The organism is Hymenobacter sp. B81 (assembly GCF_044628455.1).
Lineage (GTDB): Bacteria > Bacteroidota > Bacteroidia > Cytophagales > Hymenobacteraceae > Solirubrum.
On record NZ_JBIYZW010000003.1, the window covers coordinates 304,542 to 362,212 of the forward strand.

The 57,671-nt window shown below is 66.3% G+C and carries 34 protein-coding genes and 1 tRNA gene (2 of these 35 cut by a window edge); 26 read left to right on the forward strand and 9 right to left on the reverse strand.

Features of this window, described 5'->3' with window-relative positions; genetic code table 11:
* The 9 genes from ACE191_RS18210 to ACE191_RS18250 all read left to right on the forward strand — a co-directional run.
* Positions 1-6,175, forward strand: partial view of an amino acid adenylation domain-containing protein gene (locus ACE191_RS18210; RefSeq protein ID WP_400193667.1) — the 3' portion only. The gene continues 1,646 nt to the left of window position 1, outside the view; 6,175 of the gene's 7,821 nt are visible here — the last part of the coding sequence; the start codon falls outside the window, past its left edge; the stop codon is at positions 6,173-6,175.
* A gap of 44 nt (positions 6,176-6,219) precedes the next feature.
* Positions 6,220-18,972: an amino acid adenylation domain-containing protein gene (locus ACE191_RS18215; protein ID WP_400193668.1), complete on the forward strand. Its 12,753-nt coding sequence runs from the start codon at positions 6,220-6,222 to the stop codon at positions 18,970-18,972.
* A gap of 83 nt (positions 18,973-19,055) precedes the next feature.
* Positions 19,056-20,717 carry an ATP-binding cassette domain-containing protein gene (locus ACE191_RS18220; RefSeq protein ID WP_400193669.1) on the forward strand — a complete coding sequence of 554 codons (1,662 nt, stop codon included), beginning with the start codon at positions 19,056-19,058 and terminating at the stop codon, positions 20,715-20,717.
* 272 nt (positions 20,718-20,989) lie between these two features.
* Positions 20,990-22,264: a methylaspartate mutase gene (locus tag ACE191_RS18225; protein ID WP_400193670.1), complete on the forward strand. Its 1,275-nt coding sequence runs from the start codon at positions 20,990-20,992 to the stop codon at positions 22,262-22,264.
* 43 nt (positions 22,265-22,307) lie between these two features.
* The gene (locus ACE191_RS18230) at positions 22,308-22,742 is read left to right on the forward strand and encodes a cobalamin B12-binding domain-containing protein (RefSeq protein WP_400193671.1); all 435 of its coding nucleotides are present in this window, start codon (positions 22,308-22,310) and stop codon (positions 22,740-22,742) included.
* Positions 22,743-22,955: 213 nt separating this feature from the next.
* Positions 22,956-23,663 (forward strand): thioesterase II family protein, encoded by a 708-nt coding sequence (locus tag ACE191_RS18235; RefSeq protein ID WP_400193672.1) that lies wholly within the window; start codon positions 22,956-22,958, stop codon positions 23,661-23,663.
* Position 23,664: 1 nt separating this feature from the next.
* The gene (locus ACE191_RS18240; RefSeq protein ID WP_400193673.1) at positions 23,665-24,315 is read left to right on the forward strand and encodes a 4'-phosphopantetheinyl transferase family protein; all 651 of its coding nucleotides are present in this window, start codon (positions 23,665-23,667) and stop codon (positions 24,313-24,315) included.
* Positions 24,316-24,407: 92 nt separating this feature from the next.
* A complete protein-coding gene (locus ACE191_RS18245; RefSeq protein WP_400193674.1) occupies positions 24,408-26,840 on the forward strand; it encodes a TonB-dependent receptor domain-containing protein in 2,433 nt (810 codons plus the stop codon).
* A gap of 42 nt (positions 26,841-26,882) precedes the next feature.
* Positions 26,883-28,259, forward strand: a complete 1,377-nt coding sequence (locus ACE191_RS18250) for an aspartate kinase (protein ID WP_400193675.1) — start codon at positions 26,883-26,885, stop codon at positions 28,257-28,259.
* Between the two features lie 194 nt (positions 28,260-28,453).
* On the opposite strand, the gene ACE191_RS18255 is transcribed toward ACE191_RS18250, so the two are convergent.
* Entirely contained in the window at positions 28,454-29,659 is a 1,206-nt protein-coding gene (locus ACE191_RS18255; protein ID WP_400193676.1) for a hypothetical protein, read from the reverse strand.
* Positions 29,660-29,782: 123 nt separating this feature from the next.
* Complete coding sequence (locus tag ACE191_RS18260; protein ID WP_400193677.1) at positions 29,783-29,929, reverse strand: hypothetical protein; 147 nt, start codon at positions 29,927-29,929, stop codon at positions 29,783-29,785.
* 485 nt (positions 29,930-30,414) lie between these two features.
* On the opposite strand from ACE191_RS18260, the gene ACE191_RS18265 reads away from it, so the two are divergent.
* Complete coding sequence (locus tag ACE191_RS18265) at positions 30,415-31,305, forward strand: sensor histidine kinase (RefSeq protein ID WP_400193678.1); 891 nt, start codon at positions 30,415-30,417, stop codon at positions 31,303-31,305.
* A gap of 4 nt (positions 31,306-31,309) precedes the next feature.
* Entirely contained in the window at positions 31,310-32,044 is a 735-nt protein-coding gene (locus ACE191_RS18270) for a LytR/AlgR family response regulator transcription factor (RefSeq protein ID WP_400193679.1), read from the forward strand.
* Here ACE191_RS18270 and ACE191_RS18275 read toward each other — a convergent pair.
* A complete protein-coding gene (locus tag ACE191_RS18275; RefSeq protein ID WP_400193680.1) occupies positions 32,022-35,159 on the reverse strand; it encodes a lantibiotic dehydratase in 3,138 nt (1,045 codons plus the stop codon). The genes ACE191_RS18270 and ACE191_RS18275 overlap by 23 nt on opposite strands.
* A gap of 346 nt (positions 35,160-35,505) precedes the next feature.
* Here ACE191_RS18275 and ACE191_RS18280 point away from each other — a divergent pair, with 346 nt between their 5' ends.
* On the forward strand, positions 35,506-36,372 hold the full coding sequence (locus ACE191_RS18280) for a follicular epithelium yolk protein subunit (protein ID WP_400193681.1): 867 nt from the start codon (positions 35,506-35,508) through the stop codon (positions 36,370-36,372).
* A 319-nt stretch (positions 36,373-36,691) separates the two neighbouring features.
* On the opposite strand, the gene ACE191_RS18285 is transcribed toward ACE191_RS18280, so the two are convergent.
* From ACE191_RS18285 to ACE191_RS18300, 4 genes are all read right to left on the reverse strand, one after another.
* Positions 36,692-38,176: a serine hydrolase gene (locus tag ACE191_RS18285; RefSeq protein WP_400193682.1), complete on the reverse strand. Its 1,485-nt coding sequence runs from the start codon at positions 38,174-38,176 to the stop codon at positions 36,692-36,694.
* A 324-nt stretch (positions 38,177-38,500) separates the two neighbouring features.
* Positions 38,501-38,574: transfer RNA gene (locus ACE191_RS18290), tRNA-Arg, on the reverse strand.
* Positions 38,575-38,682: 108 nt separating this feature from the next.
* A complete protein-coding gene (locus tag ACE191_RS18295; protein WP_400193683.1) occupies positions 38,683-39,396 on the reverse strand; it encodes a TVP38/TMEM64 family protein in 714 nt (237 codons plus the stop codon).
* Between the two features lie 80 nt (positions 39,397-39,476).
* Complete coding sequence (locus ACE191_RS18300; RefSeq protein WP_400193684.1) at positions 39,477-40,430, reverse strand: DUF2167 domain-containing protein; 954 nt, start codon at positions 40,428-40,430, stop codon at positions 39,477-39,479.
* A gap of 162 nt (positions 40,431-40,592) precedes the next feature.
* On the opposite strand from ACE191_RS18300, the gene ACE191_RS18305 reads away from it, so the two are divergent.
* Together ACE191_RS18305 and ACE191_RS18310 are read left to right on the forward strand one after the other, a co-directional pair.
* Positions 40,593-41,732 carry a cystathionine gamma-synthase gene (locus ACE191_RS18305; protein ID WP_400193685.1) on the forward strand — a complete coding sequence of 380 codons (1,140 nt, stop codon included), beginning with the start codon at positions 40,593-40,595 and terminating at the stop codon, positions 41,730-41,732.
* 155 nt (positions 41,733-41,887) lie between these two features.
* Positions 41,888-42,874 carry an MBL fold metallo-hydrolase gene (locus ACE191_RS18310; RefSeq protein WP_400193686.1) on the forward strand — a complete coding sequence of 329 codons (987 nt, stop codon included), beginning with the start codon at positions 41,888-41,890 and terminating at the stop codon, positions 42,872-42,874.
* A 98-nt stretch (positions 42,875-42,972) separates the two neighbouring features.
* Here ACE191_RS18310 and ACE191_RS18315 read toward each other — a convergent pair whose 3' ends face one another.
* Positions 42,973-43,983, reverse strand: coding sequence for an OmpA family protein (locus ACE191_RS18315; RefSeq protein WP_400193687.1), 1,011 nt, complete (start codon positions 43,981-43,983; stop codon positions 42,973-42,975).
* A gap of 162 nt (positions 43,984-44,145) precedes the next feature.
* Between ACE191_RS18315 and ACE191_RS18320 the strand changes: the two genes are divergently transcribed.
* From ACE191_RS18320 to ACE191_RS18365, 10 genes are all read left to right on the forward strand, one after another.
* Positions 44,146-45,195 (forward strand): class I fructose-bisphosphate aldolase, encoded by a 1,050-nt coding sequence (locus ACE191_RS18320; protein ID WP_400193688.1) that lies wholly within the window; start codon positions 44,146-44,148, stop codon positions 45,193-45,195.
* A 138-nt stretch (positions 45,196-45,333) separates the two neighbouring features.
* Positions 45,334-46,206 carry an acetyl-CoA carboxylase, carboxyltransferase subunit beta gene (gene accD / locus ACE191_RS18325; protein ID WP_400193689.1) on the forward strand — a complete coding sequence of 291 codons (873 nt, stop codon included), beginning with the start codon at positions 45,334-45,336 and terminating at the stop codon, positions 46,204-46,206.
* 233 nt (positions 46,207-46,439) lie between these two features.
* Entirely contained in the window at positions 46,440-47,180 is a 741-nt protein-coding gene (locus tag ACE191_RS18330) for an OmpA family protein (protein WP_400193690.1), read from the forward strand.
* A gap of 191 nt (positions 47,181-47,371) precedes the next feature.
* Positions 47,372-47,668 carry a YMGG-like glycine zipper-containing protein gene (locus tag ACE191_RS18335; protein ID WP_400193691.1) on the forward strand — a complete coding sequence of 99 codons (297 nt, stop codon included), beginning with the start codon at positions 47,372-47,374 and terminating at the stop codon, positions 47,666-47,668.
* 319 nt (positions 47,669-47,987) lie between these two features.
* Complete coding sequence (locus tag ACE191_RS18340) at positions 47,988-48,701, forward strand: OmpA family protein (RefSeq protein WP_400193692.1); 714 nt, start codon at positions 47,988-47,990, stop codon at positions 48,699-48,701.
* A 169-nt stretch (positions 48,702-48,870) separates the two neighbouring features.
* On the forward strand, positions 48,871-49,632 hold the full coding sequence (nth, locus tag ACE191_RS18345) for an endonuclease III domain-containing protein (protein WP_400193693.1): 762 nt from the start codon (positions 48,871-48,873) through the stop codon (positions 49,630-49,632).
* A 210-nt stretch (positions 49,633-49,842) separates the two neighbouring features.
* Positions 49,843-50,826, forward strand: coding sequence for a radical SAM protein (locus tag ACE191_RS18350; protein WP_400193694.1), 984 nt, complete (start codon positions 49,843-49,845; stop codon positions 50,824-50,826).
* Positions 50,827-51,410: 584 nt separating this feature from the next.
* Positions 51,411-52,085: a hypothetical protein gene (locus ACE191_RS18355; protein WP_400193695.1), complete on the forward strand. Its 675-nt coding sequence runs from the start codon at positions 51,411-51,413 to the stop codon at positions 52,083-52,085.
* Between the two features lie 11 nt (positions 52,086-52,096).
* The gene (locus tag ACE191_RS18360; protein ID WP_400193696.1) at positions 52,097-52,798 is read left to right on the forward strand and encodes a tetratricopeptide repeat protein; all 702 of its coding nucleotides are present in this window, start codon (positions 52,097-52,099) and stop codon (positions 52,796-52,798) included.
* 43 nt (positions 52,799-52,841) lie between these two features.
* Entirely contained in the window at positions 52,842-53,354 is a 513-nt protein-coding gene (locus tag ACE191_RS18365; protein WP_400193697.1) for a gamma carbonic anhydrase family protein, read from the forward strand.
* A gap of 95 nt (positions 53,355-53,449) precedes the next feature.
* Here the strand turns inward: ACE191_RS18365 and ACE191_RS18370 are convergent, their stop codons facing one another.
* Complete coding sequence (locus ACE191_RS18370) at positions 53,450-54,787, reverse strand: hemolysin family protein (RefSeq protein ID WP_400193698.1); 1,338 nt, start codon at positions 54,785-54,787, stop codon at positions 53,450-53,452.
* A gap of 148 nt (positions 54,788-54,935) precedes the next feature.
* Between ACE191_RS18370 and ACE191_RS18375 the strand changes: the two genes are divergently transcribed.
* Together ACE191_RS18375 and ACE191_RS18380 are read left to right on the forward strand one after the other, a co-directional pair.
* Positions 54,936-57,149 carry a cytochrome c biogenesis protein CcdA gene (locus ACE191_RS18375; protein ID WP_400193699.1) on the forward strand — a complete coding sequence of 738 codons (2,214 nt, stop codon included), beginning with the start codon at positions 54,936-54,938 and terminating at the stop codon, positions 57,147-57,149.
* Between the two features lie 29 nt (positions 57,150-57,178).
* Positions 57,179-57,671: the start of an isoaspartyl peptidase/L-asparaginase family protein gene (locus ACE191_RS18380; protein ID WP_400193700.1), read on the forward strand. It continues 626 nt past the right edge of the window; 493 of the gene's 1,119 nt are visible here — the first part of the coding sequence; its start codon is at positions 57,179-57,181; its stop codon lies off the right edge, out of view.

A 57,671-nucleotide genomic window follows, 5' to 3' on the forward strand; every position in this document is an offset into this window, starting at 1 on the left:
GAACCCGGTGAGCCGCACCCGCGAGCTGATGACCGGCAGCCAGATGCAGGGCGTGGTAACCGATGCCGCCGGCCTGCGGGCCCTGCTCGCCGCCGACCCCGCCGAAAACGAGGCCGCCTGGCCCCGGGTGCTGAGCGTGGACGCGCTGCCGGCCGCCGTGCGCGAGCAAGCCGCCGCAAGGGGCCTGCGCTGCGCCGATGCCACCGAGCTGTGCCAAGCCGCCACCCACAACCTGCCCAACCAGAACCAGCTCGACTCCTGGGCCTACATGCTCTACACCTCGGGCTCCACGGGCCAGCCCAAGGGCGCCATCACCCGCCACGACGGGGCCATGAACCACCTGCTGGCTGAAATCGACGAGCTGCAGCTGCCCGTGGGCTTCCGCTTCCTGCAGAGCGCCAGCATCTCGTCCGACGTATCCGTGTGGCAGATTCTGGGGCCCATCCTGCACGGCGGCGCCACCGTCATCATCGACAAGGACGATCTGCTCGACTACGCGGCGGTGCTGCGCATCATGGCCCGGCAGCAGGTAACCATTGCCGAGTTTGTGCCCTCGTACCTGCTGGGCCTGGCCGAGTACGTGGAAGGCCTGAGCGCGCCGGCCAACCCGCTGCCGGCTTTGCAGTGGATGATGATGGTGGGGGAGGAGGTGCCCGTGCCGCTGGTCAACCAGTGGCTGGCGCTGCTGCCCGGCTGCCGGGTGGTAAACGGCTACGGCCCCTGCGAAGCCTCCGACGACATTGCCCAGTTCCTGATCGACGCGCCGCTGCCGGCTGCGTTCCGCAAGGTGCCCATCGGCCGACCCCTGGCCAACATGAACATCTTCGTGGTCGACCGCCACGGCAAGCTGCTGCCCACGGGGCTGCCCGGCGAGCTGGTGGTGTCGGGCGTGGGCGTGGGGGCGGGCTACTGGCAGGAGCCGGAAAAAACCGCCGCCAGCTTCCTGCCCAACCCCTTCGAGGGCACCCTGGGCGACACGCTCTACCGCACCGGCGATTTGGCCCGCTGGCGCCCCGACGGCCTGCTGGAATTCCTGGGCCGCATCGACTCGCAGGTGAAAATCCGCGGCTACCGCGTGGAGCTGGGCGAAATCGAAAACCGCCTGCGCGCCTGCCCCGCGGTGCACGACGCGGCCGTGGTCATCCGGCCCTACCAGGGCGAGCGGCAGCCCATTGCCTACCTGGTGCCGCGCCAGCCCGAGGCGCTGCACGACGAGGCCACCCGGCAGGAGCTGCGCCGCACGGTGCAAAGCTTCGTGCAGCAGCACCTGGCCGCCTACATGCACCCGGCCGAGTACGTGCTGCTGGCCGCCTTTCCGCTCAACCTCAGCGACAAAGTCGACCGCAAGGCCCTGCCCGAGCCCGGTGCCGCCCCGCGCCGCGCCCGGCTGGCCCCAGCCAACGACACCGAAGCCCGCCTGCTGACCCTGTGGCAGAAAGTGCTGGAGCGCGAAAGCATCGGCACCGACGAAAACTTCTTTGAAATCGGCGGCCACTCGCTCAAGGCCACGCGCCTGGCGGCCCAAATCAACAAAGCCTTCGACGCGGGCATCTCGGTGCGCACCATTTTCGCCGCGCCCACCATTCAGCAGCTAAGCCGGCAGCTGGCCGCCGGCACCAGCCGCTACCAGCCCATTCCGCCGGCGCCCGCGCAGCCCAGCTACCCGCTCTCGCACGCCCAGCAGCGCCTGTGGCTGGTCAACCAGCTCGACCAGGACCAGTACAGCTACAACATGACGGCGGTGTACGCCATCGACGGGGTGCTGAATCCAGCCGCCCTCGACCACGCCCTGCGCCAGCTGGTGGGCCGCCACGAGATTCTGCGCACCGTGTTCCTGACCGAAGCCGGCGAGCCGCGCCAGCGCGTGCTGCCCGCCGACTCGGCCCGCGGCCTGCGCTACGACGACTGGCGCGGCCGCGGCCTCGACCAAGGTGCCGCGCTAGCCCAAGCCCAGCAGGACTTCAAAACCGTGTTCGACCTGGCCCGGGGCCCGCTGCTGCGCACCCGCCTGATTCAGCTCGCCGACCAACAGTTTGTGCTGGTGCTGGTACTGCACCATTTGGTGGCCGACGGCTGGTCGGCCGACATTCTCATCGGCGACCTGTTTGCCTATTACCGCGCCGCCCAGCACAGCGTGGCGGCCGAGCTGGCCCCGCTGGCTTTGCAGTACAAGGACTTTGCCGTGTGGCACAACCAGGAGCTGAGCGGTGCCCGCGCCGAGCAGCTGCGCGCCTACTGGACCAGCCAGTTTGCCGACGCGGTGCCGGTGCTGGAGCTGCCCACCGACTTTGCCCGCCCGGCGCGGCGCAGCCAGCGCGGCGCGGCCCTGGAAATCGAAATCGACGCGGCCACTACGGCGGGCCTCAAGCAGCTCAGCGCCCGACGCGGCGCCACGCTGTTCATGGGTTTGCTGGCCTCGGTGAAAGCCCTGCTTTACCGCTACACCGGCCAGCAGGATTTGGTGGTGGGTACCGTGGTGTCGGGCCGCGACCACAGCGACCTGGAAGAGCAGATCGGCTTCTACGTGAACACCCTGGCTTTGCGCACCCGCTTCGACGCGGCCGCTTCGTTTGAGCAGCTGCTCGACCAGGTGAAGGACAACACGCTGGCGGCCTTTGAGCACCAGGCCTACCCCTTCGATCAGCTGGTCGACGACCTGAGCATCGGCCGCGAGCTGAGCCGCTCGCCCTTGTTCGACGTGCTGGTGGTGCTGCAAAACAACGGCGGCGGGGACGACGCCTTCGCCGGCCTGCCCGAACTGCGCATTGCCGGCGCCGACGTGGCCCAGGAGTACAGCAAGTTCGACCTCACGGTGGAAGCCTGGGAAAACGCCGCCGGCACGCTCACCGTGGCCCTGGAGTACAGCACCGATTTATTCACGCCCGCCCGCATCGGGCGCATGGCCGGCCACTACACCCAGCTGCTGCGCGCCATCGTGGCCGACGCGCAAACCGCCGTGGCGGCCCTCGACTACCTGCCCGCCGCCGAGCAAACCGAGCTGCTGGCCCTGGCCGGCGAGGCCGGCGCGGTGCTGGCTGTTGACACCATTCCGGCCCTGTTTGAGCAGGTAGCCGCGCAGCACGCCGCCGCTACCGCCGCCGTCGACGAAAACCGCGCGCTCAGCTACCAGCAACTCAACGCCGAAGCCAACCAGCTGGCCGACTGCCTGCGCCGGCGCTACCGGGTGGGCGCCGAGGACATCGTGGTGGTGGCCATGACGCGCCGGGTGGAGTTTGTGACGGTGATTCTGGCCGCGCTCAAGGCCGGCGGGGCTTACCTGCCGCTGGAAGCCGCCACGCCCGCCGGCCGGGTAGCCGAGCTGCTGGCCGAAACCGGCGCCCGGGTGCTCATCACCGACCAGCCCGACCTGCTCGAAATCCTGGGCAACACCCAGCCCTGCCTGGGCATCGACGACCTGGACCTGAGCCAGTTCAGCGCCGAAAATCAGCCCAACCCGGGCCTCAACGCTAGCTCGCTGGCTTACCTGATGTACACTTCGGGCTCGACCGGCAAGCCCAAGGGCGTGATGATCGAGCACCAGGGCGTGGTGCGGCTGGTGCGCGACACCGACTACACCGGCTACGGCCCCGGTCAGCGCCTGCTGCAAACCGGTTCCCTGGCCTTCGACGCGGCCACCTTTGAAATCTGGGGCCCGCTGCTCAACGGCGGACAGGTGCACCTGCTTTCCCTCACCCACCTGCTCGACACCCAGCGCCTGCGGGCCATCATCCAGGAGCACGGCATCACCCAGGCGTTCTTCACCACTTCCTGGTTCAACCAGCTCGCCGATGAGGCCCCCGGCCTGTTTGCCGGCCTGCAGCGGGTGCTCACGGGCGGCGAGAAGATGTCGGTCGGCCACGTGCGCCGCGTGCAGCAGCACTGCCCCGGCCTGGAGGTGGTAAACCTCTACGGCCCCACCGAAAACACCGCGCTGTCGACTTACTGCCTGGTGCCGGCGCCCGCGCCCGAGCACATTCCGCTGGGCCGGCCCATCGCCCGCAGCACGGCCTACGTGGTGGACGGGCGCGGGCGGCTGGTGCCCCCGGGCGTGGCCGGGGAGCTGTGGCTGGGCGGCCCGGGCCTGGCCCGCGGCTACTGGCAGGACGAGGCGCGCACGGCCCGGCAGTTCGTGGCCAACCCTTTCGGCCAAGGCCGCCTGTACCGCTCGGGCGACGTGGCCCGCTGGCGCGAGGATGGCCAGCTGGAGTTCCTGGGCCGACTCGACGACCAAGTCAAAATCCGCGGCTTCCGCGTCGAGCCCGACGGCATTGCCGGCGTGCTGCGCAGCTTCGAGGGCGTAGCCGACGCGGCCGTGCTGGTGCACGCCGACGCGGCCGGCGACAAGCTGCTGGCGGGCTACTACGTGGCAACGCAAGCGGTAACGCCGGCGGCGCTGAAAGCCTACCTGCAGGAGCAGCTGCCCGCCTACATGGTGCCCGCGCTGCTGCTGCCGCTGCCCGCCCTGCCGCTCAACCGCAACGGCAAGCTCGACAAGCAGGCTTTGCCCGACATCCAGCCCCTGCTCAGCCAGGCCGCGGCGGGCCGCCAACAGCCCACTACTGCTACCGAGGCGCAGCTGCTGGCCATCTGGGAAAGCGTGCTGGGCCGCGGCGGCCTGGGCACCACCGACAACTTCTTCGAGGTGGGCGGCAACTCGCTCAAGGCCGTGCGCATCCTCGCGCGCATCCAGACCGAGCTGCACCGCAACCTGGGCCTGGCGGCCTTCTTCCAGGGCCCCACGGTGCAGCAGCTGGCCGCCGCCATCGACCAGCAGCCGGCCGCGCCGCTCGCCGGCATTGCGCCGGCGGCCCCGGCCGCGCGCTACGAGGTGTCGCGGGCCCAGAAGCGCCTCTGGATCATGGACCAGCTCGAAGCCGAGCGCGCGGCCTACAACATCTGCGGGGCCTACGTGCCGGCCGAGGAGCTGACCGCGCCCTTGCTCAGCGAGGCGCTGCGCCGCCTGCTGGCCCGCCACGAGATTCTGCGCACTTGCTTCGTGGAAGACGGCGGCCAGCCCTACCAGCACATCAGCCCCGCCGAAGGCCTGGCTTTGCCGCTGACGGTAACTGAGCTAAGCGCCGACGAGGACTTCGCCGAGGCCGTGCAGCTGGCCCTCGACCAGGAGCAGACCCACGAGTTTGCCCTCGACCAGCTGCCCCTGCTGCGTTTGTGCCTGATTGCGGCTCCGGGGCAGCAGGCCCTGGTGCTCAACCTGCACCACATCATCGGCGACGGGTGGTCGTTGCAGCTGCTGCTCGACGAGCTGGCCGCCCACTACCGCGCCGCCCAGGGCCGGGCCGACGCGCTGCCCGCGCTGCCCATTCAGTACAAGGACTACGCCGCCTGGCACAACGAGCAGCTCGCCAGCCCCGCGTTTGAAGCTCACCGCCAATACTGGGTGCAGAAGCTGGGTGCCCCCGACGCCCGCCCCGAGCTGCCGCTCGACCGGCCCCGGGCCGCGCTGCGCAGCTACGCCTGCGAGGTGCTGCTCTTCGAGCTCAGCGCCCCGCAGGCCGAGGCCCTGCGCCGCCTGTGCCGGGCGCACGACGCGAGCTTGTTTACCGGCCTGCAGGCGCTGGTGAAAGCCTGGCTCAACCAGTATCTGCGCAACGGCGACGTGACCGTGGGCACCACCACTGCGGGCCGCGACCAGCCCGAGCTGGCCGGGCAAATCGGCTGCTACGTGAACGTGCTGGCTCTGCGCACCCGCTTTGCGGCCGGCGCCTCGTTCCGCGAGCTGCTGACCACGGTGCGAGAGGACACGCTCGAAGCCTTCGAGCACCAGGCCTACCCCTTCGACTTGCTCATCGAGAAGCTCAACGTGCGCCGCGACCTGAGCCGCAACCTGCTCTTCGACGTGATGCTGACCTACCTCGACGGCTTCGAGGGCGACGACCCGGCCGACGGCCTGGGCTGGCGCGACTGGCGCCCCGACGGGCAGGAAAGCACCAACAAGTACGACCTGACGCTGGCCTTCCAGAGCCGGCCCGGGGGCGGCATAGCCGGCGAGCTGACCTACGCCACCGACCTGCTGCTGCCCGCCACCGCCGCCGCCCTGCAAACCGCCCTGCTCGATTTGCTCGACCAGGTGCTGGAGCAGCCTGACCAACCCCTCAACCAGCTGCCCACCGCCGCCCTGTCGGAGGCCGTGAGCCTGGAAGACGACTTCAACTAAGCCCCGCCGCCGCGCCCAACCTTTCCCACTTGCTATTGACCACCATGAACGACGCGCTCATTCAGCCCGATAAAAAAGTTTCCTACTGGCTCGACAAGCTCCAGGCCGCCGGCGGCAGCGCCTTCTACGAGCTGACCCTCGACGACCCCAGCCTGCGCCTGACCGAGCGGGCCCAGCTGCCGCTAGAGGTGCCGGCCGCGCTGGCCGCCCAGGTGCTGGGCGTGTGCAAGGGCAAGGACCTGAACGTGTACAAGCTGGTGCTGGCCGCCCTGGGCGTGCTGCTGCACAAGTACACCCTGCGCCAGGACGTGCTGCTGACCACCCCGGGCGTGCAGCTGCCCGGCCACACGGCCCCGCTGGCCCTGCTGGGGCTGCAGTTTTTCCAGGTGAGCGTGGCCGACGACGACACGGCCAAAACCTTGTTGGGACGCGTGCACCAGGAGCTGGAAATGAACCTGGCCCGGCAGGAGTTCGACTACGAGGAGCTGGCCGAAAACTGGCTCAGCCAGCCCGCCCTGGCCCAGCTGGCCTTCGCCACCGGCTTCTACTACGAACCGCTGAACGTGTACCACCCCGACCTGGAAAAGGTGGACTGGCTCTGCAAGCTCTACCGCGACGGGCAGCAGCTGCGCCTGGAAATCGACTACCAGGTGGACTGCTACTCGCGCCGGGCCGTGGAGCTGCTGGGCCAGCAGCTGCTGCGCGCCCTGGAGCTGATGAGCGCCGACCTGACCACCCGCCTCGACTCGCTGAACGTGCTGTCGGCCCTCGACCAGGAGCTGATTTTCGGTCCCTTCAACGCCACCGACCGCGACTTTTGCTGCGACTCCGTCATCGAGCAGTTTGAGCGCCAGGCCGCGGCCACGCCCGACGCGGTGGCCGTGAAAAGCAACGGCACGGTGCTGACCTACCGCGAGCTGAATGAGCGCGGCAACCAGCTGGCCCACTACCTGCTGCGGGAGTGCGGGCTGCAGCATCAGGAAAAGGTGGCCGTGATGGTGAACCGCTCCGAGCGCATCATCATCGGCATCATCGGCATCCTGAAGGCCGGCGGCTGGTACATTCCCGTCGACCTCAGCTCCCCGCCCGAGCGCATTCAGTTTTTCGTCGACGACAGCCAGTGCCGCCTGGTGCTGACGGAAACCGAGCTGCTCGACGCCGGCCTGGTGCGCACCGCCGGCCGCCTGTTCTCGCTCGACCACTGCCACGCGCAGCCCACCCACACGCCCGAGCGCCAGCTGGCCGACTTCGACCTGGCTTACATGATTTACACCTCGGGCACGACGGGCAAGCCCAAGGGCGCCATGGTGTACCACCTCTCGCTGGCCAACCACGTGAGCTGGTTCCGCCGCCAGTTTGCCCTCACCCCGCAGGACAGCACCATCCTGATCAACTCCTACAGCTTCGACGGCTGCTACAGCTACATCTGGGCCACGCTCACCGGCGGCGGCACCCTGCACGTGCCCACCGACAGCTTCTTCGACCCCGACAAAACGCTGGCCTACATCAAGCAGGAGGGCATCACCTTCCTGAAAGTGGTGCCCTCCACCTTCGGCGTGCTGGTCAACTCCCGCACCTTCGACGAAGACCCCGCGGCCTGCCGCTCGGTGCGCATCATCAAGCAGGGCGGCGAAACCATCAACGTCAAGAACCTGCGCAAGTACCTGAGCCACTACCCCAACGTGGTGCTGGGCAACCACTACGGCGCCACCGAGGCTACCATCGGCTCGGTAGCCCACTGGATAACCAAGGACAGCATCGACGCCTTTGCCGAGCGCCCGGTGGTGGGCTCGCCCTTCGACAACCAGCGCGTGTACGTGCTCGACCAGCACAATCAGCTCTTGCCGGTAGGCGTGTCGGGGCAGATCTGCATCGGCGGGGTGGGCGTGGGCGCGGGCTACTACCGCCGCGAGGAGCTCACGGCCCACAAGTTCATCGACAACCCCTTCGGCCCCGGCCGGCTCTACAAAACCGGCGACCAGGGCCGCTGGCTGCCCGACGGCACCCTGGCCTTCTCGGGCCGCATCGACAACCAGGTGAAAATCCGCGGCTACCGCGTGGAGCTGGACGAGGTGGCCGAAACCCTCAAGGAGTTTGGCCCGGTGCGCGACGCGGTAGCTTTGCTGCACGAGCCCGACGGCCAGCCCCAGCTTACGGTGTACTGCGTGCTCGACGGCGCCCCGGAGCTGACTCAGCTGCAGGAGCACATGAAAAGCCGCCTGCCCGAGTACATGCTGCCGGCGGCCTACGTGCCCGTGCACACCATTCCGCTCACGCCCAACGGCAAGCTCGACAAGCGCGGACTGCCCGACCCCGAAACCCACCGCCTGCGCCCCGAGCGAGTGCGCGTGGCGCCTGCTACGCCGGTAGAGGCGCGACTGGCCGAGCTGTGGCAGGAGCTGCTGGGCCTCGAGCAGGTGGGCTGCACCGACAACTTCTTTGAAATCGGCGGCCACTCGCTCAAGGCCACCCAGCTGGTGTCGCTGCTGCACCGCGAGTTCCACGTGCGCCTGCCGCTGCGCACCGTGTTTCTACAGCCCACCATCCGCGAGCTGGCCCAGGTGCTGGCTGAGGCAGGCACCGAGCAGTACGAGCAGATCCGGCCCGTGGCCGAGCAGCCGCACTACGAGTTGTCGCACGCCCAGAAGCGCCTCTGGGTTATTGCCAGCCTGCAGGACGAGCAGATTGCCTACAACATTCCCCACGCCGTGGAGCTGCGCGGCCGCCTCAACCCGGTGGCCTTTGCCGGCGCCCTCGAAGCCCTGGTGGCCCGCCACGACGTGCTGCGCACGGTGTTTCCAGTGATTGACGGCGAGCCGCGCCAGCGCGTGGTGCCGGTGGCCGACTTCGGCTTTGCCCTGCGCTACGACGATTTGCGCGGCCACGCCGACGCCGAAAGTGAAGCGGCCCGCCTGGCCCGCCAGGACGCCGAAACCGTGTTCGACCTGGCCCGCGGCCCGCTGGTGAAAGCCCGCCTGCTGCAGCTGGCCGACGAGCGCAGCGTGTTCCTGCTCACCCTGCACCACATCGTGTCCGACGGCTGGTCGACCCAGGTGCTGTTCCGCGACATCCTGACTTTGTACCGCGCCTTCAGCCGCGGCGAGGCCAGCCCGCTCGCGCCCCTGCCCATTCAGTACAAGGACGTGGCCGCCTGGCAAAACCAGCTGCTGCGCTCCGAGGCCATGCAAACCCACCGCGCCTACTGGGCCCAGCAGTTTGCCGGCGAGCTGCCCGTGCTGGAGCTGCCCCTGGACTTTGCCCGCCCCAAAACCGCCGACTACGCCGGCGACTACCGCACCCTGACCCTCGACCCGGCGCTGTCGGCCGAGCTGAGCCGGCTGGCCGCCGAGCGCGGCGTGAGCTTGTTCATGGTGCTGCTGGCGGCCGTCAAAACCCTGCTCTACCGCTACACCGGCCAGCAGGACCTCATCGTGGGCAGCCCCATTGCCGGCCGCGAGCACGCCGACCTCGAAAACCAGGTGGGCTTCTACGTCAATACCCTGGCCATTCGCTCGCAGCTCAGCGGCCCGCAGTCGTTTGATGACTACCTGCAGGTGGTGCGCGAGCGGCTGCTCGAAGGTTACCAGCACCAGGCCCTGCCCTTCGACGAGCTGATCGACCAGCTGAACCTGAGCCGCGACAATGGCCGCTCGCCTTTGTTCGACGTGCTGGTGGTGATGCAAAACAACGGCTCGGAGCGCAGCGACCTGTTCGAGCAAAGCGAGCTGGAAGCCCACCCCTACAGCAACGAAAACCCCGTCAGCAAATTCGACCTCACCGTGGACTGCTGCGAGGAGCGCGAGGGCCTGGTGCTGGGCATCGAGTACCGCACCAGCCTGTTCGCCGCCGCCCGCATCGAGCGCATGCTGGGCCACCTGGCCAACCTGCTGCGCCACGTAGCGGCTCACCCCGCAACCGCCCTCGACGACATTCCCTACCTGGCCGAAGCCGAGCAGCAGCAACTGCTGAGCTGGGCCGGCGAAGCCGGCGCGGTGCCGGCCACCGACACCATCCACGGCCTGTTTGAGCAGGTAGCCCGCCGCCACGCCGCCGACCTGGCCGTGGCCGACGAAACCCGGGAGCTGACCTACGCCCAGCTCAGCGCGCAAAGCAGCCGCCTGGCCGCCCGCCTGCGCCGGCAGCACCAGGTGCAGCCCGGGGAAGTGGTGGCCACCGTGATGCAGCGCGGCACCGGCTTCGTGCTGAGCATGCTGGCCACCCTGAAAGCCGACGCGGTCTACCTGCCGCTGGAGGCCCACACCCCGCTGGAGCGCATTCGCGAGCTGCTGGGCTACACCCAGGCCCGCGTGGTGGTGACGGATAGCGCCGAGCTGGCCGCCCACCTCACCGGCGAAGTAGCCACCGTGCTGCTGCCCGAGCTCGACCTGAGCGGCGCGGCCGGGGAAGAGCAGCTGCCGGCCAGCCAGGCCACGGCCGCTTCGCTGGCCTACGTGATGTTTACCTCGGGCTCGACCGGCAAGCCCAAGGGCGTGATGATCGAGCACCAGGGCGTGGTGCGGCTGGTGCGTGACACCGACTACACCTGCTTCGACGCCCGCCAGCGCACCCTGCAAACCGGCTCCCTGGCCTTCGACGCGGCTACCTACGAAATCTGGGGCCCGCTGCTCAACGGCGGACAGGTGCACCTGCTTTCCCTCACCCACCTGCTCGACACCCAGCACCTGAAAGCGGCCATCGAGCAGAAGGGCATCACGCAGATGTTCTTCACCACTTCCTGGTTCAACCAGCTGGCTGATCAGCACGTGGAGGTGTTTCAAGGCTTGGAACGCGTGCTCACGGGCGGCGAGAAAATCTCGCCCGGGCACGTGCGCCGCGTGCAGCAGCACTGCCCCGGCCTGGAGCTGGTGCACGTGTACGGCCCCACCGAAAACACCACCTTCTCGCTGGCCGGGCTGATTCCCGCGCCCGCTGGTGCGCAGATTCCCTTGGGCCGGCCCATTGCCCGCAGCACGGCCTACGTGGTGGACGGGCGCGGGCGGCTGGTGCCCCCGGGCGTGGCCGGCGAGCTGTGGCTGGGCGGCCCGGGCCTGGCCCGCGGCTACTGGCAGGACGAGGCGCGCACGGCCCGGCAGTTCGTGGCCAACCCCTTCGGCCACGGCCGCCTCTACCGCTCGGGCGACGTGGCCTGCTGGCGCGAAGACGGCCAGCTCGAGTTCCTGGGCCGACTCGACGACCAGGTCAAAATCCGCGGCTTCCGCGTCGAGCCGGCCGAAATCGGCAACGTCATCAAGCGCCACCCCCTGGTAACCGACGCGGTGGTGACGGTGCATGTGGCCGAAAGCGGCGACAAAGCCCTGGTGGCCTACTACACCGCCGACGCGCCGCTGGCCGCCGCTGCGCTGCGGGCCTACCTGCTCGAACTGCTGCCCGCCTACATGGTGCCCACGGTACTGATGGAGCTGCCCCTGATGCCGCTCAACGCCAACGGCAAGGTGGACCGCCGCGCCCTGCCCGCCCCCGACTTTACCGCCGATGCTGCCTACGTGGCTCCGGCCACCGAAGCCGAGCAGGCCATGGCCCGCCTCTGGGCCGAGGTGCTGAACCTCGACGCCGACGCGGTGTCGGCCGAGGCCAACTTCTTTGAGCTGGGCGGCCACTCGCTCAAGGCCATCAAGCTGGTGGGCCTGATTCACCGCCACTTCGGCGCCGAAGTGCCGCTGGCCCGCGTGTTTGCCGCGCCCACCCTGCGCGGGCTGCTGGCCGAGCTGCCCGCCGCCGGCCGCGCCTACCGGCCCCTAGCTCCGGCGCCCGCTCAGGAAACGTACCCGCTTTCCTCGGCCCAGAGCCGCATGTACTTCCTGCAGCAGTTCGAGCCCGCGGCCACGGCCTACAACGTGCCCGGCACGCTGGCCCTGCCCGCCGGCACCACCTACGCCCAGGCGCAGCGGGCCCTGCAAACCCTCACCGACCGCCACGACAGCCTGCGCACCTCGTTTGAAGACCAGGACGGCACGCCGGTGCAGCGCATTCACGCCAGCGTGCCGGTGCAGCTGCAAGAGCTGCCCGCCCCGGCCGACCCGCAGACTGCTCTCGACCTCTTCGTGCGGCCCTTCAACCTGAACCAGGCGCCGCTGTTCCGCGCCGGCTGGCTGCCGGCGGCAGCAGGGGAGGAGCCGGTGCTGCTGCTCGACTTCCACCACATCATCACCGACGGCCTCTCGCAGGCTTTGCTGCAGGCCGAGTTGCAGGCTTTGCTGCGCGGCGAAACCCTGCCGCCGGTGGCCCACCAGTACAAGGACTACGTGTGCTGGCAGCAGAGCCCCGCGCAGCGCGCCCGGCTGCAGGAGCAGCAGCAGTACTGGCTGGCACGCTTCGCCGATGAGCGACCCACCCTGCAACTGCCCACCGATTTTGCCCGCCCCGAAACCCACAGCTTCGAAGGCGCCGAAGTAAGCCTGACGCTGAGCGAAGCCGAAACCCAGAGCCTGCACGCGCTCTGCCGCCGCCACGACGTGACGCCCTACATGGCCTTGCTGGCGGTGTGGACGCTGCTGCTCTCCAAGTTCAGCGGGCAGCACGACATCACGGTGGGCACCCCGGTGGCCGGCCGCGCCCACCCCGGGCTGAAGTCCATCGTGGGCCTGTTCGTGAACACGCTGCCCATGCGCAGCCAGCCGGCGCCCGACAAAACCCTGGCCGACTACCTGCGGGAAGTGAAAGCCGCTACCCTGGCCGCCTTCGACCATCAGGACTTTCCCTTCGAGGAGTTGGTGGAGCTGGTGGGCGCGGGCCGCGACCTGAGCCGCAACCCCTTGTTCGATACCGTGTTCGGCCTGCTGAGCCGCGACGAGTTTGCCCAGGAAGTCGACGGCAGCAGCTCGGAGTCCTGCTTCGACGAGCAGGCCGTGGTGTCGAAGTTCGACCTGAACCTGCGCGCCCTGGAGCTGGAGCGCGGCCTCTACCTGAGCCTGACGTACTCCACCCGCCTGTTCGGCCGCGCCACCATCGGCCGCCTGCTGGCCGGTCTGCGCCAGCTGCTGACCGCCGCCGCTACCGCCGAGGCCAACCCGACCCTGGCCGAGCTGAGCGTGCTCAGCGCCGCCGAGCGCGAGCAGCTGCTGGTGGCCAACAACCAGACCGCCGTCGACTTCGCCACGGCTACGGCCACCGTCAACCAGCTCATCGAAGCCCAGGCGGAATTGCGCCCCGAAGCGGTGGCGCTGGTCGACGAGCAGGGCCGGCTGACGTACCGGGAGCTGAACCAGGCTGCCAACCGCCTCGCGGCGGGGCTGCGCCGCCGCGGCGTAGGGCCCGGCGCGCTGGTGGGCATTCTGCTGCCGCCCACGGTACAGATTATGGTCGCCGTGCTGGCCGTGTACAAGGCCGGCGGCGCCTACGTGCCCCTCGACACGGCCCTGCCCACCGGCCGCATCCGCCACATCCTCGACGACAGCGGGGTGAAGGTGCTTTTGTCCGACGCCGACGGCCGGGCCGAGCTGGGCGCGGCCGCCGAGGTGCTCGACGTGCACGACCCGGCGCTGCTGCTGGAACCGGCCGACAACCAGCCCGCCGTGAACTCGCCCGAAGACCTGGCCTACGTCATCTACACCTCGGGCTCGACCGGCAAGCCCAAGGGCGTAATGATTCAGCAGCGCAGCCTGGTAAACTACATCGGCTGGTACGTGGCCCGCACCGACTGCCGCCCCACCGACCGCACCATTCTCACCTCGTCGTACTCCTTCGACTTTGCCCACACGCTGATGTTCCCCATCCTCACGGTGGGCGGGCAGCTGCACGTGGTGGCCAAGGAAACCTACCTCTCGCCCGAGCACCTGGCGGCCTACCTGCAGCAGCACGCCATCAGCTACCTGAAAATTACGCCCACGCTGTTTTCGGTGCTGCTCAAGAGCGCGGCCTTCCGCCCCGAGTGGCTGGCCGGCCTGCGCCACCTGATGCTGGGCGGCGAAGTCATCAACGTGGCCGACCTGCGCACCTTCTTCGCACTCTACCCCGACAAGCCCGTCATCAACCACTACGGCCCCACCGAAACCACCGTGGGCTGCGTGTCGCGCACCTTCACGGCCGCCGACCTGGCCGCCCTCGACGGCGCGCCCATCATCGGCAAGCCCATCAGCAACCTGCGCGCCTACGTGCTCGATGCCAGCCGGCAGCCGGTGCCCGTGGGCGCGGTGGGGCAGCTGTACCTGGCCGGCGCGGGCGTCTCGCCCGGCTACCTGCACCAGCCCGCGCTGACGCGGGAGCGGTTTGTGCCCAGCCCCTTCGCGGCCGGCGACACGCTCTACGCCACCGGCGACCTGGCCCGCTGGCTGCCCGACGGCAACCTCGTGTGTTTGGGCCGCGCCGACCACCAGATCAAGATTCGCGGCTACCGCGTGGAGCTGGGCGAGATTGAGCGCGTGCTGGCGGCCTGCGAGTTGGTAAACGAAGCCTGCGTGTGCGTGCGCCGCGACGCCGACGGCGACCTGCTGCTGGCCGCCTTCGTGGCCGGAGCCGCGGCCCTCGATCTAAGTGAGCTGCGCCGCAGCCTGAAAGCCCAGCTGCCCGAGTACATGGTGCCCGCGGTGCTGCGCCAGCTGCCCGCGCTGCCGCTCACGCCCAACGGCAAGCTCGACCGCCAGCTGCTGACCACCATGCCCCTGGAAGCGGCGGCCAGCGCGCCTGCCGCCGACTACGAGCCCGCCGCCACGCCGCTGGAAGCCCAGCTGCAGCAGGTATGGGAAGCCGTGCTCGGCCAGGGCCCGGTGAGCGTAACGGCTAGCTTCTTTGAAATCGGCGGCCACTCGCTCAAGGCCCTCAAGGCCACCACGCTTCTGCAGCGCGAAACCGGGGTGAACATCCCGCTGAAAACCTTTTTCCGCCTGCCCACCATCCGGCAGCAGGCGGCCTGGGCCGCGGGCCAGACGCGCCAGACCTACGAGGCCATTGTCCCGGCGCCGGCTTTGCCCCACTACCCGCTGTCCCACGCCCAGATGCGCCTGTGGGTGCTGCAGCAGCTCGACGAGCAGCAGACCTCCTACAACGTTCCTTCGGCTTTCCGCCTGCGCGGCCCGCTCGACCTGGCCTTGCTTGAAGCCAGCTTCCGCGGCCTGCTGCAGCGCCACGAAATTCTGCGCACCGTGTTCCGCCTCATCGACGGCGAGCCGCGCCAGGTGGTGCTGGGGCTGGACGAGCTGCCGGCCTTCTTCGAGGTGCTCGACCTGCGCCCGGAGGCGGAGCCCTGGGAAGCGGCCCGCGAGCTGCTGGCCCGGCAGGCCAACCAGGTGTTCGACCTGGCCCAGGGCCCGCTGCTGCGCGTGCAGCTGCTGCAGCTGGGCGCCGACGAAGCCGTGCTGGCCCTCAACATTCACCACATCGTGTCCGACGGCTGGTCGGCCGGCCTGCTGCAGCGCGAGCTGCTGATGCGCTACAACGCCGGCCGTCGCGGGCCGGAAGCCGAGCTGGCCCCGCTGCCCATTCAGTACAAGGACTACGCCTACTGGCAGCACGAAACCCTGGCCGGCGGCCGCGGCGCCGCGCACGCGGCCTACTGGCAGGACAAGCTGGCCGGCGAGCTGCCCAGCCTGGCTTTGCCCGCGGACTTCCCGCGCCCGGCCGTGAAAACCTTCAACGGCGACTACTTCCAGTACGTGATCAGTCCCGCGCTGGCCGAACGGCTCGAAGCCCTGGCCGCCCGCCACCAGGCCAGCCCCTTCATGCTGCTGCTGGCTGCCCTCAAGACCCTGTTTTTCCGCTACACCGGGGCCACCGACCTCATCATCGGCACGCCGGTGGCCGGGCGCGAGAAGGCCGAGCTCAACGAGCAGCTGGGTTTCTACGTGAACACCCTGGCGCTGCGCACCCAGCTCACACCCGGGCAAACCTTCGCCGCCTTGCTCGACCAGGTGAAGGACGGCGTGCTGGAAGCCTTCGAGCACCAGCACTACCCCTTCGACCGGGTGGTGAGCGAGTTGGGCGTGCAGTTCGACCCCAGCCGCTCGGCTTTGTTCGACGTGATGCTGGTGTACCAGAACAACGACGAGGTGGACGGCCGCGAGCTGGCCCTGGAGGGCCTGCAGCTGGAAGAGCTGACCGAGGAGTTCAAGGGCAGCAAGTTCGACCTGACCTTCGTGGCGCGGCGCACCGCCGAGGGTTTGCAGTTCCACGTCGAGTACAACACCGACCTGTACCGCCCGGCCACCCTGGAGCGCATGCTCGACCACCTCAACGCCCTGCTAGCCAGCGTGGCCGCCCGCGCCGAGACGCCGCTCACCCAGCTCGGCTACCTGAGCCCGGTGGAAGAAGAGCTGCTGCTGAGCGGCTTCAACCAAACCGGCAACGCGGAGCCGCTGCCCGCCGGCTCGGTGCAGGCCTGCTTCGAGCGGCAGGTGGCCCTGAACCCCACGCGGCCGGCCCTGCTGTTTCCCCACGGCCAGCTCAGCTACCAGCAGCTCAACGAGCAGGCCAACCAGCTGGCTCACTGGATTCAGACCAACTACCAGGTCGGCCCCGATCAGCTGGTGGCCTTCGTGCTGGAGCGCAGCGAGTGGCAGGTGATTACGCTGCTGGCCATCCTGAAAACCGGCGCCGCCTTCCTGCCCATCGACCCCGCGTACCCGGCCGGGCGCATCCGCTTCATCCTCGAAGACGCCCGCCCCGTGCTCACGCTGGTAGAGCGCCCCGCCGACTTCGACGCGGCCCTGCCCGGCGCGGTGGAGTGCCTGCCTGAGCTGCTGCCCGCCCTGGCTGGGCAGTCCACGGCCAACCCGGCAGACCGCACCCAGGCCAGCGACCTGGCCTACGTCATCTACACCTCGGGCTCGACCGGGGCCCCCAAGGGCGTGATGGTGGAGCACGGCGGCAGCCTGAACATGGTGCGCGACCAGGTGCGCCGCTTCGCCGTGGGCCCCGCCGACCGCTGCCTGCAGTTCGCCTCCATCTCGTTCGACGCCTCGGTGTACGAAACCTTCATGGCCCTGTACGCCGGCAGCGCGCTGGTGCTGCTCACGCCCGGCCTCATTGCCAACCCCGAGCGGTTCCTCGACTACGTGCTGCGCCAGCGCGTGACGGTGGCCACGCTGCCGCCGGTATACCTGGCCAGTCTCGAGCGCGAAAAGCTGCACGCTCTGCGCGTGCTCATCACCGCCGGCGAGGCGCCCAACCTGCCCGACGCGCTGGCCCTGAGCCGCCACCTGGCTTACTACAACGCCTATGGCCCCACCGAGTACAGCGTGTGCGCCACCACCTACCGCGTGCGGGGCGACGAAACCAGCATCCCTATCGGGCAGCCCATCGACAACACCCAGGCGCTCATTTTGGACGCCAGCGGCCAACTGCTACCGGCGGGCTTCTGGGGCGAGCTGCACCTGGCCGGCGCCGGCCTGGCCCGCGGCTACGTGAACCGCCCCGAGCTGACGGCCCAGCGCTTCGTAGCGCACCCCTGGGCCCCGGGCCAGCGCCTGTACCGCACCGGCGACCAGGCCCGCTGGCGCCCCGACGGCCAGCTGGAGTTCCGCGGCCGCCTCGATAACATGGTCAAGATTCGCGGCTACCGGGTGGAGCTAGCCGAAATCGAGCAGGCGCTGCTGACTTACCCGGACGTGAGCCAGGCCATTGTGACCTACGAGCAGGCCGGCCCGGGCCTCGACCAGCTCAGCGCCTACGTGGTGGCCGCCGAGGCCGTGGCCCCGGCCGAGCTGAAAAACTACCTTGCCGCCCGCCTGCCCCAGTACATGGTGCCCGGCTACTACTGCCAGCTGGCCGAAGTGCCCGTGACGGTGAACGGCAAGGTGGATCTGCGCGCTCTGCCCCGGCCCGGCGCCGCCCTGGCCGCCGCGGCCGAAGTGGTGGCCCCGGCCAGCGAAACCGAGCAGGCCCTGGCCGCGCTCTGGCAGCAGGTGCTGCAGCTGCGTCAGGTGGGCGTCACCGACAACTTCTACGACCTGGGTGGGCAAAGCATCCTGGCCATGCGCCTGATTGCGGGCATCTGGAAAACCTTCGGCATCAACGTGAGCATCCGGGACCTGATGCGCTGCCCCACCATTCGCGAGCAGGCCGCCCTGCTGCTGGGCGGCGGCTCCGACCGCGGCCTGCTGCTGCCGCTCAACCGCCTGCAGGCCGGCCAGCCCACCCTGTTCATGGTGCCGCCGGTGGTGGGCTCGTCGTCGGTGTTCCGGCCGCTGGCGGCGGTGCTCGAGCCGGCCGGTATCAACTGCTACGGCCTGCAGCACCGGGGCTTCGACTACGACGAGCCCTTCGACCAGAGCCTGGCGCAGATGGCCCGCTCGTTTGCCCGCGAAATTACGGCCCAGGCGCCGGCCGGGCAGGTGATTTACCTGCTGGGCTACTCCATGGGCGCGCTGCTGGCCGCCGAAACCGCCCAGCTGCTCGAAGCCGCCCGCTACCAGGTAGAGCTGGTGCTGCTTGATAGCGACCCGCTGGCCGACCACGCCCGCTTCACCGCTGCCGAGGCCGACGCCGAGGCCCTGGGCGACGAGCTGCTCGACGAGCTGCTGCACGCCCACCTGCCCACCGCGGCCGGCGAGGTCGACGGCCTGGGCGAGCGGATGCGCCGGCTGCTGCGCCACAACCTCGGGCTGCTGCGCCACTACCGTCCGCAGGTGCAGCTCACGGCCCCCATTCTGGCCCTGGAGGCCGAGGAAGGGGCGCGGCCGGAGCGCATGCGCAGCTGGCAGGGCTTTACCCGCGGCCCCGTGACGCTGCAGCGCGTGCCCGGCCACCACTTCAGCCTGCTCGACGAGGAGCGCCTGCCGGGCCTGGCCCGCCACCTGCTGCAGGCCACCTCCATTCTGAACACCAGCAGCCTCAACCTTGCCTGATTCGGCCCCTGCGGCCCCTTGCTTACTACTCCTGCCCGTCGCGGCGCCCTTCTCTCTTCGTCACTCCCAAAGCACCTCCGCACATGGAACTGTTTGCCATTCTGCAAAAGAAATCGAAGTACTTCTACGCCCTGCTGCTGCTGCTGGGCCTGGTCAACAGCATCTGGGCCAGCGCCCTGCTGCTGCTCATCAACCACAAGATCAACGGCACGCCGCTGCCCTTCCTCAACGAGCACGACTGGCTGGTGTACGCGGTGCTCATCGTGGCCGCCTTCGGCATGGCGCGCTTTTTCCAGGGCTACATGATTCAGCTCACCTACGACATGGGCAACGAGCTGAATTTGTCCATCTTCAACAAGCTGCGCTTTACCAACTACGAGGACTACCTGCGCCTGGGCGAGGAGCGGGTGCGCACGGCCATGAGCGACGTGAACACCCTGCAGCGCTTTCCGCAGGCCTTCATCGAAACCTTCAACGCCGGCATCATGGTGGTGATTGGCGTCAGCTACCTGTTCTGGAGCAACCCGCTGGGGGCGCTGGCCATCATGGCCGTGCTGGCCGCGCTCATCCTGTTCTACAACCTGCGCAGCCGCGCCATTCAGCAGGATCTGAACACGGCCCGCAACCTGGCCAACGTGTACCAGCGCAACGTCAACGACTTTCTGCGCGGCTTCAAGGAAGTGAAGATGAGCATCGAGCGCAGCGACACGCTCTACCTCGACTACCTCACCGAAAACCGCAACAAGGTGAAGACCCTGACCGTGCGCACCCTGGTGCGCCACATGATGAACGAGCTGCTGGGCACCTACTCCTGGTACCTGGGCATCGGGCTGGTGCTGTTTCTGCTGCCCGCGCTGCTCAACACCAACGCGGCCCTGAGCGGCAGCTTCGTGGTGACGCTGCTCTACCTGATGGGGCCGGCCAACGTGGTCATCAGCGAGATGCACGAGTTCTTCCAGATGCGCATTGCCATCGAGCGGCTCAACGAGTTCAACGAGGTGGTGGACGGCTACGCGGCCGTGAGCACCGGCCACGGCGAGGTGAAGGGCCTGGGCCAGGAGTTCGAGAGCCTGCGCTTCGAGAACGTGACCTTCGAGTACTACGACGAGAAGCGGGCTGAGACCTTCCGCCTGCTGCCGCTGAACCTGGAAATCAAGCGCGGGGAAAGCATCTTCGTAACCGGCGGCAACGGCTCGGGCAAGAGCACCTTCATCAACCTGCTCACCGGCCTCTACCTGCCCCACTCGGGCAACATCTACCTCAACGGCCAGCGCATCGACGCGCGCAACTACCCGGCCTACCGCAACCAGATCTGCGCCATCTTCACCGACTGCCACCTGTTCGGCGAAAACTACGACAAGCTGGATTTGACCACCAACAACCACCGCCTGGTGGCCCTGCTCAAGAAAATGCAGCTCACCGACGTGATTCCGCTGGGTGACTCGGCCACCAAGCTCAAGGTCACGCTCTCCAAGGGCCAGCAGAAGCGCCTGGCCCTCATCAACGCCCTGCTCGAGGACAAGGACATCCTGGTGCTCGACGAGTGGGCCGCCGAGCAGGACCCGGTGTTCCGCGGCTACTTCTACAAGAAGATTATTCCCGAGCTGCGCGAGGCGGGCAAGACCGTCATTGCCGTGACCCACGACGACGCCTACTTCGACTGCGCCCGCCGCGTGCTCAAGTTCGACTACGGCCGGATTGCCACCGACCAGAAAGTGCTGGAGGCCGAGCTGGAAGTAGCCTGAGCCGGCGCCTCCCCGCGGCCAACTGGCCAGCCGGTAGTTTAGGATGATTCCGTAGCCCCGGCTGGCCCGCCGCCCCGCTTTAACCGCCCGCCCGCAAGCCGCGTTCTGCCCGGCTGCTGGCTACTGCCTTGCCCGGGTTCAAAGGGTGCTGAGACTGGATTTGCTCTGAATATCAGACCGGGGCGGGGGAAAGGGCGGCGCGAAAGGGTGGGGAAGGATTGGTTTGAATTGCAGCGTTTGCCCGCCGCCGCGGGCGCCAACGGAATTGTATTATGACTCAGACGCACGCGTTTTTTCATGACTTCGTAAAGGCACGCGCCCGGCAGGGCCAGCTGGTGGTGCAGCCGCGCATGGGCTTCAGCGACGCGGCCGCCATGCGCCGGGGCCTGGAGGCCGTGGCCGCCGCGCGGGTGCCCGCCATCGGCACCATCACCCTCGACAGCTTCACCCGCACCGGCGACTTCGCCAGCGCCCGCCGCGCGGTGCAGGAAGGCAAGGCCCTCAACGGCTACCCCATTGTGACCTACAGCGACGCGCAGAACCGCCAGCTGCTGGCCGGCCTGCGTGGCCCCGACTTCCCGGTGCAGGTGCGCCACGGCAGCTCTCTGCCCGAGGAAATCTTCCGCGCCATCGTGCGCGCCGGCCTCGACGCCACCGAGGGCGGCCCCATTTCCTACTGCCTGCCCTACGGCCGCGTGCCGCTGGCCCACAGCATCGAGGCCTGGCGCCGCTGCACCCAGCTGTTTGCCGCCGCCAGCCCCAGCCACCACATCGAAAGCTTCGGCGGCTGCATGATGGGCCAGCTCTGCCCGCCGTCCATGCTCATTGCCATTACCCTGATTGAGGCGCTGTTTTTTCAGGAAAACGGCCTGCGCTCCTTGTCGGTAAGCCTGGCCCAGGGCACCAACGCCCGGCAGGATGTGGCCGCCCTGCGCGCCCTGCGCCAGCTGGGCGAAGAGTACCTGGGGCCGGCCGAGCACTGGCACATCGTGTTTTACACCTTCATGGGCAAGTTTCCGCAGACCTACCCCGGCGCCCGGGCGCTGATGGAGGAAAGCGCCCGCATTGCCCGCGCCGGCGGGGCCGAGCGCCTCATCGTGAAAACGGTGAAGGAAGCCCACCAGATTCCCCAGATCCAGGACAACCTCGACGCCTTGTGCTGGTCGTACCAGGCTGCTTGTGAGCCAGCCGCCCTGCCGCTCGACGAGGCCGAGGTGCAGGCCGCCACCGAGGTCATCGTAGCCGAGGCGCGCTGCCTGCTGCACACCCTGCTCAACCTGGGCAGCAACATCGGCCGGGGCATCGAGCTGGCCTTTGCCCGGGGCTATTGGGACGTGCCCTTCTGCCTGCACCCCGACAACCGCCGCCGCTCCTTCGCCTGCATCGACGAGCGGGGCTACACCGGCTGGGCCGCCACCGGGCGCATTCCTTTCCCGCGCCAGCTGGTAGCCGCCGGCCGCCAGCGCCCGCTCACCTCCGGCGCCCTGTTCGACATGCTTTCCTACAACCAGCTGCGCTACGACGCGGTGCCCGCGCTGGCCGGCTGAGCCGCTTTCTGCTACTCCGAACTACTCTCAACCAACTCACCCCATGAAACCCGTCATCCTGCTGACTACCGTGCCCTCCGACGCGCACAACTGGAACCTGATTTTTATGCAGCTGCTGCTGGAGGAAAGCGGCTTCACCGTGGTCAACCTGGGCCCCTGCGTGCCGCCGGCGCTGCTGGCCGAGGCCGGCCGCGCCCACCAGCCCGACGCCGTGGTGGTGTCCACCATCAACGGCCACGGCTTCATCGAGGGCAAGGCGCTCATCGAGGAAGCCCGCCGCGAGCCGGCCCTGGCCGAGACGCCCTTCTTCATCGGCGGCAAGCTCAGCACCGACGCCACCCTCTCGCACCTCTACGCCCTGGAGCTGGAGCAGGCCGGCTACTTCAAAGCCTTCGGCAGCGACGCCGCCCTGCAGGAATTTGCCCACTACCTCGAGCAGATCAGGGCCCGCGCCCAGGAGCGCGTGAGCGTGGGCTAAGCCCTCCTAGCCGGACCGGAAAATCCGCCCCCGGCCCGCCCCGCGGGTTAATCCCGGCCAACGGGGCATTGGTGTAATAAAATTGGCCTTAGAGCCTTCCGCAAGCAGATTTATCAGGGGTGCAGTGGGCCGCGCCCGACCCGTTCCGGCTCCGCCTGTCGCCCCTGCGCCCTCTTCCACAACCTCAACCCGCCAGCCCGGCTGGCCCCGACCATGCAAAAGATTCAACTGTTCAGCATTCCCTACGCCGGTGGCGGCAAGTACTCGTTCTGCGGCCTCAAGCCCTTTCTCTCGCCCGAAATCGAGCACGTAGCCCTGGAGCTGCCCGGCCGCGGGCAGCGCGTAACCGAAACCCTGCTCACCGACCTGGGCGAGATGGTGGAAGACCTCTACCAGCAGCTGCTGGCCAAGGTGGCCGGGCCCTACCTACTCTACGGCCACTCCATGGGCGGCATCCTGGGCAACGAGCTGTTGCGCCGCATGCAGGTTTCGGGCATGGAGCTGCCGCTGCACTTCTTCGCCACCGGCTGCGCCGCCCCCGCGGCCGAGCGCTACCGCCGGGGCCGCCACCGCCTCAGCGACGGGCTGCTCACCCACGAGCTCACCAAACTGGGCGGGCTGCCGGCCGAGGTACTGGCCTCCGACGAGCTGATGAGCTTCTGTTTGCCCATCATCCGCGCCGACATCCGCGCCCTGGAAACCCACCGCTACCCCGGCCCCGCGGCCAGCCCCGTGCCGCTGACGGTGATTGTGGGCCGCGCCGAGGGTCTGAGCGAGGAAGACGTGGCCGACTGGGCCGCCGAAACCCGCGGCGGCTTCCGCGCCCTGCGCCTGCCCGGCAACCATTTCTTCATTCACCAGCAATACCCCGTCATCGCGGCTTTGATGAAGGAGGCTGTGGCGCTGGAAATAGCCTGCTGAGATGATCCGGTACTCCAGCTTCGATTTTCAGGATCGTCTGGCTGCCCGGTCGTTTATGGACCTGCTGCACTCGCTGCCGCCCGCCCTGCAGCAGGAAGTGCTGCGCTACCGGCGCTGGCAGGACCAGCACGCCTCGCTGCTGGGCAAGCTGCTGGTGCGCGGCCTGCTCGACTGCTTCGACCAGCCCCACGACGGCCTGCGCGGCTTTTACCGCGACGCGCTGGGCAAGCCCCGCCTGCCCGGCCCCCTGGACTTTACCATCTCGCACTCGGGCACCGTGGTGGCCTGCGCCATGTCGGACCAGTACCCGGTGGGCCTCGACGTGGAGCAGATCCGCGCCTACGACCTCGACGACTTCCGCTCGTTTTTGCGGCCCGACGAGGTGGAAGCCTTGGGTCGCGGCGGCATGGAACGCGTGTTCTGCGAGCTGTGGACCAAGAAGGAAAGCCTGGTGAAGGCCAAGGGCGTGGGCCTGATTTCCGACCTGCGCCTCCAGCACATCTACGTGGAAGCCGACCGCTGCCTCTACCACAACGGCCGCCGCCAGGAGCAGTGGTGGTACTACAGCCTGCCCATCGACGCGGCCTACGTGGCCACGCTCTGCACCCAGGGCGCGGGCCTCGACATCGAGTACGTGGCGGCCCGCATCTGAGGACCCCAACCCGCGGGCGCCGCACCCTTTTCATCCACCGATTTTCTGAATTCTCCGCCCCGCGGAAGCCGAAATTCTAACTCTTCAACTTCATGAGACGCTCCATTGCCGTCGTATTGCTGCTGCTGGCCGGCCTGTGGTCGTTGACCGCGGCGGCCCAGCAACTTACCGGAACCGTGCGCGGCCAGGTGCTCGACGCCAGCCGCCAGCCGGTGCCGTTTGCCACCGTGGTGCTGCGCCAGGCCGAGAACCTGAAAGTGGCCAAAATTGCCCTCACCGACGTGGAGGGCGCCTACGAGCTGCCCGAAGTAACCTACGGTCGCTACTCCCTGCTCATCACCAGCGTGGGCTTTCAGGACGCCACGCCCGAGCCCTTCGACCTCAACCAGCCCCAGCACCAGCAGCCCGCGCTAACCATGCTCACGGCCCAGACCTTGCTGGGCGAAGTGCAGGTGGTGGCCAAGAAACCCCTGGTGGAGCGCCAGCTCGACCGCACCGTGGTGAACGTGGACGCCTCCATCACCAGCGCCGGCAGCAGCGTGCTCGAAGTGCTGGAAAAGTCGCCCGGCGTGTCGGTCGACAAGGACGGCAACCTCGGGCTGCGCGGCAAGGAAGGCGTGAGCGTGTACCTCGACGGGCGACCCACCTACCTGACCGGGTCCGACCTGGCCGCGCTGCTGCGCAGCATGCAGGCCAGCCAGGTCAACCAGGTGGAAATCATGACCAACCCCTCGGCCAAGTACGACGCGGCCGGCAACGGCGTCATCAACATCACCACTGCCAAAAGCCAGCTCAAGGGCCTGAGCGGCAGCGCCACGAGCACCTACACCCAGGGCCGATACGCCGGCGCGGTGCAGAACCTGAACCTGAACTACCGCAGCGGCCCGCTGACGCTCTACAGCTCGCTGGGCGCCGGCCTGCGCAACGGCTACCAGGAGTTTCTGGGCCAGCGCCGCCTGCGCGGTGCCACCCCCGACACGGCGCTTTACCAGCAGAACACCTTTATGAAAACCCACAACCGCACCTTCAACGGGCGGGTAGGAGTGGACTACGCCCTGGGCGAAAAGACCGTCATTGGTGCCTCCGTCAACGGCTACCACAACCCCAACCACTCGACCACCCGCAACCTGACGCGGTTTCAGAACGCTGCGGGCCAGGATTTGCTGCTGGTGCAGGCCCCGGCCAGCAGCCGCGGCCGCTGGCAGAACCTGGGCGGTACGCTCAGTTTGCAGCAGAAGCTCGACACCACAGGCCGCGAGCTGAGCGCCGACCTGGCTTACGTGCAGTACCACTCGCAGCTCAGCCAGGACTTCACCAACTCCTACCGCACGGCCGGCGGCGAGGCCGGGCGCCCCGACGCGCGCTTCCGCCAGGGCATCGACCGGCGCATTGCCATCTACACCGCCAAGGCCGACTACCTGCACCCGCTGGGCGAGAACCGCAAGCTGGAGCTGGGCTTGAAGGCCAGCTACGTGCGCACCGACAACGACGCGCCCTTTGACAACTGGCTCAGTCAGGGCTGGGTAGCCAACACTACGCGCAGCAACCGCTTTCTGTATGAGGAAAACATCAACGCGGGCTACGCCAACTACAGCCAGGAAACCGGCAAGTGGTCGGTGCAGTTGGGCCTGCGCCTCGAAAACACCCGCGCCGAGGGCGAGCAGCGCCGCACCGGCCAAGCCTTTACCCGCGACTACACCCAGCTGTTTCCCTCGGCCGCCGTGGCCTACACGCTGGGCGAAACCCACAAGCTGGGTGTGAGCTACGCCCGCCGCATCGAGCGGCCCGAGTACGGCGACCTGAACCCCTTCCGCGTGTACCTCGACCCCTATACCTACGAGGAAGGCAACCCCGGCCTGCTGCCCCAGTTCACCCACAACGCCGAGCTGAGCCACAGCTTCAAGGATGGCCTGCTCACCACCACGCTGCTTTACAACCGCACCACCAACATCATTCAGGAAGTGTTCGGCCAGGACGGCTCATTTGCCTTCGAGCGGCCCGAAAACCTGAGCACCCGCGTGGTGCGCGGGGTGAGCGTCAGCGCCGAGGTGCCGGTGTCGGAGCTGATTACCTCCAGCTTCGACGTGCAGCTGACCCACAACCGCTACGCCGGCCAGCTCAACGACCAGCCCTTTTCCCTCGAGGCCACTACGCTCAAGGGCAACATGCTACACCAGGCCAAGCTCGACAACGGCTGGGGCCTGGAGCTGGCCGGCTGGTACACCTCGCGCTCCATCGCGGGCACCTTTATTCAGCAGCCCTACGGCATGCTGGCCCTGGGCGCCTCCAAAGCCGTGCTGGGCAAGCGCGGCACCCTGCGCCTGAGCGCCACCGACTTGTTTGGCTGGAACCGCTTCGTGGGGGTGAGCCGCTACCAGGACGTGGACGTGACCCTGCGCAACAACTGGCAGACCCGGCAGGTGAAGCTCACCTTCACCTACCGCTTCAACAAGGGCCTGAAAGTGGCGCCGCGCACGCGCCAGTCGGCCAGCGAGGAAGAAAACAACCGGGTGGGCGCCGACTAAGCCCGCCGCTTTCCATCACCTGACTTCATTTCCTTACCTGTTATGAAAGTTCTCAAATTCGGCGGCACCTCCGTCGGCTCGGCGCAGCGCATGCGCGCCCTGCCGGCGCTGCTGCCCACCCACGAGCCCATTATCGTGGTGCTGTCGGCCATGGCCGGCACCACCAATGCCCTGGTCGACATTGCCCGTCGCCTGTACGCAGCCGACCTGAGCGGGGCCATTCAGCAGATCGAAAACCTGCGCCAGCACTACCGGCAGCTGGCCTGGGAGCTGCTGCCCGAGGCCGCCGTGGCCGCCGAGGCCTGCACCCAGCTCGATACGGCCTTCGATACCGTGCAGGCCCTCGCGCGCCAGCCGCTGACGGCCGCCGGCGAGCGGGTGATTCTGGCCCAGGGCGAGCTGCTGAGCACCTTGCTGTTTCACCGCTACTGCACCGCCATGCTGGGCCGGGAGGCCGTGCTGCTGCCCGCGCTGGAGTTCATGCGCCTCGACGAAAACGCCGAGCCCGCCGCCGGCTTCATCCAAGAGCAGCTGACGTCCTTGCTGGCCCGGCACGCGGGACAGCAGCTGTTCATCACTCAGGGCTACATCTGCCGCAACGCGCAGGGGCAGGTGGACAACCTCAAGCGCGGGGGCTCGGACTACTCGGCCTCGCTGATCGGGGCGGCGGTGCGGGCGCAGGAAATCCAGATCTGGACCGACATCGACGGGCTGCACAACAACGACCCGCGCGTGGTGGAGGGCACCTACCCCATCCGGGAGCTGTCGTTCGACGAGGCGGCCGAGCTGGCCTACTTCGGGGCCAAGATCCTGCACCCGAGCTCGGTACTGCCCGCGCGGGAGCACGGCATTCCGGTGCGCCTGCTGAACACGCTCCAGCCCCAAGCCCCGGGCACGCTCATCTCCGCCCGCACCGGCCACGACGCCATCAAGGCCGTGGCCGCCAAGGACGGGCTCACCGCCCTCAAGGTCAAGAGCAGCCGCCGGCTACCAACGCCGCACTTTCTGGGGTGCGTATTCGGCGTGTTCGAGCGACACCGCACGTCGATTGATATGATTACCACCTCGGAAGTAGCCGTGTCGCTCACCATCGACGACGCCACCCACCTGCCCGCCATCCTCGACGAGCTGCGCCGCATCGGCGAGGTGGAAGTCGACGAGCAGCAAACCATCATCTGCCTGGTGGGCAACTTGGTACAGGAGCAGCCCGGGCTGGCCAACGCCATCTTCCGGGCCCTGCGCCGGGTGCCGCTGCGCATGATCAGCTACGGCGGCTCGGCCCACAACGTGAGCGTGCTGGTGCATTCGGCCGACAAGGAGCGCACCCTGCGGGCCCTGAACCAGGAGCTGTTTGCGGCCGGCAGCTGGCTGCCGCAGCGGGCGAAAGCGCCGGCCTCCTACGCGGCAGCCCTGGCCTGAGCGGCTGACGTGGTTCCCGGCAAAAGCCCGGCCCGGCGCAGGATACCTCCGGCACCGGGCCGGGCTTTTGCTAGGCCCATCCCGGGCTACCGGCGAATGGAATGCGCCGACGCCGGGCGTTAGGCGTAAACGAAAAAAGCCCCGGAGGGCCCGCCGGGGAAAGCAACGTGAGAAATGCAATGAATCCGGGCCGGCTAAACGACTTCGAGGGCGCCGCGGGCCTCGCCGGCCACGGTGGAGGCGGGTGATAACTGCAGCAGCGCCAACCCGATGCCCAGGGCGCCGCTCAGCGAATCGGCGGGCTGGGTGTGGTAGAAGCCCGCAGCCAGCTCCTGGCTCAGGTACCGCTCGGCGGCCTGCAGCCAGTAGGCGTGGCCGTGCTGGTAGGCCGGGTGGCCGCTCAGAAAATGCAGCTGCCGGTACAGGTAAGCCACGCCGAACGCGCCCTGGAAGAACTGCGCGCTGCCGATTCCGGTGGTTTCGGGCGCAGTGCGCAGCAGGGTGTTCAGGCCCACCAGCTCGGCAATGCGGCCCAGCTCGGCATCGTGGAGCACGGCCTGCGCGCGGTACAGGGCCAGGGAAGCCGCCAGGTCGCTGCCGCGGCCCCAGCTCAGGTGATTGGAAAAGCAGGCCGGCTGGCCGGGTTCGGCGGCGGTGTCGGGGAAAATGGAGTAGTGGCCGGCCGAGAAGTCGGTTTCGCGGCGGGTGGCCAGCAGCACCGCTACCCGAGCCCGAATCAGGCCGGCCAGGGTCGGGGGGCGGCCGGCGGCCTGGTACACCTCGGTCAGCAACAGCAGCTCGCCGGTAAGGCCATCGGGCAACGCCAGCGACTGAGCGGCCGGGCTGACTGAATTGGCCGCCGGCACCAGGTAGGCGGGGGTGCCGAGCAGCTCAACAATCCGGGACAGGTAGGTTGCCGACTCGCCGCAACCGGCGCGCAGGCGGAAGTAGCGCACCAGGTGCAGCAGCTCGGCGCGGTCGGCCGGCTGGGCCTGGGAGCCGAGCTGCTGCAGGCGGTTGAACAGCGTGGCGTCGAGCGGGCGTAGCGGGCAGGTGGCGTACGAGGCCTGGGTTTGCACGTCGGCGCGGGCGCCCAGCCAGGCCAGGGCCGCGGGGCTACCAGCTCCGGCGGCGGGGGCTTGGCTGTAAGCCAGCTGCTGGTTGAACAGTGCGTGGGCGCGCTCCAGGTAGCCGAGCTGGCCGTGCTGGCGGTAAAGCAGGTAGTAATAGGCAGCCAGTCCCCCCGGATTGGCCAGCGGCTCGGGCGTGCTCAGGCGCGCCTCAAGAAGAGCGGGGATGGCGTCCCAACCGGTCACGGGCGCGGAGTTCGGGGCGTAGGCGGGCGGAGCAGGGCGAACGGTGCTGGCACGGAAGGATGGAACGGCTAGTGGGGAAAGCATACGCAGCGGGGGGCTAAATGATACTACAGCGGATGCAGGCCCCAAGCAGCGGGGCGCTGCCGCCGTCCCAACGGCCCGGCAGCAGCGCCCCTTATGCATGGTGGCGTCGGAAAGACGGCCCGGTTAGGCCACCGACGTCCAGGTGTCGAGCGAAGTGGTGGGCATGGGCGCGCCCGGGGCCTTGTGGCCGCGGCCGGCCGATGCCTGCGAGAAGCGGGTAATGATGGTTTTTTTCAGGCTGAGTTTGGAGGCAGTAGCAGTGGTTTTCATGCGCATTGAGTGTGAACAGGTTGTGGAAAAGAAGGCCTGGTTGGGCGGGGATGAAACAAACATAGGGCAGGCCGCGGGCCGGGGGTAAAATATTACACCAACCGGGCGTTTCACGGGATGAACCCCGGCTACGCGCGGGGCAGGGCGGTTCGGCTTTTTACTTTAAATTTCGCCGGCTCAGCGGAGGCAGTCGGGGCGACTGATCCGCCATACGGCGCTATTTTCGGGCTTTATGAGGAGCCGTTGGTGCTAACTTTTTCGGCGCTATCTGTTTGTAGGCCAAGATGCTGCCGGTCGTTTTGGGTCGGACATTGCACGTATCTGTCAACTCTATGCAAGTCAATTCGAAGTGGGTCAAACTTATACTTATTCACCTTTCAATATGGATATTTTACATCATATATGAATCGTTCCTGCTGCTCTTTGTTGACGGATCCAAGTTTAATTATTGGGAAACCGGCCTGAATTTCGGCCTGTACGCGTTTTTGTTCTACGCCAACAGCCACTGGCTGCTGCCCGCCTTCTACAAGCGCGGCCGCTACCTGCTCTACGCGCTGGCTTTGCTGGCTGTATTCGGCCTCTACGCCCTGCTACGCTACTTTATCAACGGCGAGCTGCTGCCGGCGCTGGCCGAGCCCATGCTGCGGCCGGTCGACTCGCTGAAGATGTTCTGGGCCCAAACACTGTCGCGCGGCATCTACTTCCTGCTGCTGAGCTGCGCCTACTGGTTTGCCCGCAACGCCATCCGGCTCGAAAAGCAGAAGCGCCTGCAGGAAGAGCAGCTGCGCCTTACCGAGAAAAGCCTGCTCGAAGCCGAAGTGGCCTTTCTACGCAGCCAGATCAACCCGCACTTTCTCTTCAACGCCCTCAACTTCCTCTACGCCCAGGTCTACCCGCTGTCGGAAAGCTCGGCCAAGGGCATTCTGCTGCTCTCCGACATCATGCGCTACGCCCTGAAGGAGGCCGGCGACAACGGCAAGGTGATGCTGGAGGAGGAGGTACACCACCTGCAGAACTACATTGCCATCAATCAATTGCGCTTCAGCAACAGCCTGCAGATTCGCTTCGAGCAGGAAGGCAGCTGCCAGTTCCTGATGATTCTGCCCCTGGTGCTCATCACCTTCGTCGAAAACTGTTTCAAGCACGGCGAGTTGTCGGATGCGCGCGAGCCGCTGCTGATTCGGCTGCGCGTGGAAGCGGGCCAGCTGTACTTCTACACCCACAACCGCAAGCGCCACGGGCCCAAGGAAAAAACCACGGGCATCGGCCTGGCCAATACCCGCAAGCGCCTGGACGTCATCTACCCCAACCGCTATTCCCTGCAAGTCGACAACGCTCCCGACCACTACACCTGCACCCTCACCCTAGACCTGTAAGCGCATGATCAGCTGCCTCATTGTGGACGATGAGCAAGGTGCTCTGGACATCTTGACCACGTTCATCCACAAAACCCCGTTTCTCTCGCTGAGCGGCACGACTACCAATCCCATCGAAGCCATCAGCCTGGTGCAGAACCAGCAGATCGATTTGATTTTCCTCGACATCCACATGCCCCAGCTCTCGGGCATCGACTTCATGCGGCTGCTCGGGGGCAAGAGCAAGGTGATTCTGACCACGGCCTACAGCGAGTTTGCCGTGGAGGGCTTCGAGCTGGAGGCGCTGGACTACCTGCTCAAGCCCATTGCCTTCGAGCGGTTTCTGAAGGCCGCGCAAAAGGCCCTGAACGCGTTTGTGGAACCCTCGGCCAAGTGGCAGCTGCCCGAGAAGGAAGACGACTACATCTTCGTCAAGACCGAAAACAAGGGCAAGATGAGCAAGGTCAACTTCGACGAAATCGTGTACGTGGAGGGCATGAAGAACTACATTTCCATCTTCACCGCCGACGACCGCATCGTGACCCTGCTCAACATCAAGGACCTGGAAGACAAGCTGCCGGCCAAGCAGTTCATGCGGGTGCACAAGTCCTACATCGTGTCGCTGAACAAAATCCGGGCGCTCGACGGCAACCAGATTCTGCTCAAGGACATGAAAGCCTACGTGCCGCTGGGCGAAACCTACCGCAACGCCTTTTTCGCGGCCCTGCAGGAAAAGATCATGGGCGGAGGCAAGAAATAGCCGCCCGGCTGCGCGCCTGCTCCGAAACGTAGTGGCGGTGCAGGAAGTCGTAGACCACCAGCTCGTGCAGCCGTGGCTGCACGGCTACGAGGCGGTTGAGCAGCATGTGCACGTAGCTGCCCAGCAGCTGGTCGAGGGGTACTGCCAGCGCATCGGCGGCGGCCAGCTCGCGCAGGCGCCCGGTCAGCGCCGCTACCGGGGCCGCGGCGTGGTAGCCCAGCACGTCGAAGGGAAACTCCGTCTCGTCGTCGGGGGGCAGGCCGGCCAGCACCCGCTGAATGGCCGGGCGGTGGGCGCGGTACTTGGCGTCGAGCTGCAGCTTCAGGTCTTTGCCGGCGTGAAACTCGCGGGCAAACGACTCCTTGATGGGCGTGAGCAGGGTCAGCTTCTGCTCCGGGGAGTAGTCGCAGGCCGTGAGCAGGGCTTCAATCAAATACAGGCCGCCGAGCCAGTGCAGGCGGTCGGCGTCGGGGGCTTCGGCGGTGCGCGCGAGCAGCTGCACGGCGGCCGCGCTGTCGGCGCAGAACAGGTCTTCGGCCAGCGCAATGGTTGGCGCGCCGTAGCGCTCCAGCTCGCGGCGGTAGGTATCAGTTTGCAGCTTCCAGATGCTGCCCGCCTGCCGGGCCGGCGCGGCGTACGCGTCGAGCAGGCGCACCACCTCGCCGATGCGCGCCGGCGTGGGCAGGTGCAGGCGCACGCGCAGGTGATGGTCGGGGTCGGCGTAGCGAATGAAAAACCACTTATCCACCAGCTCCCGCGCCTGCAGCTCCGCCGTCAGCGGCGCTACTACTTCCGTGAGCAGACGATTGGCCACTTTCGGCCCGCAGTAGAGCTTCACGTACAGCCACTCCGAGCCCAGGGCAAACTCCCGTTGCGCGACCTGGTCGGGTGCCGGGCGGGGCGCCGGCGGCGCGTAGCTGGGCGTGTGGCGCAGCAGCGTAGCCACGAACTGGTGCACGTAGCCGCGGCCCGCCGCGTCGGATACCGGGCTGGCGGCGGGGTCGAACAGAAACTCGCGGAGGCGGATGCTGGGCCGTCCGCGAATGGCCTCGAGCCAGGCGCGCACGGTTACCGGGTTGTGAGCATCCACCAGCAGCTCGTTGTCGCCGTCGGCCAGGGTAAACAGCTGCGGCAGGCGCCAGCGGGCCCGGAAAGCCGGCAGCTCCCGCTCGGGCTCGGCCGCGGCCAGCAGCGGCTGCAGCTCGGCCGCGTCGAGCTGCCAGGCCGCGGGCTGCAGAATGACCTGCTGGTAGCTGAGGCGCGGCAGAAACTGCGTGCAGGGCGAAATGGCGGCCCAGCTGAAGTTCAGGCTGGCCTGCAGGCCCTGGGTTTGCAGGTCGCACAGAAACTGGTACACCGGCAGGGCCTGGGTCGAGTAGTTGTGGGCCGAGCTCAGCCGCGGCACGATGTACTGGTTGCGGCTGGCTGAGCGCAGCAGCAGCTGCCCGCGGCGCAGCGACAAGCGCAAGTCCTGCAGGGGCAGCTGCTGGCCGGCCGGCAGGCCCGACTGCGCCAGGTAGGGAATTTCCAGCTCCCGAAAACAGGGCCGCAGCAGGATGTTGCCGATGCGGCTGGCCGGCAGGTGACAGATTTCGGCGAAGCGCACGGCGGGGTTGTGCTGCTGCTCCAGCGCGGCCACCTCGCGCACCAGCGCCGCGATGCGCGGCTCGGCGTGGGCAAAGCGCCCCAGCAGGTTGGCCCCGCTCGAGCCGCCCACGCTGTCGAGCACCAGCCGCTGCCCGTCGAGCACCCGAAACATCACCGACACCGAGGGCGGCAGCTCGGCGGCCAGCGGCTTGAACGGGGCCAGCTCCTCGGGCCGCAGCTCTACTTCGTAGTCGCCGGCGCGCTCGGCAGCGCGCAGCTTGCGGTACAGCAGCAGCTGCGCGTCGGTCTGACTCACGGTGCGCGCGGCCGCGGCGGGCGGGGGGCAGTCCAGGTCGTGCACCAGCGACGAAAAGCCCGGGGCTTCGGTGGCGTAGCTCAGGCCGCTTTCACTGTCGAGGGCTTCGAGCAGCGGCACTTCCTGGTCTTCGTAGCGGGCCTGAAAGCGCTGCTTGAACTGCTCCAGTCGCTCGGTTCGGGCGGGCGGGGCCAGGTAGCGCAGCGCGTCGAGGGCGGCCAGCAGCCGGGGCTGCAGCTGCTGGTCGAGGGTGGCGCCGGGCAGCTCGTGCAGCAGGTCGGTCTGGAACAGCTTGCCGGCTTCCACGGGTACTTCCAGGGCCTGCAGCGCCGCCACCACCCGCTCGTAGGCCGCGGGCGGATTGGGCTGACTGGCTTGGTCGAGGGCCTGCAGGCCGGCTGCTACTTCCGCCAGCACCTGCAGCAGCCGCGCCAGCTCGGGGTGGGGGCTAGCCGCCTGCAGGCGGCCGAGCACGGCCACGAGGTGCGGCATGAACTCGATTCCGGTTACCGTGGGCTCCAGCTCGCTCACCAGCAGCTGGGCCTCAATCAGCTCGTCGACGAAGGCCAGGGCTGCTTCCAGGGACGTTTCCGCGTCGACCAAAGTCTGCGCCAGCTGCTGCCGGGTAGCGCCGCCGCGGCTGGCGGCCAGCACCTGCTGCAGGGCGGGCGTGGCGGCCACGGCGCTGAGCTGGTGCTCGGGCTGGCCGGCGGCTACGCGAAACTCGGTGTAGCGCAGCTCCTGGTGCAGGCGGTAGAGGCTGCTGTTGGGCCGGTAGTGCAGGCGCGCCCGCACCACCGGCTGCCGGCTCAGCGCCTGCGCCAGCGCGCAGAGGTAGTGCATGTCGAGGCGGGTGTGGCGGCGGTCGTTGGCCGGGCTGCGCCGCACCTGGCTGGCCGCGCCCCAGCGCAGTACGCCGCAGCCCGCAAACAAGCCGAAGGGCGTGCTGCGGCTGCTCATGCGGGCGTAGTAGCGGGCCAGGCTGCCGCCAAGGCGGGCAGTTTTGCGCGCGTCCCCCGGGGCGGCGGTCGGCCCGTCGGCCTGCCACTTGCGGCTTTCCTGGTACAGCACCGGCGAGGCCAGGTACAGAGCTTCAGCAAAGGCCGGCTCGGCTACCAGCCGGCCGATATGGGTCTGGTCGAACGCACTGTCGAAGGGCAGGGCCGGCGTGCGCACGACCAGGCGGGGATGGAAATAGTAAGAATGCTTCATGAAAAGATAACCGCCGGCGTCGGCCGCGGGGAGGGTGCAGGCCGGTGCCGGACCGGGAAGAGCGGGAAAAAGAGCAGCCCGAAACGGACAAGCGGCTAGTGGCTAGCGCGTTGGCCTAGGTGGGCTTGCTACAAGATAAATGTTTGGCCATATAAGCCAATGCGCGATGGACTTCTGCCGGGGAAAAATTGAGCGGAAGCGGTAGGCGAGGGCGGCGGTGGTCGGCGGGGCAGGCAGGTAGAACTACGTGGTTGGGCAAAACGGGTGAAAACGCTCGTGTGCGCCGCCGCCGCCGGTCGTTGCTTTGTCCCAGTCAATTACTTCACCCTTTTAACCGTTTACCAGCATGGCAGGCATCAGCGTAATCGTAACCGCGGGCAAAGACAAGGAGTCCTCGAAAGTAAGCGCCTCGGGCTACGTACAGCACATCATCACCGACGAGGAGCGCAACGTGTTCAAGCTGCAGGACGGCGACCTGAAATCGGCCGTGGAGGCTTACTTCGGCAAGCGCCCCAACGACGCCTTTCTGCACGACCCCACGCCCTGGAACAACCTTTACAGCACCTACAACTGGCCGCAGGTGCAAACCATTCTGCGCGTGGTGGGGGCCGAAATCGTGGGTTTGACCTCGGAGCCGGTAGTGGTGGCTCAGAACACGTTCACGAATAACAGCGACCTGCCCGGCGTCTTCTCGGCCGGCGTGTCCGATTCGGTAACCGACACGGTGGAAAGCAACTGGTCGCAAACCTACGGGTTGGAAGCCAGCCAGAGCATCAGCTACGGCGTGTCGTTCCTGGGCTCGGGCGGCGGCGGCGAAACGTCGCTGTCGTTCAGCGCCAGCTTCGGCCAGGGCGGCTCGCAGAGCACTTCGGTAACGGTGGGCTCGCAGCAGGACGTGAGCGTGGAATTGCAGCCGGGTGAATCGGTAACGGCGGTGCTCACTGCCAGCCGCGGCACGCTCAAGGTGCGCATCACCTACCAGGTGAGCCTGGAGGGCGTCTCGGCCGTGAATTACAATCCCACCTTCAAGGACCACCACTTCTGGGCGCTGGACATCAGCGGACTGCTGCAGGCGGCAGGTCGTCCCACCTCGTTCACCATCACCGAAGACCTGGAAATTGGCTACTTCAGCAACGCCCACACCATTCTGCAGAACACCACGGCCCGCGCCGCCCTGGTGCAGGCTGCCGAAGCCGTGGCCGAGCAGGCCTAACCCCAACACAAGGCTCCGCGGTCCGGGCAATGGGCCGTGGCAGGAAGCGGTGTTTATTCAGGCTCAGCGTCGGGCCGCAACCGATGATTAGCTAAAAAACGTATTCAAAACCGCCCCCAGTGCCAAGCTGGGGGCGGTTTTTTGCGTTGTGCCCGGCGCACAGCCGCTCGGAGTTACGGGTCTGGTTTGCTTAGTTGGCAAGGCGCAAGGCCGGGCGTCGTCCGAAACCGGGCTTTGGGAATTGTTGATTCACCGTCAGCCGCGCTGGAGCAGGGCAGCGGTGGCTACTGCTCGAGGAACAGCCGGCAGGCAGCGCGAATCAGGGCTGCTTTAGGTATTCGGCGGCCGTGCGGTTCTGCGGGTTCAGGGCCAGGGCGCGGGCGTAGTGCTGGGCGGCCAGCTTCCGGTTGCCCAGCGCGGCGTAGGTTTCGGCCAGACTGTCGTAGGTGTTGGCGCTGCCGGGGTAAAGCTGCACGTTGAGCTGAAATACGGCCAGGGCGTCGTTCAGCTGGCCCTGTTCTACCAGGGAATAGCCCCAGGCATTGACGGCTTCCTCGGGCAGGGCGTAGGCCGGGTCGCGGCGGCGAGCCTTTTTCACTTCCGTTCCCAGGTGGCTGAAGCCGCGCTGGCGCAGGGTGCGGTGCAGGGCGCGCAGCGTGGGCGGCAGGCCAAAGCCGTCGGCCACGCGCATGTCGGGCAGGTAGCAGGCGGCCAGCGCGTCGACGAACCGCTCGGGGTTGGCGCCCTGCAGGTTGCTGAGAACCACAATGGCCAGCTCATCCTGGGGATAAAGGAATACGGCGGAGCGGCCGCCGCCCACTGGCGCCACGGCCGGGTGCTCGGGCCGCGTGACGGTGGGCCAACCCAGGGCGTAGCCGTTGAGCTTACCACCAAAGCCGCGCTGCGAGCCATCGTTGAGGCGGCCGGGCGTCCAGAGCGTAGCCAGGCTGGCCGGTTGCAGCAGCTTGCCCTGCTGCAGGGCTATCAGCCAGCGGGCCATTTCCTCGGCGGTGGAGCTCATACCCGCAGCCGGGCGCAGGGAGGGCGGAAAAACTTCAAAAAGGTTGCGCAGCTGCTTGCCGCGGCGCACCTGCCCGTCGGCATACTGGGTGAAGGTGTAGCCGCGGGCCCCGCGGGGCAGCACGTCGTGGGCGTCGCCGGAAGTGGTGCGGGGCATGCCCACCACCTCGAGCTGGCGCTGCCGAATAAACTCGGCGAAGGGCTGGCCGCTGAGCTTATCGATGAGGCGGCCCAGCAGCAGGTAGTTGGTTTGGTTGTAGGCGAAGCGCTGCCCGGCCGGGAAGTCCAGCGGTTGGGTTTGCACCTGGGCCCAGGCGGCTTGCTCGTTGTTGGCGGTTACCAGCGCATCCTCGGGCATGATATCGGGCAGGCCCGAGGTGTGCGTGAGCAGCTGCCGCACAGTAACCGGGTGCCAGGCAGCGGGCAGCTCGGGCAGGTAGCCGCCCACCGGCGCGGCCACGTCGAGCTTACCCGCTTCCGCCAGCTGCATCACGGCCACACCCACGAAAGCTTTGGTAATGGAGTTCAGGAAAAACCGCGTCGGCGTAGCTACCGGCACCGAGTCCTGCACGTTGGCTAGGCCGTAGTTGCCCAGCTTCACGATCTGGCCGTGGCGCACCACGGCCAGCTGCAATCCGGGAATGCGCAGCTGCTGCATGGCCTGGCGCACGAGCACGTCCACGCTGTCGGGCCCTGCCTGCGCCTGTCCACGACTGGCCAGACCAAGCAGCAGGCCAACAATGCCCAGGGCGCGGATTCCGCCGGCAAACCGAAAATTCTTCATGGGTTGCGATTAATAGATGTCCGGTCAACTCAAGGCCTCGCGCCGGAGGGAACGGCACAAATATACCCCGACAACCTTGTTATGCAAGGTACTGGCTAAAACAAGTTATGTGTAAGTTGAATCAGTAGGTAGAATGATCTGTGTGCGCCGCGCACATCGGCAGGACCAACGTAAGAGTTGGATAGTGAGCTGAACTGGTAACGGCTTAACAAACCGTTCGGGAAAATCGCATTGGAGCGGCGCATTTGGAGTTTTATGCAGCGCAGCTCTTTGCACGCAGGAAAACAAAAAGGCCCTCAGCGCAGTGCTGAGGGCCTTTTTTTGTGGTCACGTAGGGAGTCGAACCCCAAACCTCCTGGTTCGTAGCCAGGTGCTCTATCCAGTTGAGCTACGTGACCGTTTCCGTTATTGTGGTGCAAAGATAGGCGGCCGTAGACGGCTTCTGCAAATGAGGCGCTAACATTTCGGCGGAGCTTACGGCCTTGCGGGCTTCAAGCGGCTGAAAGTCAGGAAGAATTTTTTTGCCCTTTTTGCAGCGCCCGGTTCAGCGCCCGGTTGAAAAGCCAGTACAGGCCGAAGACCGATACCGCAATCAGGCCCGCTACCAGCAGCTTGCCAGCGGTGCCGGTGTCGGGGTCGTTTATCAGGTTCATCACGTCCTGGGCCTTGGTGCCCAGCCAATAGAAAAACAGGCTGCGCGGCAGCATGCCCACCACTGAGGCCAGTAAAAAGCGCTTTTTCTCCACGCGCATCACGGCCAGCACGAAGGTCATCAGGGCAAAGGGCAGCACCGGCGAAATGCGCGTGAGCAAAATCAGCTGCCAGCTTTCGTGCTTGAGCTCCTGCATCACGGCCTCGGCCTTGGGGAAGTGGTGCAAAAACCGCAGCATCTTGCCGTGGTCGAGGGCGGTGGCAATGAGGTAGCCCACCATAGCCGCCAGGGCGTAGCTGAGTACCATGCCCGGGAAGGCCAGCCAGCCAAAGTAAAAGCCCGTGACCAGCGCCACGAAGGTGGTGGGCGTGAGGGCAAACGCCATGGTAAAGGCAATGACGGCGAAGTAGGCCAGACTCTGCGCCGAGGAAAGCTGGGTAAGCCATTGCTGATTCTGAAGCAGCACCCAGCTCAGCGACGAGCTGCCAATGACCGGCGCGGCCACCAGCAGCCCCATCGAAAGCAGGGTGGAAAAGTTGGTACGAAGCAGGTCGCGGAGTAGGCGCATAGGCGGGCGGCAAAGCAAAGCGGGCCGGCCACCGGCCGGCCCGCTTACTGGGGACTCTAACGCAAAACGGGAGGCCGAAGCTACACTTCGCTGGGCGGATTGCCGGGCGCCGGGGCTTCGTCGAGGGCCAGGGCCGGTTGCTCAGCGGCTTTGCCGCGGCCGGTGAAAAAGCGGCGCAGGAAGGTGAAGCCCCCGGCCAGCACGGCCAGAATCACCTTCCAGAACTTAGCCAGCAGCACGAAGGCGCCGGCCTTGGCCAGCACCTTGCCGGCCACCAATCCGCCAATTGAATAGGCCGCCACCTCGTCCAGGTCGGGGTTGAAGTCGGCGTAGCGCAAACCCTGGGCAAAGTCGGTGCCTTTCACCACGGCCGGAATCTGGGCCTGAATGAGGCCCAGCTGCATGGGGTCGGCCACGGCGTTCAGGCTCAGCACGCCCTTGCGGCCCAGCAGGCGCACGTCGTAGTTGAGCGTGGGGCCATCGGTATCCTCAAACTGCAGCTTCTTGGCCCAGTGCAGGGCGTGGCTGGCTTTGTCGTAGTGCGGCGTCACGGCCCAGCCCAGCAGTTCGGTGGTGGGGTAGCCGGCTTCCTTGCGGGCGGCGTTAGCCTCGCGGGTTTCCTCCTGCAGGGTAGTCAGCAGCTCGGCGTAGTCGATGTCCTCCGCGTCGTCGTCCTTCACGTAGCCCATGGGCTCGTAGCTCACCACGAAGGCCCAGCTGTTCTGGTCGAGCGGGCCCTTGTCGGCCGGAAACAGCATGCCCTTGAGGCCTTCGATGGCGGTTTCGGGGTTGCCCCACAGGTTCACCAGCACCTGGCGGCTTTGGGCGGCGTCGAGAAAGCGCATGCCCGCGGGCACCGTGAGGCGGCCCAGGCCTTCGCTCAGCTCAATGGCCCCGCTCTGGTAGCGGAAGCTGGCGTTGATGGAGTCGAGGCGGGCGCGGTAGAGGGCGGCCGAGTCGACGGGCTGGCTGGCGGCCTGGGCGGCGAAAACCGGGGCCAGCAGCAGGAGCAGAATGCGTAAAAGTTGTTTCAAGAACGAAAAAGGTGGGAGTGAAGGGTAGGGACAAACTCGCGCAAGTTAATTCCGTCATCCCAAAAGCTGCGCCGAGGGCGCCGAGAAAATCTGGTCCGCTACCTTTGGCGCAACTTTTCCGGGCGCTCAGTTCCCCAGACTTTAAGACCCCCAGACCCCGCTATGAAATTCGGCACCAAAGCCATTCACGCCGGCGTCCATCCGGACCCCACCACCGGCGCCATCATGACGCCCATTTACCAGACCTCGACCTACGTGCAACGCTCGCCGGGCGACCATAAGGGCTACGAGTACTCGCGCACCCACAACCCCACCCGCACCCAGCTGCAGGACTCGTTGGCCGCGCTCGAAAACGGCACCCACGGCCTGTGCTTCGCCACCGGCATGGCCGCCATCGACTGCATGATCAAGCTGCTCGAGCCCGGCGACGAGGTGGTAGCTACCAACGACCTGTACGGCGGGTCGTACCGCATCTTCACCAAGGTCTTCGCCAAGTACGGCATCAAGTTCACCTTCGTGCCCATGCACGACGTGGCCGCCGTGCGCGCGGCCGTGACCGAGCGCACCAAGCTGGTGTGGGCCGAAACGCCCACCAACCCGCTGCTGCACATCATCGACATCAAGGCCATGGCCGAGGTGGCCCACGAGGGCGGCGCCCTGCTGGTGGTCGACAACACCTTCGCCACGCCCTACCTGCAGACGCCGCTCGACCTGGGTGCCGACGTGGTGATGCACTCCCTGACCAAGTACATGGGCGGCCACAGCGACGTGGTGATGGGCGCCCTCATCGTGAAGGACGCTGCCCTGGCCGAGCGGCTGGCCTTTATTCAGAACGCCTGCGGCGGCACGCCGGGGCCCCAGGACTGCTTCTTGGTGCTGCGCGGCCTGAAAACCCTGCACCTGCGCATGCAGCGCCACGCCGAAAACGGCCGCGCCGTGGCCGAGTACCTGCGCCAGCACCCCAAAGTGGGGCAGGTGTACTGGCCCGGCTTCGAGTCGCACCCCAACCACCAGGTGGCCCGGCAGCAGATGCGCGACTTCGGCGGCATGATTTCCTTCGTGCTCAAAACCGACAAGATCGAAGACGCGGTGGCCGTGCTGGAGAAGTTCAAGCTGTTCTCATTGGCCGAAAGCCTGGGCGGCGTGGAAAGCCTCTCGGGCCACCCCGCCACCATGACGCACGCCAGCATTCCGGCCGAAGAGCGCCGCAAGGCCGGCCTGTCCGACTCGCTGATTCGTCTGAGCGTGGGCGTGGAAGACGCCGAGGACCTGATCGAAGATCTGGCCCAGGCCCTGGGCTAAGCCCGGCTTGGTTACAACCCCGCTTTATGGCTTGGCAAGCCGCCTGTCCCCCGCGGGGCAGGCGGCTTTGTCGTTGAATGCGGCAGAAGTAAAGTAAACGACCGCCCGAGCCGTCTTACCCAAGACGGTGGCTTGCGGCCGCCTGTTTCACTGCCATGAAAACACCTTCCCGCTTCAACGGTAAAAAATACCTGAACACCATTGCCACCGGCATGTCGAGCGACTACCGGCGCATGGCGCAGCGCTGGCTGCTGGGCAAAGAGCTGCGGGAGCCAGCCAAGGCGCTGGGACCGTTCCGGGCCGACGCCACGGCCCTGGCTGAGGCGCTGCCCGCTACCGGCCTGCGCGTGACGTGGTTGGGGCATTCCTCCACGCTCATTGAAGTCGACGGCCAGCGGTTCCTGACGGACCCCGTGTGGAGTGAGCGGGCCTCCCCCTCCACACTGGTGGGGCCGAAGCGGTTTTTTGCCCCGCCGTTGCCGCTGGCCGAACTGCCCCGGCTAGACGCCGTCATTCTCTCGCACGACCACTACGACCACCTCGACAAAGAGGCGGTTCGGGAATTGGGCCGCACCGGAGTGCCATTTTATTGCCCCCTGGGCGTGGGCCGTCACTTACGCCGTTGGGGCATCGGGGCCGGGCAAGTGACGGAGCTGGATTGGTGGCAGGAGGTGCAGGTAGGCAAAAGACACAGGCTGGTTGCCACGCCCGCCCGGCATTTTTCGGGCCGTACCCTCGCCCGCGACAATACGCTGTGGGCTTCGTGGTGCATCCTGGGCCCTGTGCACCGAGCTTTTTTCGGCGGCGATTCTGGCCCGTACGAGTCAGGCTTTCGCGAAATAGGCCAGGCATACGGGCCCTTTGACGTGACGCTGCTTGAAGTCGGTGCCTACGACGATATGTGGGCCGACATCCACATGGGGCCCGAACACGCCGTGCAGGCGCACCTGGCGCTGCGAGGCAAGGTATTGCTGCCGCTGCATTGGGGGACGTTCAACTTGGCTTTCCACGGGTGGACCGAACCGGTAGAACGCCTGCAGGTAGCGGCCGAATCTCACGGCGTGGGGTTGCTGCTTCCGCGCCCGGGTGAGCCCGCAGTACCAACGGGAGGCGCTTACAATTCGCGCTGGTGGGAAGACTGACGGGCATTCCATGAAAAAGCCGGAAGCGGCCCAACCACAGGTGCGGTCGGGCCGCTTCCGGCCCCGCTTGAGTTACGCGGCGCAGGTACAGCGCCAGATTACTTCGTCGGTTGCGAGCCGCTGTCCAGGATTTTGAACAGCTCGTCGAGCTTGGGCGTGAGGATGATTTCGGTGCGGCGGTTCAGGGCCTTGTTGGCGGCGTTGTCGTTGGCGGCTACCGGTACGTACTGCGAGCGGCCCGAGGCGGTGATGCGCTCGGCCGGCACGCCGCCGCTGGTGAGCAGGCGCGAAATTTCGGTGGCGCGCAGCACGCTCAAATCCCAGTTGTCGGCCATTCCCGCGGTGCCTTTCAGGATGGGCACGTTGTCGGTGTGGCCTTCCACCACCACGTTCACGTCGCGCTGATCCTTGAGCACGCCCGCCAGCTTGGTCAGGGCCTCCTGGCCTTTGGGGTCGACCTTGGTGGAGCCCGACTTGAACAAGAGCTGCTCGGAAAGCGACACGTACACCTTGCCGTCCTTCACCTTCACCTGCAGGTCGCTGGCCTTGAAGGCCAGCAGGGCGTTGCTGACCTTGGCCTTGAGGGCGTCGACGGCGGCATCCTTCTCGGCCAGGGCCTTTTCCAGCTCGGCCAGCCGCGCCTCGCGCGACTTCACGTCGGCGGCCAGCTTGTCGATTTCGCCGCGGCTCTTGTTGAGGTTGTTGGCCAAATCGCCTAGCTCGGCCTCGCGGCGGGCCAGATCCTGGGCGACTTTCTGGTAATCGGCCGTTTTGTTGGCTAGCACCTTCTCGTTGTTGCGAATGAGCTTGTCGTAGGTGTCGCTCAGCTCGCGGTACAAGCCCTGGGTTTTGCGCAGGATGGTGCCGGTCTGGGCCGAGTCGTTGACGAGGCGGCGGTTTTCCAGGCGCAGCTCGTTGAGGGTTTCGGTGGCTTTCTTCAGCTCGGCCACGGCTTCGCGGGCCTGGCGCTCGGCCGCCTCGCGCGACTGGTCGGTGGCTTTCTGGCGGGCCTGCAGGTCTTCGTATTTCTTGAGCGTGGTGCAGCCCGGCAGCGCCGAGGCGGTGAGCAGGCCCGCCAGCAGCAGCAGGGTGGAAGAGGAGTTTTTCACGATAAAATCGGGCAAAAGAGCGGCGCCGGCCAACCCGGCATACGGCCCCGGCAAGGTAGCCAGCCCCGGCCGCAACTTCAACCAACGGCCCCGGCTCAACCGGTTTTCAATCTATATTTGCCCACCTTTTTCCCCAACCTTCATCTACTTTTTTCCCTGAGCATGGCTACCAGCACCCTCCAGGTTAGCGCCGAAATTGAAGCGCTGCTCCAGCACGAGTGTCAAACCATTACCAAGGACCAGATTCACCAGCCCGGCGCCGATTTCATCGACCGCTGCTTCCTGCAGTCGAGCCGCTCGCCGCAGGTGCTGCGCAGCCTGGGCCAGCTCTACAACACCGGCCGCCTCGCCGGCACCGGCTACATGAGCATCCTGCCCGTCGACCAGGGCATCGAGCACACGGCCGGCGCCTCGTTCGGCCCCAACCCGATGTACTTCGACCCGGAAAACATCATCAAGCTGGCCGTGGAAGGCGGCTGCAACGCCGTGGCTACCACCTTCGGCACCTTCGGCACGGTGGCGCGCAAGTACGCCCACAAGATTCCCTTCCTGGTCAAGATCAACCACAACGAGCTGCTGACCTACCCCAACAAGTTCGACCAGATCATGTTTGGCTCGGTGGAGCAGGCCTGGAACCTGGGCGCTACGGCCGTGGGCGCCACCATTTACTTTGGCTCGGAAGAGTCGAACCGCCAGATCGTGGAAGTGGCCGAGGCCTTCGAGCGCGCCCACGAGCTGGGCATGGCCACGGTGCTGTGGTGCTACACCCGCAATAACGCCTTCAAAACCGATAAGGACTACCACGTGGCCGCCGACCTCACCGGCCAGGCCAACCACCTGGGCGTGACCATTGGGGCCGACATCATCAAGCAGAAGCTGCCCGAAAACAACGGCGGCTTCTCGGCCATCAAGTTCGGCAAAACTCACAAGGCCATGTACGACACGCTGGCCTCCGACAACCCCATCGACCTGGCCCGCTACCAGGTGGCCAACTGCTACATGGGCCGCATCGGCCTCATCAACTCGGGCGGCGAAAGCAAAGGCGCCACCGACCGCGAAGAAGCCGTGCGCACGGCCATCATCAACAAGCGCGCCGGCGGGCAGGGCCTGATTTCGGGCCGCAAAGCCTTCCAGCGGCCCTTCGCCGAGGGCGTGGATTTGCTCAACGCCATTCAGGACGTGTACCTCGACGAGGAAATCACGATTGCGTAAGTTTTTGAGGTCAATAGCTGCTGACTGTTAGCCGTTAGCTTTCTTTGCAGAAGGAAAGCGGCGCTACTGGTCAGCAGCTGTTGTGTTTATTTCGTTTTCACGTCAGCTACGGGCTGATAGCAAATAGCTTACATGCAAATGGCTTGGTTTAAGCGTCAGGAGAAAGGCATCATCACGCCGACGGAGCAGAAGAAGGAGACGCCCGACGGCCTTTGGTACAAGTGCCCCGAGTGCGGCACCGTTACCGACACCGGCGAACATCGGCGCCTGCTCTACACCTGCGGCAAGTGCAACTACCACGCCCGCATCGACTCGGCTGAGTACTTCGAGATTCTGTTCGACGGCAACCAGTTCACCGAGCTGGACGCCAACCTGACTTCGGGCGACCCACTGCACTTCGTCGACACCAAGGCCTACCCGCAGCGCATTGCCAGCACCCAGCGCCAGACCGGCCTGCGCGATGCCGTGCGCACGGCCCACGGGCAGCTGCACGGCCAGGAGCTGGTGGTGGCCTGCATGGACTTCCGCTTCATCGGCGGCTCCATGGGCTCGGTGGTGGGCGAGAAAATTGCCCGCGCCATCGACTACGCCCGCCAGAACCGCCTACCCTTTCTGATGATCAGCAAGTCGGGCGGGGCGCGCATGATGGAAGCCGGTTACTCGCTGATGCAGATGGCCAAGACCTCGGCCAAGCTGGCTTTGCTGGCCGAAGCCGGCCTGCCCTACATCTCCATGCTCACCGACCCGACCACCGGCGGCGTAACGGCCTCCTACGCCATGCTCGGCGACTTCAACATCTCCGAGCCGGGGGCGCTCATCGGCTTTGCCGGGCCGCGCGTCATCAAGGAAACCATCGGCAAGGATTTGCCCAAGGGCTTCCAGAGTGCCGAGTTCGTGCTCGAGCACGGCTTTCTCGACTTCATCGTCGACCGCAAGCAGCTCAAGCAGCAGCTCGCCGATTTACTTAAGATGCTGAAACCGGCCCCGGTAGCGGCTGACCTGCCGCGCTAGGGCCCGTAGCGCTTCGCAGGCGGCATGCTTCTTGCCTAAAGCCCGCCCGGCTGTTCAGCTGAACGCCGGGCGGGCTTTGCCGTTAAAGACCCGGGGCAACTGCCGGCAGCGGGCCGGCAAGCCGCATAATAGCTGGGCTTCTATATTTGGCGCAGGTTTCGTCATTGGAAGCAGTAAAAGCCGGCAAAAGACAATTCGAACACTCTCTCACCACCTTTTTCACCCCCAACTCCATGAAATCATTCAAATCCCTCCTGGCACTGCTGCTGTTGTGCACCGTGCTGTTCAGCGCCTGTAAGTCGTCGCAAACGGCCGCTAGCAGCGACCTGCCGTCGAGCAACGGCACCGGCGAACGGAAAACCGGCATGAGCAAAACCGCTAAGGGCGGGCTGATTGGCGCCGGTGCCGGCGCCGCGGCTGGAGCCGTGCTGGGCCGCGTCATCGGTGGCAAATCGGGCACCGCTATCGGGGCCATCACCGGGGCCGCCGTGGGCGGTGCTACCGGCGCCGTCATCGGCCGTAAAATGGACAAGCAGGCCGAAGAACTGCAGCGCGACATGAAGAACGCCCGCGTAGAGCGCGTGGGCGAAGGCATCAAGATTACCTTCGACGCCGGCATCCTGTTCGACACCAACAAGTCGGACCTGCGCGCCGCTTCGCAAACCGAGATTATGAAAATGGCCGAGGTGCTGAAAAAGTACCCCGACACCAACATCATCGTGGAAGGCCACACCGACGCTTCGGGCTCGGATGCCATCAACCAGCCGCTGTCGGAGCGCCGCGCGCAGTCGGTAGCCAACTACACCATTCAGCAGGGCGTTGAGGCCGCCCGCATCAGCACCAAGGGCTACGGCTCGTCGCAGCCGGTAGCCGACAACACCACTGCCGAAGGCAAGCAGGCCAACCGCCGCGTGGAGGTGGCCATCTTCGCCAACGAGAAAATGAAGAAAGCCGCCGAAAACGGCACCCTATAAGCTTTCTGCCAGCTTCGGCTGATAAAGGCCGCACCGCTTGGTGCGGCCTTTTTTTGCGCGTTTTCGGCGCTACTTCCCTGAAAGGCACCGCTTTTTGTAACCGCCGAGTCCTGGATTCTCGTTTTAAGGCTAACATTTCACTTCTCTTGCGGCCGGGTTGCCGCCCGGCCGGGAGCTAAACGCGAATCGACATGAACTTCCATAAAGCTTTCATCGCCGCCGTCCTCAGCGTATCGCTGCTAGGCGGGGCCACGGTTACGGCCGAAGCCCAGACCACCAAAAAAGGCTGGAGCAAAAAAGGTAAGGGCGCGGCCATCGGGGCCGGCAGCGGGGCCGTAGCCGGGGCCGTCATTGCCGGCAAAGGCGACCGGGGCAAGGGCGCCATTATCGGCGGCGCGGCCGGTGCGGTCGGCGGCGCGCTTATTGGCCGCAAGAAAGACAAGAAGAAGGACCGGGCGCGCTACGAGCAGTACTCGCGGCGCGATTAACACCGGAGTCCAAGGTCAACAGTATCAGGGCAAAAAGGCCGTTTCAGCACTGAAGCGGCCTTTTTGCTGGTCGGCGGCGGGCAACCAGCCGGCCTGCCGTGCGTTGAAGGCGCAGTTCTGATAGCAGGACCGGCCGAATACGCCAGGTGGCCAGTAAAGGTCGTAATGCCTGGAGAAGCCTTTTTCTGGCTAACGGTCAGCTGCTTCCGCCTGCTAGTAGCACCGTGCGTCGGTTTCTGGCAAGGTGGTTGCATACTCCCCCAACACAAGCGGCTGCCGGCCGCTTTTCACCTCGAACCCATTCTCAATTTTCCTTCCCATGAACACCCTCCGTTCCCCCCTGGCGTTTCTGCTGGCCCTCGTGCTGCTGCTTGGCTCGACCTTTTCGCAGGCGCAAACCACTACCACCAAAACCAAGAAGCCGATGAGCAAAACCGCTAAAGGCGCCATTATCGGCGGTCTGGGTGGGGCTGCTGGTGGCGCCGTATTGGGCCGCGTAATCGGTGGTAAAAAAGGCACTGCCGCCGGGGCCGTCATTGGTGCGGCAGTAGGTGGTGGCGCCGGTGCCCTCATCGGGCGTCGGATGGACAAGCAGGCCGAGGAACTGCGCCGCGACATGGCCGGGGCCCGCGTAGAGCGCGTGGGCGAAGGCATCAAGATTACCTTCGACTCGGGCATCCTGTTCGCCAAGAACTCGTCGACGCTGACGGCTGAGGCCCAGAGCAACATTGCTACCCTGGCCGAAACCCTGAAGAAGTACGGCGACACCAACGTGCTGATCGAGGGCCACACCGACATCACCGGCTCCGACCGCATCAACGACCCGCTGTCGGTGCGCCGGGCCCAGTCGGTCGCCAACTACGCCATGAACCAGGGCGTGGAGTCGTCGCGCTTCGAGGTGAAAGGCTACGGCTCGAAGCAGCCCATTGCCGACAACTCGACCCTGGAAGGCCAGCGCCAGAACCGCCGCGTGGAAGTAGCCATCTACGCCAACGAGAAGCTCAAGAAAGCAGCCGAAAAAGGCACCATCTAAGCCGGGCCGGCCAACGCCGCAGTCCCGATGCTGATCCGGCGGTCTTCCACTCAGGTGGGGGCCGCCGGATTTTTTTGCGGCTGCTTTTCGCTCCGGGCGCTGTATGAATGGGCACGAAACCGGCTTGCTGCGGCGCAACCCGCCGCGGCCGGGCGGGGTACAACCGCGCATGCCCACCGACCCCGCCGTTACCTACACCGCCGAGCCGGCCCAAAAGGCCTGGCAGGACCATCTTGTGCTGAACACGTTCTATGGGCCGCTGCCGCGGGCGCCGCGGCGCACTCCTATGCGCGAGCTGATCAGCACGGTACTCTCGCACCGCACCACGCACCGCGACGAGGAGCAGGCCTATGCGCGTATGCTGGAAACCTTCGGCGACTGGGCGGGGGTGGAGGCGGCGCCAACCCAGGAGCTGGCCCACGCCATCCGGACCACGCGCTGGCCCGATACCCAGGCGCCGCGCATTCAGGAGATTTTGCGCCGCATCCGGGCCGAGGCGGGCGACTACACGCTGGACTTCCTGGCCGAGTGGCCCACTGACCGGGCGCTGGCCTGGCTGACGGACATGCCGGGCATCGGACTGAAAACGGCTTCGCTGGTGCTGCTCTTCAACTTCCGCAAGCCTTTGCTGCCGGTAGATACCCACGTGCACCGCGTGGCCCAGCGCGTGGGGCTCATCGGGCCGAAGGCGTCAGTGGAGAAGGCGCACCAGCTGCTGCTGGCTTTGCTGCCGCCCGACGCGGAGGTGCTGTTCAACTTTCACAAGCACAACTACTGGCTGGGGCAGCACATCTGCTTTTTTGCCCGGCCCAACTGCCCGGCCTGCCCGCTCAAAGGCTTCTGCAACTACTACCTCGAGCACTACGGCCCCGCCACCGCCGAGGCGCTGGCCGCCACACCCACGGAGTGGGAAGGGGAGAAGCTGCACTAGGGTAGTTGCTGGTTTTTGGTTGTTGGTTGTTTGTTTTTGGCCGGGGAGGCCCGCGCCGCAAACCGGGGAGGGGTGGCGCGGTTGGTAAGCACAGCCGGATTGGGCAGGGGCAAAGAGCGTAACTTGCGGCGCCCGGGCACGGGGCGCTTGATCGGGCAAGCCAACGCCACCTACGAACAACGAAAAACCAACAACCAAAAAACCATTGCCATGCGCCTGGTTCGTCATCCGGTTTTGTGCAACTACTACGTCACCTACCGGTGCAATGCCAAGTGCTCGTTCTGCGACATCTGGGAGAAACCCTCGCCCTATATTGAGCTGGCCGACGTGGAGCGCAACCTGCGCGATTTGAAGCGCCTGGGCGTGTCGGTGATTGACTTTACCGGCGGCGAGCCGCTGCTGCACCGGCAGCTGCCCGAGTTTCTGGCCCTGGCCCACGAGCTGGGCTTCATCACCACCGTCACGACCAACGGGCTGCTCTACCCCAAGTACGCCGAGCGGCTGCGCGGCAAGGTCGACATGCTGCACTTCTCGCTCGACTCTTCGGAAAAGGAGCAGCACGACCGCGGCCGCGGCGTGGCCTGCTTCGATTTCGTGCTCGAAAGCATCCGGGTGGCGCGGGAGCTGGGCGAGCGGCCCGACATTCTGCTGACGGTGTTCCGCGAAAACCTCGACCAGATAGAGGCGGTGTACCGCGACATCTGCCGGCCCAACGGGCTGATGCTGATTCTGAACCCGGCCTTCGAGTACAACGCCGTGGACGCGGGCGAGCAGCTCACGGCCGCCGAGCTGGACTACGTGTCGGCGTTTGGCAAGCGGCCGGGGGTGTACCTCAACGAGGGTTTTATGGCCCTGCGGCGCGACGGCGGCAACCACGTGGCCGCGCCCGTGTGCCGGGCGGCCAGCACCACACTGGTCATCTCGCCGTCGAACGAGCTGGTGCTGCCCTGCTACCACCTCGGCACCAAACGCTTCCCCATTGAGGGCCGCCTCTACGAGCTGTACCGCTCCGACGAGGTGCAGCAGTTGGCCGCGCTGGAGGGGCGCCTGCCCCAGTGCGAGGGCTGCACCATTAACTGCTACATGCAGCCCAGCTTCGCGGTGGAAACCAGCAAGTACTTCTGGCAGGCGCTGCCCAGCACGCTCAAGTACAACTGGCACAAGGGCACCTGGAAGCGGCTGCTGGCGCGGTAGGAGCGCGTTGCACGCGCCCGCCGGGGAGGTCGATTATCGTTGCCCCGCTACCTCAGAATCAGCGGCCGTTCTTCAAAACACGTCCCCATTGGGTGCCAGCCGCGCCCCAGGCAGCAACGCCAGCAACGGCAGGGCTCACCAGTGACGCAGGAGGCGTTGCCGCTCGGTGAAGACGGGTAGGGAAGTGGCGGCACTAGGTTCCATGCGGGCAACGTAGCAGATTCGGACGGGTAGGGGAGGCTGTTCGGTTGACCACCCGGAAGCTCGGTTGACCACCGGGAAAGTCGGTTGACCACCCGGAAGCCCCGCGCATGGGGCTGGAACCACCGCGCATACCCCCGGAGGCCACCGGCATAGGCCCGGAAGCCTCGCGCAAGGGCCCGGAAGCCCTGGCCATGCTCCCGGAATCCTCGCGCAGGGGCCTGGAAGCAGTGGTCGACCGCCCGGAACCGCCGCCCAAGCCCCCGGAAACCCGATGCAGCCGCCGGGAAGCCCCGGGTACGGTGCGGAACTTGATCAGCTTCGGGCCATTCGCTACCTTGAAGGCATTGCGTTCGACTCATCTTTTCCCGCTCATCCCTTCCATGAAAAACGATTTGATTGAGGCGCGTCTGCGCCGCGACACCACCGCTGCCGCCTTCCTGGCCCAGGCCACAGCCGACTATGCCGACATCGAAGCCGACGTGGCCCCGTTGCGCGACCAACTCGGGGCCAACCTGACGCGGGCCGGCGAGCTGGCCCAGCAGGTGCTCGGGGCCGACAACGACGGCAACCCCGCCCGCAAAAAAGGCCTGCGCAACCAGCTCACGGCCCTGTTGCAGCGCCTCATTCTGGCGGGCCGCGCCGCCGCCCAGAGCAGCAAGGATGCCGAGCTGCGCGCCACGCTGGGCAACCTCGACGACCTGCGCAACCTCAACGAAAGCACCTTTCAGGAAGAAGCTACCCGCCTGCTGGGGCTGATTCCGGGCCGCGAACCGGCCTTCACCAAGCGCCGCTTCTCGGCCGACCACGCCCGCGAGGCCCGGCAGCTGCTCCAGGAATTCACCGCCACCACTACCGAAGGCCGCCTCAACGACACCAACGGCAGCACCGGCCGCCAGGCCCTCGAACGCCTCATCAAAGAATCGGCCCGGCTGCTGGAGGAAATGAAAGTGTACTTCGACCTCTACAAAGCCGACGACCCCGACCTCTGGCAGCGCTTTCAGGCCGCTACCAAGGTGGTGAAGCGCGGCGGGGGAAGAGGGGCCAATCCAGCGTAATGACCATGAATATGCATCCAATTCGGAAAGCCGCATTGCTGCTGGCGGGGCTACTGGGTTTCAGCATCACCTGCGCGGCGCAGATGCAGGTGGGGGGCGTGCCCATCAATGAGCTGCCGCGCTACGGCGGAGCCCGCAAAACCAAGGCAGCACTGAAAGCCGATCAGGCCTTTCTGGCCGACTGCGACCAGCGTTTCCCCAGCCGCGACAGTGCCGCCCGCGCCATGCTGGCCGCCGGCTGGCAGCACCTGAGCCAGCAGCAATACCCCACGGCCATCAAGCGCTTCAACCAGGCTTGGCTGCTCGATAGCACGAATGCCGGCGTGTACTGGGGCTTCGGAGCCTGGTGCGGTATTCAGGGCCGCCACGATGCGTCGGTGTACTTCCTGGAGCGCAGCCGCCGCGCAGGCATCCGCGACCCTAGCCTGCTGGCTGATCTGGGCAACACCCTGCTACGCCGCTACGATGAGCTACACGTGCCAACCGATCTGGACCGCAGCATTGCTTACCTGAAGGAATTTCTGGACCGCGCTACCCCCAACGATCAGCAGGCCGTTTCGGTGTACACCAACCTGAGCATTGCCCATTACCGTAAGCGCGACTACGCACAGGCCTGGACCTACGTGGCAAAGGTAGAAGCCCTTGCCCCCGGCGCCCTGGCCCCCGGCTACCTTGACGCCCTGCAACAAGCGTATCCTCGTCCGGCGAAGTAGCTACTGCTGCTACCTTCGCGTCCCTCATCAACTATCTGCCGGTATGCCCCCGCTCATTCTCCCCGTCAACGGCCAACACCCCCAGCTCGGGGCCAACTGCTACGTGGCCGACAACGCCACCATCGTGGGCGACGTGGTGCTGGGCGCCGACTGCACCGTGTGGTTCAACGCCGTGGTGCGCGGCGACGTGAACAGCATTCGGGTGGGGGAGAAGACCAACATCCAGGACGGGGCCGTGATTCACTGCACCTACCAGAAGGCGGCCACCACCATCGGGGCGCGGGTGAGCATCGGGCACAACGCCATCGTGCACGGCTGCACGGTGGAAGACGACGTGCTCATCGGCATGGGCGCCATCGTGATGGACGGCGCGGTGGTGGGCCGGGGCTGCATTGTGGCCGCCGGCGCCATTGTGCTGGAAAACACCCAGTGCGAGCCGGGCTACCTCTACGCCGGAGTGCCCGCCAAGAAAATCAAGCCCGTGACCGAGGTACAGGCAGCCAACATGAGCCGCACGGCCGACAACTACGTGATGTACGCCGGCTGGCTGCGGTGAAATGGTTGTTGGTTATTGGTTGATGGTTTTTGGTTTCGTTCACGAAAACCGAAACCCCAAAAACGAATAAACACCAACCACTAACCAAAAACCACCTACTCGCCCAGGTCGGGGAAGTCGCTGATGGCTTCGCGCTCGGTGGGCTGCAGCACGCGCAGCTGCACCAGCTCCACGGCGCGGCGCGAGCGTTGCAGAATGCGGAACTCGTAGTGCTCGAACACGGCCACGTCGCCGGTTTCGGGAATGGTGCCGTAGAGCACGTTGAGCAGGCCGCCCACGGTTTCGTAGTCCTCGCCTTCGGGCAGGGGGTAGGGCAGAAACTCGTTGGCGTCGGGAATGGCGGTGGAAGCACTCACGCGGTATTCCACCTCGGAGACTTTCTCTACTACCGGTACCTCGTTGTCGTACTCGTCCTGGATTTCGCCCACCAGCTCCTCCATAATGTCCTCAATGGTAACGATGCCCGACACGCCGCCGAACTCGTCGGAGACGATGGCCATGTGCATGTGCTTGCGCTGAAACTGGCGCAGCAGGCGGTTGATTTTCTTGGTTTCGGGCACGAAGAAGGGCGGCCGCATGATCTTGGGCAGCTCAATGGTTTCCTGCCGGCGCACCAGGGTGAGCAGATCCTTCACGTAGAGCACGCCCACGATGTTGTCGATGTTGCCCTCGTAGACCGGAATGCGCGAGTAGCCCTCGTTGTACACGGTCTCGAACAGCTCGTCCTGCGGGGTGTCCACGTCGATGGCCGCAATGCGGGTGCGCGGCACCATGATCTGCTTGACCATGCGGTCGTTGAACTGAAACACGTTCTCGATCAGCTCGTGCTCCGAGTCCTGAATTTCGCCGCTCTGCTTGCTTTGGTCGATGAGCAGGCGTAGCTCCTCGGCCGTGTGCACCTCGGAACCGTGAATGGGCGTGAGGCCCACGGCCCGCAACAGCAGGCTCGACAGCCAGTTCAGAAAGCGGATGGGCCAGGTAAAGAGCCAGGCAAAGGCGTAGAGCGGCGCGGCCAGCGCCAGCGTGGTGGCTTCGGGGCGTTGGATAGCCAGCGACTTGGGGGCTAGCTCACCAAACACGATGTGCATGATGGTGATGAGCGCAAACGAGATGGGCAGCGCGATGCTGTGGGCCAAGACCGGAGAAATGTTCCAGTTGGCCAGCTCGAAAAGGGAAATGATAATGTCGGAAACGACGCTTTCACCGATCCAGCCCAACCCCAGCGAAGCCAGCGTAATACCGAGCTGGGTAGCCGAGAGGTAGGCGTCAAGGTCACGAAGGATTTTCAGGGAGAGGGGCGCCCAGCGGCTGCCCTCCTGTGCCCGCAGCTCCATCTGGGACATGCGGACCTTAACGATAGCGAATTCGGCCGCCACGAAAAACCCGTTTGCCAAAACCAGCAGCAGGGTGAGAAGAACCTTTAATAAGACCATAGATGCGGTAGCCACGGCGCAGTCGGCCTAGCTACCATTGTGCTGCAAAAGTACGAGAATCCGCCCAAGCGGTTCGGCCCGGTTTGCGGCTACCGAGTGCAACCCTTGGCGTAACTTTGTTTACTCTCCGGAAATATTCCCTGCCGCCATGTCATTTCAAAAAACTGCCCTGCTGAGTTTGTGGTTGCTGCTGGCCACCATCACTGCCTGGGCGCAGGTGCTGGAGCCCACCAAGCTGAGTGCGGCCGTGAGCAAGCCCACAGCCCGGGTGGGCGAGGAAGTGGAGCTCATCGTCAACGCCCGCATCGAACCCAGCTGGCACCTCTACGCCACCGACTTCGACCCCGACCTGGGGCCCACGGTCTTCACCTTCAACTTCACCAAAAGCCCCGCCTACGAGCTGGTGGGCGCGCCCAAATCGGTCAGCTCGAAAAAGAAGTTCGACCCCGTATTTAAGGGTGACGTTACCTACTTCGAAACCACCGGGCAGATTCGCCAGCGCATCCGGCTGTTGCAACCCGGCCCGCTCACCATCAAGGCCGAAACCGACTTTCAGAGCTGCACCGACGTAGACGGGCGCTGCATTCCCGGGCAGCAAAGCCTCGCCTTCGGGCCCATTGAGGTGACCGGCACCGCCGCAGCAACTCCCGTGACGCCCGCCGCCCCGGCGGCTGCTCCGGCTACCGCGCCCGGCCCCACTGCCCAGACTGACCCAACTGCCGCGCCGCCCACAGCAGCCGCTCCCGCCCTGGCCCCCGACAGTGCCGTGGCCCTGGCTTCGCCCGCCGACTCGGTTGCCGAAGCTGCGGTAGCCGCGGCGCCCGCCGCCCCGCAGGACCTGGACGGAGCACCCGTGGCCGCCGGAGCCGAGAAGCCGGCCGGCGCCACGGCGCTGGGCTTGTGGCAGTACCTGGCCCTGGCCTTCGGGGCGGGGCTGCTGGCCGTGCTCATGCCCTGCGTGTATCCCATGCTGCCCATGACGGTGTCGTACTTCACCAGTACCGGCGGCTCGCGGGGGCAGTCCATTGCCAAAGCCGTGGTATACGGGCTCAGCATCATTGCCATCTACACCGGGGTAGGGGTGCTGCTGAGCTTGTTGCTGGGCGCCGATGCGGCCAACGTCATCAGCTCGCACTGGCTGCCTAACGTGCTGTCCTTCGTCATCTTCGTGCTGTTCGGCCTCTCGTTTCTGGGCTTGTTCGAGATTCAGGCGCCCACGGGGCTGGTGAACAAGGTGGACCGGCAGGCCGACAAGGGCGGCTGGTCGGGACTGTTTTTTATGGCGGCTACGCTGGTGCTGGTGTCGTTTTCGTGCACGGTGCCGTTTGTGGGCTCGGTGGCCATTGCCTCGGCCGGCGGCGAGCTGCTGCGCCCCACGCTGGGCATGCTCAGCTTCGCGCTGGCCTTTGCGCTGCCCTTCATGCTCTTCGCCTTGTTCCCGTCGTGGCTGAAAGGGCTGCCGCGCTCGGGGGGCTGGCTGAACACGCTCAAGGTCACCATGGGCTTCGTGGAGCTGGCCCTGGCGTTTAAGTTTCTGAGCTCGGCTGACCTTTCGTACCACTGGGGGCTGCTGCCGCGCGGGCTGTTCGTGGCCATCTGGGTGGTGCTGGCGGGGCTGCTGGGCTTGTACCTGCTGGGCTTCATCCGCCTGCCCCACGACGACGAAAGCACCCGCGTGAGCGTGCCGCGCCTGCTGCTTGCCGGCGTGGCCCTCACGTTTATGTTCTACCTGGTGCCCGGCCTGTTTGGCGCGCCGCTGCCCGCCTTGTCGGCCCTGCTGCCCCCGCCCACGCGCCACGACTTCACCATTGCGGCCAACGCCAGCGCGGCGGCACCCGGCTTGCCGGCCGCCGCTACCGCCAATACCCTGTGCGAGCCGCCGCGCCACGCCGATTTCCTGGAACTGCCCCACAACCTGACGGGCTACTTCGACCTGAAGCAGGCTTTGCGCTGCGCCCGCGAGCAGAACAAGCCGGTGTTCGTGGACTTCACGGGTCACAACTGCGGCAACTGCCGCCTGATGGAAGCCTCGGTATGGAGCGACCCGCGCGTGCTGCAGCGCCTGCGCAACGACTACATCGTGGTGGCCCTGTACGTCGACGACAAAACCGAGCTGCCCGCAGCCGAGTGGTACACTTCGCCCCGCGACCAGCGGGTGAAAAAGGCCATTGGCGAGCAAAACCTGGATTTTGAAATCACCCGCTTCCAGGCCAATGCCCAGCCGTACTACGTGCTGCTTTCGCCCGAGGGCCAACCCCTCGTCGAGCCCGTGGCCTACGAGGCCGACGCCGGCCGCTTCGTGGAATTCCTTGACCGCGGCCTGCAGCAGCACCGCCGCACGCAGCCGGTGGTGGTCCGCTAGTTTGCTTACTCTTTCTTGCTGCCGAAGCCATGAAGCCCTTACTGCTTGTTTTGCTCCTGCTGGCCACCGGCTACGCCCCGGCCCAGAATCCCGCCTCTCGCCCGGTTGATCCAACGCGCATCACCCTGGCTATCCACGGCGGGGCGGGCACCATTACCCGGCAGAATATGACGCCGGAGCAGGAACAGGCCTACCGGGAAGTGCTGAACCAGGCCTTGCAGACGGGCTATGCCATCCTGAAAAAAGGCGGCACCTCGCTCGACGCCGTGGAAGCCACGGTGCGGGTGATGGAAGACTCGCCCTTGTTCAACGCCGGCAAAGGAGCCGTGTTTACCCACGACGGCCGCAATGAACTCGATGCTGCCATCATGGACGGCAGCACCCTCAAGGCCGGTTCAGTGGCCGGCGTTACCACCATCCGCAACCCTATCAGCGCAGCCCGCAGCGTAATGGAAAAGTCGGAGCACGTGATGATGGTAGGAGCAGGAGCCGAGCAGTTTGCCAAAGACCAGGGGCTGGTAC

What these genes read in the sequence shown, in the direction of transcription:
- ACE191_RS18215 (WP_400193668.1), top strand. Translation starts at nt 6,220, where the DNA reads ATGAACGACGCGCTCATTCAGCCCGATAAAAAAGTTTCCTACTGGCTC.
- ACE191_RS18220 (WP_400193669.1), top strand. Translation starts at nt 19,056, where the DNA reads ATGGAACTGTTTGCCATTCTGCAAAAGAAATCGAAGTACTTCTACGCC.
- ACE191_RS18225 (WP_400193670.1), top strand. Translation starts at nt 20,990, where the DNA reads ATGACTCAGACGCACGCGTTTTTTCATGACTTCGTAAAGGCACGCGCC.
- ACE191_RS18230 (WP_400193671.1), top strand. Translation starts at nt 22,308, where the DNA reads ATGAAACCCGTCATCCTGCTGACTACCGTGCCCTCCGACGCGCACAAC.
- ACE191_RS18235 (WP_400193672.1), top strand. Translation starts at nt 22,956, where the DNA reads ATGCAAAAGATTCAACTGTTCAGCATTCCCTACGCCGGTGGCGGCAAG.
- ACE191_RS18240 (WP_400193673.1), top strand. Translation starts at nt 23,665, where the DNA reads ATGATCCGGTACTCCAGCTTCGATTTTCAGGATCGTCTGGCTGCCCGG.
- ACE191_RS18245 (WP_400193674.1), top strand. Translation starts at nt 24,408, where the DNA reads ATGAGACGCTCCATTGCCGTCGTATTGCTGCTGCTGGCCGGCCTGTGG.
- ACE191_RS18250 (WP_400193675.1), top strand. Translation starts at nt 26,883, where the DNA reads ATGAAAGTTCTCAAATTCGGCGGCACCTCCGTCGGCTCGGCGCAGCGC.
- ACE191_RS18255 (WP_400193676.1), bottom strand. Translation starts at nt 29,659, where the DNA reads ATGCTTTCCCCACTAGCCGTTCCATCCTTCCGTGCCAGCACCGTTCGC.
- ACE191_RS18260 (WP_400193677.1), bottom strand. Translation starts at nt 29,929, where the DNA reads ATGAAAACCACTGCTACTGCCTCCAAACTCAGCCTGAAAAAAACCATC.
- ACE191_RS18270 (WP_400193679.1), top strand. Translation starts at nt 31,310, where the DNA reads ATGATCAGCTGCCTCATTGTGGACGATGAGCAAGGTGCTCTGGACATC.
- ACE191_RS18275 (WP_400193680.1), bottom strand. Translation starts at nt 35,159, where the DNA reads ATGAAGCATTCTTACTATTTCCATCCCCGCCTGGTCGTGCGCACGCCG.
- ACE191_RS18280 (WP_400193681.1), top strand. Translation starts at nt 35,506, where the DNA reads ATGGCAGGCATCAGCGTAATCGTAACCGCGGGCAAAGACAAGGAGTCC.
- ACE191_RS18285 (WP_400193682.1), bottom strand. Translation starts at nt 38,176, where the DNA reads ATGAAGAATTTTCGGTTTGCCGGCGGAATCCGCGCCCTGGGCATTGTT.
- ACE191_RS18295 (WP_400193683.1), bottom strand. Translation starts at nt 39,396, where the DNA reads ATGCGCCTACTCCGCGACCTGCTTCGTACCAACTTTTCCACCCTGCTT.
- ACE191_RS18305 (WP_400193685.1), top strand. Translation starts at nt 40,593, where the DNA reads ATGAAATTCGGCACCAAAGCCATTCACGCCGGCGTCCATCCGGACCCC.
- ACE191_RS18310 (WP_400193686.1), top strand. Translation starts at nt 41,888, where the DNA reads ATGAAAACACCTTCCCGCTTCAACGGTAAAAAATACCTGAACACCATT.
- ACE191_RS18320 (WP_400193688.1), top strand. Translation starts at nt 44,146, where the DNA reads ATGGCTACCAGCACCCTCCAGGTTAGCGCCGAAATTGAAGCGCTGCTC.
- accD (WP_400193689.1), top strand. Translation starts at nt 45,334, where the DNA reads ATGGCTTGGTTTAAGCGTCAGGAGAAAGGCATCATCACGCCGACGGAG.
- ACE191_RS18330 (WP_400193690.1), top strand. Translation starts at nt 46,440, where the DNA reads ATGAAATCATTCAAATCCCTCCTGGCACTGCTGCTGTTGTGCACCGTG.
- ACE191_RS18335 (WP_400193691.1), top strand. Translation starts at nt 47,372, where the DNA reads ATGAACTTCCATAAAGCTTTCATCGCCGCCGTCCTCAGCGTATCGCTG.
- ACE191_RS18340 (WP_400193692.1), top strand. Translation starts at nt 47,988, where the DNA reads ATGAACACCCTCCGTTCCCCCCTGGCGTTTCTGCTGGCCCTCGTGCTG.
- nth (WP_400193693.1), top strand. Translation starts at nt 48,871, where the DNA reads ATGCCCACCGACCCCGCCGTTACCTACACCGCCGAGCCGGCCCAAAAG.
- ACE191_RS18350 (WP_400193694.1), top strand. Translation starts at nt 49,843, where the DNA reads ATGCGCCTGGTTCGTCATCCGGTTTTGTGCAACTACTACGTCACCTAC.
- ACE191_RS18355 (WP_400193695.1), top strand. Translation starts at nt 51,411, where the DNA reads ATGAAAAACGATTTGATTGAGGCGCGTCTGCGCCGCGACACCACCGCT.
- ACE191_RS18360 (WP_400193696.1), top strand. Translation starts at nt 52,097, where the DNA reads ATGCATCCAATTCGGAAAGCCGCATTGCTGCTGGCGGGGCTACTGGGT.
- ACE191_RS18365 (WP_400193697.1), top strand. Translation starts at nt 52,842, where the DNA reads ATGCCCCCGCTCATTCTCCCCGTCAACGGCCAACACCCCCAGCTCGGG.
- ACE191_RS18370 (WP_400193698.1), bottom strand. Translation starts at nt 54,787, where the DNA reads ATGGTCTTATTAAAGGTTCTTCTCACCCTGCTGCTGGTTTTGGCAAAC.
- ACE191_RS18375 (WP_400193699.1), top strand. Translation starts at nt 54,936, where the DNA reads ATGTCATTTCAAAAAACTGCCCTGCTGAGTTTGTGGTTGCTGCTGGCC.